This is a genomic window from Streptosporangium sp. NPDC006007, from assembly GCF_040614315.1.
Taxonomy (GTDB): domain Bacteria; phylum Actinomycetota; class Actinomycetes; order Streptosporangiales; family Streptosporangiaceae; genus Streptosporangium.
On the sequence record NZ_JBEXUG010000041.1, the window covers coordinates 1 to 44,968 of the forward strand.

At 68.7% G+C, this 44,968-nt stretch carries 42 protein-coding genes, 1 tRNA gene and 3 pseudogenes; 24 read left to right on the forward strand and 22 right to left on the reverse strand.

Annotation, left to right across the window (positions count from 1 at the left end; all coding sequences use genetic code 11):
• Positions 1-110: 110 nt before the first annotated feature.
• From ABZ194_RS24950 to ABZ194_RS24960, 3 genes and pseudogenes are all read right to left on the reverse strand, one after another.
• Positions 111-665 (reverse strand): transposase, encoded by a 555-nt coding sequence (locus ABZ194_RS24950; protein ID WP_355599430.1) that lies wholly within the window; start codon positions 663-665, stop codon positions 111-113.
• A 154-nt stretch (positions 666-819) separates the two neighbouring features.
• Positions 820-978, reverse strand: a pseudogene (locus ABZ194_RS24955) (helix-turn-helix domain-containing protein); the annotation flags it as partial.
• 278 nt (positions 979-1,256) lie between these two features.
• Positions 1,257-2,094: pseudogene (locus tag ABZ194_RS24960) on the reverse strand (IS256 family transposase); the annotation flags it as partial.
• 140 nt (positions 2,095-2,234) lie between these two features.
• Between ABZ194_RS24960 and ABZ194_RS24965 the strand changes: the two are divergent.
• From ABZ194_RS24965 to ABZ194_RS24975, 3 genes are all read left to right on the forward strand, one after another.
• Positions 2,235-3,239 (forward strand): site-specific integrase, encoded by a 1,005-nt coding sequence (locus tag ABZ194_RS24965; protein WP_355599470.1) that lies wholly within the window; start codon positions 2,235-2,237, stop codon positions 3,237-3,239.
• Between the two features lie 229 nt (positions 3,240-3,468).
• The gene (locus tag ABZ194_RS24970) at positions 3,469-3,960 is read left to right on the forward strand and encodes an HIT family protein (RefSeq protein WP_355599431.1); all 492 of its coding nucleotides are present in this window, start codon (positions 3,469-3,471) and stop codon (positions 3,958-3,960) included.
• A 109-nt stretch (positions 3,961-4,069) separates the two neighbouring features.
• Positions 4,070-4,264 carry a hypothetical protein gene (locus tag ABZ194_RS24975; RefSeq protein WP_355599432.1) on the forward strand — a complete coding sequence of 65 codons (195 nt, stop codon included), beginning with the start codon at positions 4,070-4,072 and terminating at the stop codon, positions 4,262-4,264.
• A gap of 25 nt (positions 4,265-4,289) precedes the next feature.
• On the opposite strand, the gene ABZ194_RS24980 is transcribed toward ABZ194_RS24975, so the two are convergent.
• Positions 4,290-4,742: an NUDIX domain-containing protein gene (locus ABZ194_RS24980; RefSeq protein WP_355599433.1), complete on the reverse strand. Its 453-nt coding sequence runs from the start codon at positions 4,740-4,742 to the stop codon at positions 4,290-4,292.
• A 72-nt stretch (positions 4,743-4,814) separates the two neighbouring features.
• On the opposite strand from ABZ194_RS24980, the gene ABZ194_RS24985 reads away from it, so the two are divergent.
• From ABZ194_RS24985 to ABZ194_RS25000, 4 genes are all read left to right on the forward strand, one after another.
• Positions 4,815-5,600, forward strand: a complete 786-nt coding sequence (locus tag ABZ194_RS24985) for a GntR family transcriptional regulator (RefSeq protein ID WP_355599434.1) — start codon at positions 4,815-4,817, stop codon at positions 5,598-5,600.
• Between the two features lie 286 nt (positions 5,601-5,886).
• Positions 5,887-6,228 (forward strand): hypothetical protein, encoded by a 342-nt coding sequence (locus ABZ194_RS24990; protein WP_355599435.1) that lies wholly within the window; start codon positions 5,887-5,889, stop codon positions 6,226-6,228.
• Positions 6,215-6,547, forward strand: a complete 333-nt coding sequence (locus ABZ194_RS24995) for a hypothetical protein (RefSeq protein WP_355599436.1) — start codon at positions 6,215-6,217, stop codon at positions 6,545-6,547. The genes ABZ194_RS24990 and ABZ194_RS24995 overlap by 14 nt, the downstream gene beginning before the upstream one ends.
• 123 nt (positions 6,548-6,670) lie before the next feature.
• Entirely contained in the window at positions 6,671-7,060 is a 390-nt protein-coding gene (locus ABZ194_RS25000) for a tyrosine-type recombinase/integrase (RefSeq protein WP_355599437.1), read from the forward strand.
• Between the two features lie 351 nt (positions 7,061-7,411).
• Here the strand turns inward: ABZ194_RS25000 and ABZ194_RS25005 are convergent, their stop codons facing one another.
• The 3 genes from ABZ194_RS25005 to ABZ194_RS25015 all read right to left on the reverse strand — a co-directional run bounded on the left by ABZ194_RS25005 (position 7,412) and on the right by ABZ194_RS25015 (position 8,594).
• The gene (locus tag ABZ194_RS25005) at positions 7,412-7,657 is read right to left on the reverse strand and encodes a hypothetical protein (protein ID WP_355599438.1); all 246 of its coding nucleotides are present in this window, start codon (positions 7,655-7,657) and stop codon (positions 7,412-7,414) included.
• A complete protein-coding gene (locus tag ABZ194_RS25010) occupies positions 7,658-7,990 on the reverse strand; it encodes a DUF6247 family protein (protein ID WP_355599439.1) in 333 nt (110 codons plus the stop codon).
• A gap of 262 nt (positions 7,991-8,252) precedes the next feature.
• Complete coding sequence (locus ABZ194_RS25015) at positions 8,253-8,594, reverse strand: hypothetical protein (protein WP_355599440.1); 342 nt, start codon at positions 8,592-8,594, stop codon at positions 8,253-8,255.
• A gap of 11 nt (positions 8,595-8,605) precedes the next feature.
• Here ABZ194_RS25015 and ABZ194_RS25020 point away from each other — a divergent pair.
• Both ABZ194_RS25020 and ABZ194_RS25025 read left to right on the forward strand, forming a co-directional pair.
• Positions 8,606-8,818, forward strand: a pseudogene (locus ABZ194_RS25020) (transposase); the annotation flags it as partial.
• Between the two features lie 73 nt (positions 8,819-8,891).
• A complete protein-coding gene (locus tag ABZ194_RS25025) occupies positions 8,892-10,226 on the forward strand; it encodes a site-specific integrase (RefSeq protein WP_355599441.1) in 1,335 nt (444 codons plus the stop codon).
• Between the two features lie 66 nt (positions 10,227-10,292).
• Here ABZ194_RS25025 and ABZ194_RS25030 read toward each other — a convergent pair.
• From ABZ194_RS25030 to ABZ194_RS25045, 4 genes are all read right to left on the reverse strand, one after another.
• Positions 10,293-10,365: transfer RNA gene (locus tag ABZ194_RS25030), tRNA-Ala, on the reverse strand.
• A 411-nt stretch (positions 10,366-10,776) separates the two neighbouring features.
• On the reverse strand, positions 10,777-11,517 hold the full coding sequence (locus tag ABZ194_RS25035) for an HAD hydrolase-like protein (RefSeq protein ID WP_355599442.1): 741 nt from the start codon (positions 11,515-11,517) through the stop codon (positions 10,777-10,779).
• Between the two features lie 29 nt (positions 11,518-11,546).
• Positions 11,547-11,666, reverse strand: a complete 120-nt coding sequence (locus tag ABZ194_RS25040) for a DLW-39 family protein (protein ID WP_355599443.1) — start codon at positions 11,664-11,666, stop codon at positions 11,547-11,549.
• Between the two features lie 444 nt (positions 11,667-12,110).
• A complete protein-coding gene (locus ABZ194_RS25045; protein ID WP_355599444.1) occupies positions 12,111-12,395 on the reverse strand; it encodes a GNAT family N-acetyltransferase in 285 nt (94 codons plus the stop codon).
• Between the two features lie 364 nt (positions 12,396-12,759).
• On the opposite strand from ABZ194_RS25045, the gene ABZ194_RS25050 reads away from it, so the two are divergent.
• Positions 12,760-13,821: a polysaccharide deacetylase family protein gene (locus ABZ194_RS25050; RefSeq protein WP_355599445.1), complete on the forward strand. Its 1,062-nt coding sequence runs from the start codon at positions 12,760-12,762 to the stop codon at positions 13,819-13,821.
• Here the strand turns inward: ABZ194_RS25050 and ABZ194_RS25055 are convergent.
• The 4 genes from ABZ194_RS25055 to ABZ194_RS25070 form a co-directional block, all read right to left on the reverse strand.
• Positions 13,796-14,341: an NUDIX domain-containing protein gene (locus ABZ194_RS25055; RefSeq protein ID WP_355599446.1), complete on the reverse strand. Its 546-nt coding sequence runs from the start codon at positions 14,339-14,341 to the stop codon at positions 13,796-13,798. The two genes, ABZ194_RS25050 and ABZ194_RS25055, sit on opposite strands and share 26 nt — an antisense overlap.
• A gap of 106 nt (positions 14,342-14,447) precedes the next feature.
• Positions 14,448-15,140 carry an HAD family hydrolase gene (locus ABZ194_RS25060; protein ID WP_355599447.1) on the reverse strand — a complete coding sequence of 231 codons (693 nt, stop codon included), beginning with the start codon at positions 15,138-15,140 and terminating at the stop codon, positions 14,448-14,450.
• Between the two features lie 135 nt (positions 15,141-15,275).
• Positions 15,276-16,382 (reverse strand): ferritin-like domain-containing protein, encoded by a 1,107-nt coding sequence (locus tag ABZ194_RS25065; protein WP_355599448.1) that lies wholly within the window; start codon positions 16,380-16,382, stop codon positions 15,276-15,278.
• Positions 16,383-16,642: 260 nt separating this feature from the next.
• On the reverse strand, positions 16,643-17,893 hold the full coding sequence (locus ABZ194_RS25070) for an MFS transporter (RefSeq protein WP_355599449.1): 1,251 nt from the start codon (positions 17,891-17,893) through the stop codon (positions 16,643-16,645).
• A gap of 372 nt (positions 17,894-18,265) precedes the next feature.
• Here ABZ194_RS25070 and ABZ194_RS25075 point away from each other — a divergent pair, with 372 nt between their 5' ends.
• The 3 genes from ABZ194_RS25075 (at position 18,266) to ABZ194_RS25085 (ending at position 21,540) form a co-directional block, all read left to right on the forward strand.
• The gene (locus ABZ194_RS25075; RefSeq protein WP_355599450.1) at positions 18,266-19,396 is read left to right on the forward strand and encodes a M20 family metallopeptidase; all 1,131 of its coding nucleotides are present in this window, start codon (positions 18,266-18,268) and stop codon (positions 19,394-19,396) included.
• A gap of 235 nt (positions 19,397-19,631) precedes the next feature.
• On the forward strand, positions 19,632-20,816 hold the full coding sequence (locus tag ABZ194_RS25080) for a glutamate--cysteine ligase (RefSeq protein WP_355599451.1): 1,185 nt from the start codon (positions 19,632-19,634) through the stop codon (positions 20,814-20,816).
• Positions 20,817-20,877: 61 nt separating this feature from the next.
• Positions 20,878-21,540, forward strand: coding sequence for a nitroreductase family protein (locus ABZ194_RS25085; RefSeq protein WP_355599452.1), 663 nt, complete (start codon positions 20,878-20,880; stop codon positions 21,538-21,540).
• Between the two features lie 7 nt (positions 21,541-21,547).
• Here the strand turns inward: ABZ194_RS25085 and ABZ194_RS25090 are convergent, their stop codons facing one another.
• The 4 genes from ABZ194_RS25090 to ABZ194_RS25105 form a co-directional block, all read right to left on the reverse strand.
• Entirely contained in the window at positions 21,548-23,113 is a 1,566-nt protein-coding gene (locus tag ABZ194_RS25090) for an NAD(P)-binding domain-containing protein (protein WP_355599453.1), read from the reverse strand.
• A gap of 308 nt (positions 23,114-23,421) precedes the next feature.
• Positions 23,422-24,984 carry a hypothetical protein gene (locus tag ABZ194_RS25095; protein ID WP_355599454.1) on the reverse strand — a complete coding sequence of 521 codons (1,563 nt, stop codon included), beginning with the start codon at positions 24,982-24,984 and terminating at the stop codon, positions 23,422-23,424.
• 311 nt (positions 24,985-25,295) lie between these two features.
• A complete protein-coding gene (locus ABZ194_RS25100) occupies positions 25,296-25,946 on the reverse strand; it encodes a class I SAM-dependent methyltransferase (RefSeq protein ID WP_355599455.1) in 651 nt (216 codons plus the stop codon).
• A gap of 229 nt (positions 25,947-26,175) precedes the next feature.
• Entirely contained in the window at positions 26,176-26,817 is a 642-nt protein-coding gene (locus ABZ194_RS25105) for a class I SAM-dependent methyltransferase (protein ID WP_355599456.1), read from the reverse strand.
• Between the two features lie 393 nt (positions 26,818-27,210).
• Here ABZ194_RS25105 and ABZ194_RS25110 point away from each other — a divergent pair, with 393 nt between their 5' ends.
• The 3 genes from ABZ194_RS25110 (at position 27,211) to ABZ194_RS25120 (ending at position 32,722) form a co-directional block, all read left to right on the forward strand.
• A complete protein-coding gene (locus ABZ194_RS25110) occupies positions 27,211-29,070 on the forward strand; it encodes an APC family permease (protein WP_355599457.1) in 1,860 nt (619 codons plus the stop codon).
• A 167-nt stretch (positions 29,071-29,237) separates the two neighbouring features.
• The gene (locus tag ABZ194_RS25115; protein WP_355599458.1) at positions 29,238-31,487 is read left to right on the forward strand and encodes a family 2 encapsulin nanocompartment cargo protein terpene cyclase; all 2,250 of its coding nucleotides are present in this window, start codon (positions 29,238-29,240) and stop codon (positions 31,485-31,487) included.
• Between the two features lie 455 nt (positions 31,488-31,942).
• The gene (locus ABZ194_RS25120) at positions 31,943-32,722 is read left to right on the forward strand and encodes a hypothetical protein (protein WP_355599459.1); all 780 of its coding nucleotides are present in this window, start codon (positions 31,943-31,945) and stop codon (positions 32,720-32,722) included.
• A gap of 124 nt (positions 32,723-32,846) precedes the next feature.
• On the opposite strand, the gene ABZ194_RS25125 is transcribed toward ABZ194_RS25120, so the two are convergent.
• Both ABZ194_RS25125 and ABZ194_RS25130 read right to left on the reverse strand, forming a co-directional pair.
• A complete protein-coding gene (locus ABZ194_RS25125; protein ID WP_355599460.1) occupies positions 32,847-34,088 on the reverse strand; it encodes an FAD-dependent oxidoreductase in 1,242 nt (413 codons plus the stop codon).
• Between the two features lie 4 nt (positions 34,089-34,092).
• Positions 34,093-34,815 (reverse strand): helix-turn-helix domain-containing protein, encoded by a 723-nt coding sequence (locus tag ABZ194_RS25130; protein WP_355599471.1) that lies wholly within the window; start codon positions 34,813-34,815, stop codon positions 34,093-34,095.
• Positions 34,816-34,939: 124 nt separating this feature from the next.
• Here ABZ194_RS25130 and folE point away from each other — a divergent pair, with 124 nt between their 5' ends.
• Positions 34,940-35,599: a GTP cyclohydrolase I FolE gene (gene folE / locus ABZ194_RS25135; protein ID WP_355599461.1), complete on the forward strand. Its 660-nt coding sequence runs from the start codon at positions 34,940-34,942 to the stop codon at positions 35,597-35,599.
• 12 nt (positions 35,600-35,611) lie between these two features.
• Entirely contained in the window at positions 35,612-35,974 is a 363-nt protein-coding gene (locus ABZ194_RS25140) for an arsenate reductase family protein (protein ID WP_355599462.1), read from the forward strand.
• A gap of 173 nt (positions 35,975-36,147) precedes the next feature.
• Here the strand turns inward: ABZ194_RS25140 and ABZ194_RS25145 are convergent, their stop codons facing one another.
• Positions 36,148-36,648: a MarR family transcriptional regulator gene (locus ABZ194_RS25145; protein ID WP_355599463.1), complete on the reverse strand. Its 501-nt coding sequence runs from the start codon at positions 36,646-36,648 to the stop codon at positions 36,148-36,150.
• Between the two features lie 118 nt (positions 36,649-36,766).
• On the opposite strand from ABZ194_RS25145, the gene ABZ194_RS25150 reads away from it, so the two are divergent.
• The 6 genes from ABZ194_RS25150 (at position 36,767) to ABZ194_RS25175 (ending at position 44,388) form a co-directional block, all read left to right on the forward strand.
• Entirely contained in the window at positions 36,767-38,836 is a 2,070-nt protein-coding gene (locus ABZ194_RS25150; protein WP_355599464.1) for a prolyl oligopeptidase family serine peptidase, read from the forward strand.
• Complete coding sequence (locus tag ABZ194_RS25155; RefSeq protein ID WP_355599465.1) at positions 38,833-40,449, forward strand: ABC transporter substrate-binding protein; 1,617 nt, start codon at positions 38,833-38,835, stop codon at positions 40,447-40,449. The genes ABZ194_RS25150 and ABZ194_RS25155 overlap by 4 nt, the downstream gene beginning before the upstream one ends.
• Positions 40,450-40,518: 69 nt before the next feature.
• Positions 40,519-41,448, forward strand: a complete 930-nt coding sequence (locus ABZ194_RS25160; RefSeq protein WP_355599466.1) for an ABC transporter permease — start codon at positions 40,519-40,521, stop codon at positions 41,446-41,448.
• A complete protein-coding gene (locus ABZ194_RS25165; protein ID WP_355599467.1) occupies positions 41,441-42,385 on the forward strand; it encodes an ABC transporter permease in 945 nt (314 codons plus the stop codon). Before ABZ194_RS25160 ends, ABZ194_RS25165 begins: the two co-directional genes overlap by 8 nt.
• A 4-nt stretch (positions 42,386-42,389) precedes the next feature.
• Positions 42,390-43,388, forward strand: a complete 999-nt coding sequence (locus ABZ194_RS25170; RefSeq protein ID WP_355599468.1) for an ABC transporter ATP-binding protein — start codon at positions 42,390-42,392, stop codon at positions 43,386-43,388.
• Entirely contained in the window at positions 43,372-44,388 is a 1,017-nt protein-coding gene (locus tag ABZ194_RS25175) for an oligopeptide/dipeptide ABC transporter ATP-binding protein (RefSeq protein WP_355599469.1), read from the forward strand. The genes ABZ194_RS25170 and ABZ194_RS25175 overlap by 17 nt, the downstream gene beginning before the upstream one ends.
• Positions 44,389-44,968: the final 580 nt, after the last annotated feature.

Here is a 44,968-nt window from a genome sequence, read left to right on the forward strand (position 1 = left end):
GCACCAACGGCTCCAACTTCGGACCCCGACGACGCACCGGCTCACCGGAAGAAGAGTTCACACAGGATCTAACGACGGATTACCGGCGCAGGACACTAGTGCTGCGTTCCTTAAAGCAGGTAGACGAACTTACGGCGCAGGGTCCGTGGCTGTGGCGAGGGTCGTCCCCAGATCCAGGGCTGGGCGTGGGCGTTGAGTTGCGCGGTGGCGACGGCGACCGCCTGGGCGATCTCGGTGGCGTCGGCGAAGGTCTGCCCGGCGAACGCGGCCTCGCGCAGCAGCCGCCACCAGCCTTCGGCCAGGTTCAGCCAGCAGGCCTTGACCGGGATGAACACCTGGCGGATCCGCGGGTGACGGGCCAGCCATTGGCGGACCTTCCAGCTGGAATGGCTGGAGAGGTTGTCGGTGATGACCACGATCGGGCCGCGCCGGTTGGACCTGGCGATCTGCTGGAGCAGCCCGATCCAGCCGTCGCTGTTGCGCGAGGGCGCGCAGAAGGTGAGCTCGGTGCCGTCGCGGATGCGCAGGCCGCCGTACACCCAGGTCTTGTCCAGGCCGCGAGAATACTCCAGCGGTGCTTTGATCGGGTGTCCGTCGACCGACCGGCCGGGCGTCGGCGGGAAGGTGCGCGGGGTCACCGGCCCCAGCTCGTCGGCGCGGATCACCGTGGTGCCCGGCGGCGGATCGGTGTAGAGGCCGACGACCTCGGCCCTTTTGGGGCGAAGTCCGGATCGGTCGAGGTGGTCCAGGAACGGGCGTGCCGTCGGCGTTGAAGCGCTCGATCCGCTCGCGCACGGTCTGCATGTGACAGCCCAGCTTGGCCGCGATGGCACTGGTACGCAGCCCTTGCCAGCTGAACGCGATGATCTGCGCTCTCATGATCCAGTTGGCCGGGGCATGACGAGCCCCGGCCAGCTTGCAGATCTGTCGTTTCTCTTCGGCGTCCATCGGTGGACGCGCATGCAGCAGTTTCGGCATGACAATCCCCCTGAGACCATCATCACCCCAGGTCAGCAGGGATACACACCTCTATTCAGAAACGCAGCATTAGAGCCCGCTCCATCATCGACCCCGCCTCTCAAGCGCGGGCGTTGGCTGCGGTGGTGGAGGTGTTGGCTGGTGTGGGTGAGCATGATCGGGCGCGGATGCTCGCCCAAGAGGCTGAGACTGTAGCCCGCACCATCACCCACCCTTACTCTCAAGCGCAGACGGTGGTGGGGTGTGTCCAGTTAACGGTGTAACTCGATCTTCATTGGTTATCGGGAAGTCGGGGTCAGGCGGCCTTCGAAGGTGATGGCGAAGGCGTTCAGCGCGGCCTTCCACCACGTGACCCAGCGCTTGCGGCCCTTGCCGGTCAAGTCCAGACTCATGATCGCCATGTAGACGCACTTGAGCGCGGCCTGTTCGTTGGGCAAGTGCCCGCGGGCCTTGACCGCCCGGCGGATCCGCGCGTTGACCGACTCGATCGCATTGGTCGAGCAGATCACCCGGCGGATCTCGGCCTCGAAGGACAAAACGGCACGAACTCGGCCCAGGCGTTCTCCCACAGCTTGACGATCGCCGGATACTTCCCGCCCCAGGCCTCGGCGAACTCGTAGAACCGCTCCAGCGCCGCGGCCTCGGTCGGCGCGGTGTAGATCGGCCGCAGCGCCTTGGCGATGGCGTCCCAGTGCTGGCGGGCGGCATACCGGAACGACGCGCGCAGCAGGTGCACCACACACGTCTGCACGACCGCCTGCGGCCAGACGGCCTCGATCGCCTCCGGCAGGCCCTTGAGCCCATCGCAGACCACCATCAACGCACCATCGACGCATCACCGACGCCGCGGTTCTTGATCTCGGTGAGCACGTGCAGCCAGAACTTGGCGCCCTCACCACCGTCGCCAGCCCACACCCCCAAGATGTCGCGCTCGCCGTCGACGGTGACCGCTAGCGCGACGTGGATCGGCCGGTTGGCGACCTGCCCGTCGCGGACCTTTACATGGACGGCGTCGATGAAGATGACCGGGCAGACCGCATCCAATGGCCGGTGCCGCCACCCGGTCATGCCCTCGATGACCTTGTCGGTGATGGTGGAGATGGTCTGCTTGGAGACGGGCCTTCCCCCAAGGCCAGGTAGTTAAGGCTTTTGGGCTGCCGGCAAGAGTGCTGAAGAGATTGGCCAGGCGGTGTATACGCCTGGCCCGATCTTGCGGATGAGCCGACGGCTGGTCCAGCGGGACAGTTGCCGGCTACCTGACCTACTGGCTCAAGAACGTCGTGGAACCCAACCTCGCCTCCAAGACCGCCGCCAACTACGAGATGTTCGCCCGGCTCTACATTGTCCCCGCCATCGGCGCGAAGCGGCTCGACAAGCTGACAGTGCGGGACGTGCAGACCTGGGTGAACAAGATCCGAGCCCTGTGTCAGTGCTGCGCCCAGGGCAAGGACGCCGCCCGGCCCGTGGCGCACAGCAACCCGAAGCGTCGTCGGCAGTGCTGCGCGGTAGGCAAGTGCTGCGCGTCGAAACACTCGGAGTGGACGGTCCACGACGCCTACATGACGCTGCGGGCCGCACTGAGCAACGCCGTACGCGAGGAGACGCTGAGCCGCAACATCGCGGCCAACATCAAGATGCCGGTACCGCGAAAGCGCAAGGTCAAGCCGTGGTCCGTCGACGAGGCGCGGACCTTCCTGGAGTCCGCCCGGACCCGCGAGGACCCGATGTACCCGGCTTACGTCCTGGTCCTGGTGCTCGGCCTGCGCCTGGGCGAGGCGCTCGGGCTCCGCTGGGAGGACGTCGACCTCGCCAACGCCGAGATGAGCATCGGCTGGCAACTCCAGCGGGTGGCCGGCAAGCTGCTGTACCGGCGGACCAAGACCGACGCCTCGGACGCCACGCTGCCGTTCCCGGAGATCGTGACCGCGGCGCTTCGTGCCCGTCAACGGGCACGCGATGAAGCCCGTGAGACGGCGGGGGACTCCTGGCAGGAAACCGGTCTCGTCTTCACCACCGCGAGCGGGCGGCCGGTGGAGCCGTCGAAAAGCTCGGCGATCGGCTGGATTCGTAGCCGTTGCTGTATTTCCGCGCTGTACGGACCTCGAACGACCTCTGAAACGACCGAAGCCCAGACTGGGGAAGCGTCCCTGGCCTGGGCTTTTCGTTGGGTGGAGCCTAGGAGATTCGAACTCCTGACATCCTGCTTGCAAAGACGGATGCCGATCATGCTCGACCTGCGAAGACGCAGATCAGCGGTCTGATCGCGTTTCCTGTGATTCCCCGTGACTCCCCCTTAGTCACTGCCCGATCGGGCACGCAACGGGCACGACAACGCGAGTCCTCCTCTTACTTATCAACTCGATCCCTCTGCCCGTGGCAGAGCTTCCGGCGGGCTCGGCGAGGGTCCAAGGGTCGGAGGTGCGCTCCGCGCACATACCGGACCTTGCTCAAGCCAAAAGCATTCGCTGTGGGATGCCGTTCGCTGTCACCATGTTGACCATGAAAGATCTTGGCGAATCGGACTGCGTGTTCTGCGCGATCCTTCGCGGCGAGGCTGAAGCGAGCATTCCCTACACAGACGACCGCGTGATGGTAATCATGGACATAGGAGCCGTCACCCCTGGTCACCTCCTTGTCATTCCACGCGTTCATGCCGTGGGACTGGAAGACCTTGATGAGGAGACAAGTGCGCATGTATGGAGGATCGGCCATCGGATGGGCCGGGCTCTACGGCACTCTGGTTTGCGATGTGAGGGCGTGAACGTTTTCCTGGCGGACGGGAAAGCAGCGTTTCAGGAGGTCTTCCACTTTCACCTGCATGTGTTCCCTCGCTTCGAGGGAGACAGCTTCCGGATAGACGCCAACTGGGGCACAAGGGCGCGGAGTCTGCTCGATCAGGAATCGAAGGCGGTCCGGTCCGGCTTGGCAGAGCTGGGATTTCCCACCACAGACACAGGCACCAATCGTGATATGCCTGCCTGACATCAACACTCTGCTCAGCGGTCACCACCGCAGCCCGTTGGACTGGGGCTGAGGTACGAAGTCCCAGGCCTCCGATCGCCCCCAACCCCGTGTGATGACCGGCCACAGCATGGCGATCGTCGTGCTGCATCTGTACGGCGGTGGCGCGGCCCCGGTGCGGCGGCCGATGGTCTGGTACGGCGTGCGGGTGGTGCGGTGGGCGGCCCGTGGTCCCGCCGCCGGCCAAGACCGGCGCCCACGCCGCACGCTCGGGCGGCGTTTGGGCGGCGGGCCGTGCGGCGGCGCGCCGCGCCGCCGCGCTTGATACCCATAGGAACAATTCGGCAAGGTCACTCGTGCGGCTGTGGCGTCCCGAGTAGGTGAGTGCCGTCGTGGTGGCGGACAGCTGGCGGTTGGTCGTGGCGCATCGCGTCCAAAACGCGGATGGCGAAGGCTTCGGATGCGAGTTCTTGGACTTTGTCCGCGGTGACCCAGCGGAAGGCGCGGGTCTCGTCGGTCTTGGCGAGGTGTCCACCGACAGCCTTGCAGCGGAAGACCAGGGCGACGATGCCGCGGGGCATGTTCTTGTAGACGCCGGTCAAGGCGATGGGCTCGACGGTGAGGCCGGTCTCTTCGTGGATCTCGCGGAGGAGGCCGGTGGTGACGTCCTCGTCGCGTTCGAGGACTCCGCCGGGTGCCTCCCAGTGGCCGTTGTCGCGGCGCTGGGTGAGGAGGGCGCGGCCCTGGTCGTCGATGATCACGCCTGCCACGCTGACGGAGTGCTGCGTGTTGTGGTGATCCATCGGATGTCCTCCGGGGCTGCTGATCGCTATTCTCGGTCTGCGGTACATATATGTACGAGTTGAGGAGTGGTCGTGGCCGAGCTGCCGTTGCCGGATCTGGACCCGACCAGTGATCGGGCCGTGTTTCGGCAGATCGCCGATCACATCCGGGACGCGATCGAGCGGGGTGTCCTCGCCGAGGGTGACAAGGTGCCCTCGGAGGCTCAGCTCATGCAACACTACGGCGTCGCGCGGATGACCATCCGCAACGCCCTCCAGGTCCTGCAAGGTGAGGGCCTGACGGTGGCCGAGCATGGGCGCGGGGTCTTCGTCCGGTCGCATCCTCCGGTCCGCCGGCTGGCCTCGGACCGGTTCGCGCGTCGTCATCGGGAGCAGGGCAAGGCCGCGTTCATCGCGGAGACCGAGGGTGCGGGCGGGAAGCCGTCCGTCGACTCCATCAAGATCACTGAAGAGCGGCCATCGGCCGACATCGCCGAGAAGCTGGGGATCGCCTCGAAGGATCTGGTGGTCTGCCGGTCACGCCGGTACCTGATCAACGGTCAGCCGGTGGAGACGGCTACGTCGTACATCCCGGCGGAGATCGCTCGGGGGACGCGGATCGCGGAGCCGGACAGTGGGCCGGGTGGGATCTATGCCCGGCTGGAGGAGTTGGGCTTTCGTCTGGATCACTTCGTCGAGGAGATCCGGTCGCGGATGCCGCTCCGTGATGAGGTGCGGGCGCTCAAGCTGGCTCCGGGGGTTCCGGTGTTTCACCTGGTCCGGACGGCTTATGCCACCGACGGCCGCGCGGTCGAGGTGTGCGGCACGGTGATGTCCAGCGACGCCTACGTGCTGTTGTACGAACTTCCTGCTCGATAACGCTTGACGAACTCCTCTAGAGGAGTCATGAATGAGTCACGCCCGATCTCATCTAGACGAGGAGACGTCTAGGGCGATCGCTCAGTCATCCAGGGCAAGCAGATGTGAAGGGGCGAAGCCTGATGGCCGACCTGTGCGTGTCCTGCGGAGGACGGGGGTGGAAGTTCGTGAACCCCCGGCGTGGATTGCTGGCCGGCCCCGCCGGGGTCTCGCCGTCGCTTCGCGCTCGCGAGGACTGCTCCACATGCGTGGGGGCCTCCTCCGGAAAAGCCCAGACGGAGCGGTCATGAGGGGCCTGGTGGACCTGAGCGGCCCCTCGGCGCTGGAGAAGGCCGAGTCGCTCCGCGTCACCCTGGCGCTTCGGGGGATCAAGGCCGACGTCATGGGCGATCACAGCCTGGCGCTGGTGTCGGTCTGGGAGAGGCTGACCGTCTGGTGCAACGGCGTGTTCTTCTGGTGGCGCACCGACTGGAACCCAGCGACCAGGCGGGCCCGCTACACCGGTCATCCGGTGCCGGAGTTCGAGCGGGTCGTTGAGCGGGTCACGAGCCGCTACGCCGACCTGCGGCAACAAGCCTCGTCTTCGGCGGGTCCCGCCCCCTATCGGGGTGATCATGGACCGCTCTGAGGGGGAAACGCCGGCGAATCCCGAACTTGCCGAGGTGCGGCAGGCCGCCGAGCTGCGCGTGGGTGACCGGCTGGCCTTCGCCTATGACGGACGAATCGGGATGTTGCTTGTCCGAGCCGAGCCCGGCAAGCGGGTCGCTCTGTCGACGCAGTGGGTGTGGGGGCAGGTCACAGGGGTCAGTGAGGAGCTGTGGCGCTCCTACCCGGTGATAGCCGACAGGCGAATGGTGTGGGTGTTGTGCGGCTTCGGCGATCAGTCGTCGATCGTCAAAGGCATCCCCTACGGGGTCGCGATCGTGCCCCGGCCTTCCGCCTCCTAGAGCGAGTGCGGCGGTGAGGCGGGGTTTCTGGAGGGGGACCCCGGTGGCGGCCAGTGACCCCGTGCCGGGGGTTCTGAGCCGGTTCTCACCGCCGCGCTCTTGGTCTGTGCAGGTAGAGCGGCTATGCAAGCTGATCTTTCGCCCTTCGTGGGCGACGAGCCGGACGCCTTCGTGTTTCTCGGCAAGCGGGGCGGGTTCCTGCGGGGCGGCAACTTCCGGCGTGAGGCCAAGTGGTCGGGCACGCTCAAGGAGATGGGCGTCAGGGGCCTGCACTTTCACGATCTGCGGCACACCGGCAACACGCTGGCGGCGCAGTCGGGGGCGAGCCTGGCCGACCTGAAGGCGCGGATGGGGCACGACAGCGATCGGGCCGCGCTGATCTACCAGCACGCCACGCGGGACGCCGATCAGAGGATCGCCGATGCGCTGAGCGCCCGTGTGGAGGCCGAGCGGAGGAAGGAACCGGGCGAGGGGGACGACGGCGGCGCGGGCATGCCGGTCGGAGTGAGCTAATGGCCCGTTAATGGCCCGGGGGATCCGAATCGGGATCGAGGGGGAGGCGTTTGGGCTGGTGGAGCCTAGGAGATTCGAACTCCTGACTTCCTGCTTGCAAACGGGAGCCGGTCACGACGTAGAGGGCTCCTGACCCTGATTACGTGACAGATGCGGGCCGGTGACGTGGACCGTGTGAGGCGGTGTTGCTGTATCCGCTGCTGTACACAGGACTCTTCCGGTACCCCGCTCGTCTCTGCGGCAGCACCGGAGGTCCCCATCGGCTCCCACTACGGATTCACGAGCCGAACGTGGAACACTGGCCTCTTGAGCATGAGGATCTGCGAAACGACATGCCGCACATACGTAAGATCACGGCCACTCGATGCGAATGAGATACACCTCGCGCTGCTCGTCCAAGACAACGTACGTCGCGAGCCCCCGCTCGCCGAACGCATGTGTGAGCATGTTGGCCTTGGGTTTGGCCGGACTGTACGACTGGCCGCTCCATGGCGCGATCTCCAGCAGTGCGAGCAGTTCGGCGAGGGGACGCAGCGCTTCCACAGGGATCGCGGCGATCTGCTCTTCGGCGAGGGGATCAAGTGTGACCTGGTACACCTACAGGTCGACCCCACGGTCGCCGAGCACCTCACGCCACGACCTTCCCGGCGAAATCCGCCCACCGGCAAGAACCTGCTCGGCCTTGGCATACATTCGGCGGCGCCCTTCCGGGTCTCTCACCGAGTCGCAAGCGGAGATCCACCAGCGGTGGACGAAGGTGTTCAGCGCACCGAGGTCCAAGCTCACGCGAACTTCGTCGAGCACCGCCTTAAGCCCCACGTCGAACGCCTCGCGGTCCTGCGACACCACCAGGGCGGCGCGGATGGCCCGTAGGTTCTTCTCGGGCATCGGCGAAGGGGACGGCACGAACTCCTGCGGCTGCGCGGTCATGCTGGGCCTCCTCTCCTTGCTCATAGAGCCTACAGACTCTCGCCAGGACGGTTCAGAAATCCAGTCGCACGCCTGCACAAAAGATGAAACCAACACACTGTGATCACGCCCGCACCACGTCAGCCACGTAATCATGACGAGGAGGCCAGCCGAGGACGCGAATAGAACGCCAGCAACCGGGCCGTCGGTGGAGAAGCAGGTCGTGGAGGTAGCGAACTTTCTGGTGGAGCAGATTCTCGCGGGCGGAGGCGCAGGAGGCAACTCAACCGGAAAGGGTGGTGAGGAGTGTCTGGACGGCGCTGATCACGGGGCCTCCAACAGTCCCGAGGAGGACGGCGATACCGGCGATCCGCGCGAGCGGGCCCTCCAGCTCCGCTCTGGTGCTGTCCGGCCGGATCTCCCGGACCGCCGCGTCGAGCTCCGTACGGCTCACGTCGTCGAGATGCCGGCGTAGTTCGTCGATCGCCGCGAGAAGGTCGTCGATCGCGGTTTTGGGGCCTGCCGTGCCGACCGTCTTACCTCCTGCCACGATGTCGCCCCTACCCTTGTGGATCGCCTTACCGATGCTTCCCGCACCGATCTGCTGGATATGCTCGTTGCTCACTCAGTAGGTACGTGACGAGGCGTCGTAAGCAGTTCTCGCCCGAGTTCAAGGACGAAGCCGTCCGCATGGTGCTGGGAGGCGAGCGGACGGTCGCGGCGGTGGCCCGCGAGTTCGGGATCAACACCAGTACCCTGGGCAGTTGGGTGCACCGGCGTCGGATCGTACACGGCCAAGACGAGCCACCGGTCTCCGGGCCGGAGCAGGCCCGGATCCGCGAGCTGGAGCGAGAAAACGCCGATTCGCGCGAGAAGCTGACGTTCTTGAAAAAGCAGCGGCCTTCTTTGCGGCCGAGAGTCGATGACGCTCGCCAAGTTCGAGCTGATCGATGCAGAGAAGGCGCACCACAAGATCGCCAAGATGTGCGCCTGGCTGGGGTGTCGCGCTCGGGCTACTACGAGTGGCACACTCGGCCGGCCTCGGCCACCGCGCAGCGCCGAGTGCTGCTCACTCACCACGCCTGACGAACCTCGGCGTCCGTCCAAGAGCAAGCCGAAGAGGCGCTTCGGGCGTGTTCGGCAACTGCCCTCGGGCCGGTTCCAGGCTCGATACAAGGGGCCGGATGACATCGACAGGGCGGCCCCGGAGACCTTCGCGACCAAGCGCGACGCCGAGGTCTGGCTGACCAAGAAGGAAGCGGAGATCCTCGACGACGAGTGGATCGACCCGGACGCCGGGAAGATCACGTTGGGGGAGTACGGCCGGAGCTGGATCGACGAGCGCCCGAACCTGCGTCCGCGCACGGTCGAGCTGTACGGCTACCTGTTCCGCGTCCACCTCGTCCCGACCTTCGGCGGGAAGGCGCTGAGCGAGATCAAGGATCCGCACGTCCGGCGGTGGCGGAAGAGGCTGCCGGACTCCGGGGTGAGTGAGGTCACCGTGGCCAAGGCGTACCGGCTACTTAAGGCGATGCTCACCACCGCCGTGGACGACCAGCTCATCAAGCGCAACCCGTGCCGGATCAAGGGCGCCGGTCAGGAGAGGTCACCGGAGCGTCCGATTCTCACGGTGGCCCAGGTCTACCGGCTTGCCGGCACCGTCGAGCCGCGTTACCGGGCGCTGGTGCTGCTGGCGACGTTCAGCGGTCTGCGGTGGGGTGAGCTGGCGGGCCTTCAGCGCCGGGACCTCGACCTGGACGCCGGAACCGTGCGCGTCGAACGCCAGTTGATGCAGATCACCGGCAAGGGGCTCGTCTTCGCCGATCTGAAGTCGAACGCGGGGAAGCGAACAGTGGTGATCCCCGAGTTGATCATCGAGGATCTGCGGGCACACGTGAAGGACTTCACCCAGGACGGTGACAGGGGACTGGTCTTCGCCGGACCGGATGACGGACCGCTCAGGAACACCAACTTCAACCGGCGTGTCTGGGCTCGGGCACTCCAGGACGCGGACCTTCCGAAGATCCACTTTCACGACCTGCGGCATACCGGCAACACCCTCGCCGCGAACGCCGGGGCGTCGATCCGGGAGCTGATGGAGCGCATGGGGCACTCCAGCACGCGGGCGGCGATGATCTATCAGCACTCGACCGACGAGCGGCAGCGGGAGGTGGCGCGCAAGCTCGACGATCTCGCCCGTGGGGCACTCGACGGGGGATCGGGCACGCAACGGGCACGGAAGCAAAAAGGGGCCTGATAAAGATCAAAGCCCAAGTGACGACCGTAGCGTCTGACCTGGGCTTTTTCGTTTCGGGGGAGTCGGTGGAGCCTAGGAGATTCGAACTCCTGACTTCCTGCTTGCAAAGCAGGCGCTCTGCCAACTGAGCTAAGGCCCCGAGATCAAGTCGCTGACCTGCGTGAGAAATCCGTGTCCGCGACGTGCTTCAGTCGTACACCGTAGCAACAGGACCGGCCTCCGCGCCACTTGGGCTCTCCGCTGGGGGTGGGGCGCTCAGGTGGTGGGCGAGAGGGGGTGACTCGAATTGGGTTGGGTCTCTTGTTGTCATTTTGGGCGCTTGTTTGGGGGGTGAAATTTCGGGATTTAAAGGGGTAAAGCAGGTTGGCTTGCCAGCCTGAGCCCTCTCAAGTCTCGGGGGCTCCGAGCGGGAGAACGCGCCTTAGTGATCTTGTCCGTTTCCGTGGGCGCGCTCATCGTCACGGCACCGGCCCTCGCCGTGGACCGCGGGCCGCGGGCGGGAGCCGTGCGGGGAGAGCGGTCGGGGATGGGGGCGTTTTCGTCGGTGTGTTCAGCGAGCGGAGGCGCCCACGGGGGTTTCGGTGGATTGGCCGCCGAGCACCAGGGCCGGCAGGTCCGTGATGGAGTCCAGGATGTGGGTGGCACCGCCCTTGAGGAGGCGCTCCCTGCTGTGGACTCCGGTCAGGATTCCGGCGACCGCCGACGCTCCTGAGCGCCGGCCGCAGAGCATGGCGCTCTCGGAGTCTCCGGCGACCGCGACCTGGCGGACGTCTTGGATACCGAGACGCAGGACCGCGGTCAGCACCATGTCGGGCATCGGACGGCCTCGACCGGCGTCTTCCGGGGACAGTGCCAGATCAATCCTGTCGGACCAGCTCAGAGCGGTCAGCACTCGACTGAGCGCGCTCCGGCTGAACCCGGTGATGAGACAGATCTTGACATCGGCGTCACGGAGACTGTCCAGCACCTCGATGGTGCCGGGCGTCGGGATCAGGCCGGAACGCCGGACAGCGCCCTCATAGGAGTGTTCGAAGGTCAGGTTGGCCGCCTGGGCCTGGGCCTCGTTGTCGGGGAAGATGCCCCGGAAGACCTCGATCGTTGGACAGCCCCGGGACCGGTGCACGTGCACCATGGCGCGTGCGTACGCACCGGTCCCGGGCACGATGCCCTGCGTGGCGATCGCCTCGGCGAACGCCCGTTCGATCATGGCGATATCACCGACCGTGGTGCCCGCCAGATCCAGACAGGCAAGCCTGATGGGTGTTACTTCCCCATCTTGGGCAAGGACCATGAAAGCACCCGAATCGGTAGCCGCGTTGTTCAGTTCTCGCTGCCGGTAGCCTCAGTCCACAGATCAAACTCGGCGCGATCCGCCTGCACCTTACGCCAGATCAGCAGTCCCCCAAGAGCGACAAGCGCCAGAACGAGCAGCTTCTTCACGGTGTGACCCCACTTCTTGACGGTCTCACCTGCCGGGGTGAGACAACGCCCGGTTCCAACGTTTCTCTGCAGCCTAGCAAGGGACCGGGCCATGATCCGGTTCGGGCGACAAGCCAACATGGCAAATCTCCACTAACCGGGTTGATTGTCATCAATGATGCCGTACGGCCTCCGCCCGAACAGCCGCGATCTACGACGAGTCCGGTTCCGACGTCATCTCGGTTTCACGATAACCCCAGGAACGAAAGGCCGCGCGCGTCACAGAGGCCCAGGTCGGCGAAGATCGGTGTCACAGGGGCTCCGATACCGGCACGACCAGCCCTTATACCGGTTTCGGCGCGATTACGCGGAAGGCCGAACCGGTCAAATGGAACAAAATAGCTGAAACACCTCAAATGAGCCTTGCGTCTTCGCCGCGGCGGAGCCGGCAGACAAGGATGTCGGTCAGGCGTCCGCGGCGAGGTCGGCGTACTCGGGGTGCCGCCTGATCCACCCCTTCACAAACGGGCAGAACGGCACCACCCGCACCCCCTCGACGCGGGCCGCGTCCAGCGCCGTGCGGACGAGCACCGCGCCCACTCCCTTGCCCTCGAACTCCGCGTTCACCTCGGTATGGGTATAGGTGATGACACCGTCCCGGCGGATGAACTCCAGCCGTCCCGCCTGCCTGCCGTCCACCTCCGCCTCGAAGAGATCGCCGGCGGACGAGAGTTTGACGTCGACGTGCACAGGGGTCCTCCTTCGTCGGGCCGCCGGACGGCGGCGCATCGATCAGCCGATTCCCGGCGCCGTTCATTCCCGGAGAACCGCCCCCGGGTGTCCAAGGCCACCCGTGCCGTCCCGCCCGCCCCTGACCGGCCGCCTCCGGATACCCGGTGCCGGGGACCTGGCAAGAGCCGTACGGACACGGACCACGCCCGCGCGAAAGCCGCATACGGGACGGCGGCGGCATCCCCCGGAACACGTCCGGTTCTCGCCGAGCTACGAAGCCTTTACCTCATACAGGGATCACGTAGGGATCAAGCAGCAGGTTCGCGGGGGATCACCAGCGTATTGTCAGCGCGCTCGGGGGGATTCGATGGGCCGTCTCAGGGTGATCAGTGTCGTTGTGGTGACCGCGGCGACGGGAGCCGCACTGGCCGGGTGCATGCCGGGGCAGAGTGAGACGCAGGACAAGGATCCCGCCGCGGTCGCCGCGGCCGCCAAGGCGTCCGCGGCCTCGGCCGAGGCGAAGAAGGCCACCCTGCTCAAGGCCAAGGCGGCGGCCGCCGCGCAGGCCCACGCCAATGAGCTGGGCCAGATCCCCGTCCTGATGTACCACCGGGTGGTGGAGAAGCCGGCGACCCAGGACGACCGCACCCCCAAGCAGTTCCGCACCGAGCTGGAACGGCTGGCCAGGGAGGGCTACGTCCCCATCACGGCCGCCGAGTACGTCGGCGGGCACATCGACATCCCCGCCGGACGGCATCCGGTCGTCCTCACCTTCGACGACTCGTCTCCATCCCAGTTCGACCTGGACGGGACGGGCGCCCCCAAGGCGGACACCGCCGTCGCCATCCTTCAGGACGTCGCCAAGCAGCATCCGGGCTTCCGGGCGGTGGGCACGTTCTACGTGACGCGCGACATGTTCGGGAAGGCGACCCCCGAGGAGGGGGCGCAGATGCTGATGTGGCTCCGGGACAAGGGGTTCGACATCGGCAACCACACCCGTGACCACAAGAGCCTGCGCGGAAAGCCGCAGAACCAGGTGGCCTCGGAGGTCGCCGCCGGTCACAAGCTCATCACCAACCTGATCAACTCGGGCCCGGTGACGCTGGCGCTGCCGTACGGCAACCAGCCCAACCAGAAGGACTGGGGTCTCAAGGGGTCCTCAGGGGACGTCTCCTACGACTACGGCGGAGTCTTCCTGGCCGGGTACACCCCCGCGGAGTCGCCGTTCAACAAGAAGTTCGATCCGGTCGGCATCCCGCGTATCCGATCGATGGACAAGACCGGCGACTGCGCGAAGTTCTGTTCCATCGCCTGGCTCGACTGGCTACAGGCGCACGGCGACGAGCGCTACACCTCCGACGGGGATGTGAAGACGGTCGCCTTCCCGAAGTTCAAAACACCCTTCATGACGAAGCGGTTCACCGATCGCGCCCTGCCGTACTGACCTCCGGGGCTTCCGGCGACTCGTGCCCGTGCGATCCGCGCCCCTGCCAGGCGCCGAAGAGCACGAGGGTCTCCGAGAGCTGCGAGTGCGGCGGACCCGGCAGCGCGTCCGGCTCGAACCAGCCCAGTTCGTCGAACTTGTGGGGCTCACCGATCGCGGCCTCGGCGGGGTCCACCTCGACCGCGAAGATCACCGCGACCCAGTGCGAGACGGGCTCCTCCCGCAGGATGTTGCGGACACCGATCGTCTCGATCCTCAGTGCGCGGGCCGAGTACTCCTCGCGGACCTCCCGGGCGACCGCCGTCTCGAACGACTCACCGTACTCCAGCGCCCCGGCGCCGCAGTCCCAGGTTCCGGGCTCGTCCCTCGCGCCCCCGCCTCGCCGGGCCAGCAGTATCCGGCCGTGACCGTCATGGCAGACGAACACGCATGAGACGGCGGGCGTCCTCCGTGCCCGTCCCGCGGCGGCTTCCGGCTGTTGGCCGGAGGTGTTCGGGGTCGGAGATCGATCAGTGGTCACACGGAACCTTTCTCACGCTCGGCAGCGATCCGGCTCGGAGACGTCCGATCCACAGACGTCCGATCCGCGGCTGCCCGGCCCAGGGGTCCGGTCAGGGACGTCCGGATCAGAAGTGGTCAAGCAGTTCGGGGAACGCCCCCAGCCTCAGCACCCGCTCGTCACCCGGATCGAGCTCGCCCTGTTCGAGCACCCAGGTGTGGTCGTGCGGGATGAAGACGGCGTTCATCCCCGCCTGCCGGGCGGGAAGGATATCCGACTTCGGCGAGTTACCGATCATCCAGGTGGTCAGGGGCGTGAGGTCGTGCCGCTCGACCAGCCGAAGGTAGGCGTCGACGCCCTTCTCCGGCACGATGTGGATGCCGCTGAAGTGGTGCGCGAGCCGGGAGGCGTCCAGCTTGCGCCGCTGCTCGTCCTGATCGCCCTTGGTGAGCAGGAGCAGCTCGTGCCGGGTGCCAAGGTCCGCGAGCGTCTCGGCGACACCGGGGACCAGCTCCACGCGGCGTTCGATCAGCGTCACGGCCAGTTCGTCGATCCGGCGTCGCTCCCGCGTGGTCGCCGGCCGCTCGTAGAGCCGTTCCAGGCACTCGGCGAGACTGCGCAGGAACACCTTGCCGCCGTATCCGTGGGAGACCGCGTTGGCCGCCTTGATGTCGTCGAGGACGGCGCGGATCTCGACCCGGTCGAGGGTGGGGTGCTCCAGCCAGTCGAGGAAGTCGGCGATGACCCGCTCGAAGAGGATGTTGTTCTCCCAGAGCGTGTCGTCGGCGTCGAAGATGAGCACCTGCTCGGTCAACCTCATGCCGGCACCTCCGTGAACACCTCCGCGACAGCCGGCGAAGTCTACCGAATACCAGCCGCGAGCCTCACGCTCGCCCCTGACAGATCAAGATCATTTGATCAAGCTCTCGCGGGGGAGCCGGGGCGAGACCGTCCCTCAGGAGGAGGCGGCCTCGGTGATCACTTTGTCGACCTCCTCGCGGCGCTGAACCTCCTCGGCGGCGAAACGTTCGACGTCGAGCCGGTCGGCGGACTCCTCGTCCTGCTTCATCAGGGCTTCGAGGTCGCCCTTGGACATCTCCAGCACGCCCATGTCGTCGTAGGCCTGCCGGATGCGGTCGCTCCACAGGCCGATGTCCTTGACGCACGGGACGATGCGGCCAAAGAGCAGGCTCTGGAACGTCCTGATGTACGGCGAGTCCCTGAGCATCTCCTGGATGTCCCTGGGAGCGAGTCCGAAGTTCTCCCAGATCTCGACCCCGCGGAGGCGGTCGCGCATCAGGTAGCAGCCCTCGATGACGAAGTCCTCACGCTCACGCAGCTCGGCCGAGGACAGCTGCGCGTAGTAGTCGCGCAGGGCCAGCCGGCCGAAGGCGACGTGCCGGGCCTCGTCCTGCATGACGTAGGTCAGGATCTGCCTGGGCAGCGGTTTGGTGGTGACGTCACGGATGACGCCGAAGGCGGCCAGCGCGAGGCCCTCGATGAGGACCTGCATGCCGAGGTAGGGCATGTCCCAGCGCGAGTCGGTGAGCGTCTCGGCGAGCAGTTCCTGCAGCTTGGGGTTGATCGGGTAGACCATTCCGATCTTCTCCTGCAGGAAGCGGGAGAAGATCTCGACGTGTCGCGCCTCGTCCATGGTCTGGGTCGCCGAGTAGAGCTTGGCGTCCAGATCAGGCACCGTCTCGACGATCCTGGCACCGGTGATCATCGCTCCCTGCTCGCCGTGCATGAACTGGGAGAACTGCCAGGACGCCGAGTGCATCCTGACCTCTTGGCGCTGGCGCTCGCTGAACATGTCCCAGTGCCGGGTGCCGTAGACGGCCATTGACTGGTCGGGGATGCCGAGCGCGTCGTGGGGGTCGACCTCCAGGTCCCAGTCGATGCGCTTGACCGAGTCCCACTGCTTGTCCTTGCCCTTCTGGTAGAGCGCCAGCAGCTTCTCCCTGCCGTCGTCGTACTCCCAGGTGAAACGGGCGTCGCCGGCCATCGGCACGTCCCAGCTGTCTTCGGCGACGGGGGTGCTGTAGAGCCGGTGAGTCGACACGATGACTCCCTTCGGAGGCATGCTTGAGGGCACAGGAGGACGTACACCGTACGTACGGTTTCACGCGCTCCAAGGGGTGTCAACGGCGGGCGCGACGGCGAGCACGGGGGGACAAGCACAACCGGATCCGGCCGCTCGGCGGCTCGGGTGCGTCGTCCGGGACCCGGCCGGTACGGCGGGGCGGACCCGGCGCCGGGCCCTCCCCAGCCTCGTCCCCGTCCCCGTCCCGTCTCATCAGAGCACGGCACGGCGCCGAGAGGTCAGTGCGCGACGGCCTCCCCGGCGGGTTCCGGGGCCCGCAGCCGGCGCACCCCGGGAGACAGGAGCGCGGCGAGCGCGGACAGGACGATGACCGCGGCGCATCCGAGCAGCGCGGGCCTCGGGCCGCCGACGATCGCCACCGGCCCCGCCACCAGCAGGCCGATCGGGCCGAGCATCAGCGAGCCGAGGGCGTCGTAGGAGCTGACCCGCGACAGGGACTCGGCGGGGATCTCACGCTGCATCGTGGTGTTCCACAGCACGCCGAAGATGTCGAAGCAGACACCCATCACGACCGCGCCGACGACGATCGTCCAGAGCGGAGCCCCCATGCCGAGCAGGAGGTAGGGCAGCGCCGTGGGCACGGTGAGGAGCGTGCAGACCAGGATCGGCCGGCGGGGCCGCAGGCGTAGCGCGACGAGGACGCCGCCGATCATGCCGACCGCCTCGCCCGCCAGGACCGCCGACCAGGCCGGCGCCCCGCCCAGATGCTCCTTGGCCACCAGCGGTCCGAGCACGCCGTGGGCGGCCTGCAGGGCCATCACCAGCACCGAGAACTGGGCGACCACCACCCAGAGCCACTGCCTGGAGATGAACTCACGCCAGCCGCCGCGCAGGTCGGCGAGGACCGAGTGTCTCGCCTGTGCGGAACGCTCCGCCGGTGTGAGGCGCAGCGCGGCGGTGAACACGGCCGCCACGGCGAACATGGCGCCGCTCACCGCCAGCGCCCAGCCGCCGCCGACCAGGACGACCGTGGCACCGCTCAGCACGAGCCCGGCGACACGTGAGCTGTTGGCGCCCAGTCCGAGGAGGGCGTTGGCGGTCTGCAGCCGGTCGGCGGGCACGACGTCGGGGATGATGCCGGTCAGGGCGGGGAAGAGGACGGCCATCGCTATGCCGGTGAGCGCCGCCGCCGTCACCATCGCGGGGAGTGGGGTCCATCCGGTGAGCAGCATCGCGGCGAGGCAGAAGAAGGCCACCGCGTTGAGCGTCTCACCGGCCATCATAACCCGGTGCCGTGGCAGCCGGTCGGCGATCACCCCGCCCACGAGTATGAACGCCACCATCGGCAGCGCCTCGGCGGTCAGGACCACCGACAGCGTGGTGGCCGTCGCGCCGGGCAGCGCGAGAACGCCGAAGGCGAGGGCCACGGGGGCGAAGGAACTGCCCAGCGTGGAGATCGTCCGGGCGACGAACAGCAGGGCGAAACGCCGATCCCGGAGCATGCCGAGATCGCGCCGGTAGCTGTGCACCTGCTGGCTCCCTAAAAAGCGTCGAAACAACGCCTATCCTGCCGCTCTACGGGCGTTATGTCGCATGAATATTTCTCCCCGATCCCCTCGCTCTCGTTCTCACCGCGCCGGCCCCGGCATTCTCCGTACGGCCGCCGCACCCCTGTGACGGCCCCGGGTCACCGCGAGGTGGGCAATACGGAAGAAGGCATGAAGCGCGAAATATCTGATACTTGGCGAATCGACCCCCACCTTCGAGGGAGCGGCGATGCTGATCTTGACAGCCGGGCGAACCGGATTCTCCACGCCTCCTTCCCCGAGCGGGGGATTCCTTCCCACGCCCGAGCGGTTCCCCCGCCGGCTCGGAGGGGCCCGGCCAGGCGGAGAAGCCCGGTGAAACAGCTGAGTGCCCTGCGCTGGGCGGCGCGGGAGGACGCCGCGGCGATGGTGGACCGGCTCGGCGAACTGGTGTCGTGCGAGTCGCCCCCCGGCTCGGCCCCCCACCTGACGGTCTGCGCCGACCTGGTGGCCGGCTGGGGTGAGGCCGTACTCGGCCGGCCGGCCCGGCGGGTCGTCCAGGACGGCCTGCCCCACCTGCTCTGGCCGGCACCCGACCAGAGGGTGCTGTTGCTGGGGCACTTCGACACGGTGTGGCCCGCGGGCACGATCCGGCAGTGGCCGTTCACCGTCGCGGGGGAGACCGCGACCGGCCCAGGGGTGTGCGACATGAAGGCCGGCATCGTGCAGATGCTGGCCGCGCTGGGCCTGATGGCGGACACCTCCCGGGTAGGGATGCTGCTCACCTGCGACGAGGAGAGCGGCTCGATCACCTCACGCCCCCTGATCGAGCGCGAGGCCCGCCGCTCCGGAGCGGTGCTGGTCTGCGAGGCCGGCACTCCGGACGGCGCGCTCAAGGTGGCGCGCAAGGGCGGATCGGTATACCGGCTCACGGTTCACGGCAGGGCCGCCCACGCCGGAGTCGAACCGGAGCGGGGCGTCAACGCCACCGTCGAGATCGCCCACCAGATCCTCGCCGTGCGAGCACTCGCGGCCGTGCCGGACGGCACGACCGTGACCCCGACGGTGCTCGCGGCCGGCACCACGACGAACACCGTGCCGGAGACGGCCGCCCTCTCCGTCGACGTCCGGGCGTGGACCCGGGAGGAACTCGACCGGGTGGACCGGATGATCCACCGGTTGGCCCCCCGGCTTCCGGAGGCCACGCTGACCGTCGACGGGGGAGTCAACCGTTATCCGCTGACACCGGCGGTGGCGCTGCCGCTGCTCGCGATGGCGCAGGAGGCGGCGAAGGACATCGGCCTGCCCCCGCCGGACGGCGCGCACGCCCCCGGCGGGTCGGACGGCAACTTCACCGGGGCGCTCGGCGTACCGACCCTGGACGGGCTGGGCGCCGTCGGCGGTGGTGCGCACTCCCGAGGCGAGTACGTCGAGGTGCGGACGATGCCGGACCGGGCCGCGCTGCTGGCGGCGCTCGTCGAGCGACTGCTGGCGACACCTTCCTGACCGAAGCCCCCACACCTCGCACGGCGTCGCCCCTCTTGGCGAAGGCGTCCGCCCCCCTCGCACCCCTTGGCGGAGCGCGCACCCCTGACCGGGCCGCACCCCCTTGACCGGGGCCGCGCACCGTCCTCACCGAGGCCGCGCACCGTGCTTCTTACCCGAAGCCGCACGGCGCGCGACAGCCCCAAATACTCTGTGATCAGCCGTGTGTCCCGCGGCCGTTGGGGGTGTCGCGAAGATGAGCACGGCGATGGGCGGCGATGGTTCACGGCCGGACGGACGGGCCGGATCCGGCCTCCGGTTCGGGGTGGAGGAGGAGTTCCTGGTCGTGGATCCGGTGACCAGGTTCGCGGTGCCCCGGGCCGGGGAGGTGCTGCGCCAGGCCGGCGGCCGGCTTGGCGCACGGGTGTGCGGGGAGATCACCAAGCTCCAGCTGGAGACGCGGACCGAGCCCTGCCGTACGCTCGCGGAGCTGCACGCGCAACTGGTGGAGGGGCGTGCCGAACTCGCCGCCGCCGCCGAGGCCCAGGGGCTGCGGATCATGGCCAGCGGCACGCCCGTGCTGGGCCGGACGGTCCCCTCGCCGATCACCGAGGGGCCCCGCCAGGACCTCGGTACGGCGACCTTCCGGGGACTCCACGACGAGCTGAGCATCTGCGCCCTGCATGTGCACGTGGAGCTGCCGGAGCGGGAACGGGCGCTGATGGTGAGCAACCACCTCCGCCCCCACCTGCCGACGCTGATCGCGCTCGCGGCGAACTCGCCGTACTGGGCCGAGCGGGACACCGGCTACGCCGGCTGGCGCACCCTGGTCTGGAACCGCTGGCCGGTGGCGGGACCGCCGCCCTACTTCACCTCCGCCGCGCATTACGACGAGTTCGTCGCGACCCTCCAGGAGGCCGGCGCGCTGGTCGACACGGGCACCGTCTTCTGGGACATCCGGCCGTCGGCGCACCAGCCCACGCTGGAGATCCGGGTGACCGACGTGCCGATCACCGCCGAGGAGTCGGCGCTGCTCGCCGCGCTGGTCCGCGCCCTGGTGGCGGTCTCGCTCCCCGCGGTGGACCGGGGCGACCCGGGCCCGGTCGTCTCGGCCGAGCTGATGCGCGTCGCCTACTGGCGGGCCGCCCGCGACGGGCTGGACGGGTACGGCGTGGACGTGCGCACCGGGCTTCCGGTGCCCGCCGCCGAACTGGCGGAACGCCTGCTCCGTACGGCCGGGCCCGCGCTGGAGGAGTACGGCGACCTCGATCGCGTCACCGGCTGGCTGCGCCGGCTGATCGAGGTCGGGGACGGGGCGGCACGACAGCGCCGGGCCGCCGCCCGGAACGGCCGGCTCACCGACGTCGTGGACCACCTGGTCGCGCGGACGGCGCCGGGTGCGGCGTCCGGCCTCCGCCCCAAGGAGAGCACACCAACGTAAGGACATCGCCACAGCCCGCGGGTCATGCTGGAGGAACGCCGCACAGACCGGGAGGCGTTCGTTGACCGAGACCGCGCAGCACCCGACGATTCCGCTGAACCCTCGCCGAATGTCACCGGCGGAGATGACCCGCGCGGTGGGATCGTTCGCCGGCCGGATGGTGACGCGGAGGTCGGTGCGGGAGTTCTCGCCCGACCCCGTACCGGAGACGGTGATCGAAACGGCCGTCCTGGCCGCCGCGAGCGCGCCGAGCGGAGCCAACCTGCAGCCCTGGCGGTTCGTCGTCGTGACGAGCCCGGCCCGCAGGAGACGGTTGCGTCTGGCCGCCGAGGCCGAGGAGCGGGAGTTCTACTCCCGCCGCGCCTCCGCCGAGTGGCTCGACACGATCGCTCCCATCGGCACCGACTGGCGTAAGCCGTTCCTGGAGACCGCGCCCGTGGTGATCGTGGTCTTCGAGGTGCACCAGGGGCCGCGCAGCCCCAAGCCGTACTACGTCAAAGAGTCGGTGGGCATCGCGGTCGGGTTGCTGATCGCCGCGCTGCACCACGCCGGCCTGGCCACACTGACCCACACGCCGAGCCCGATGCGCTTCCTCAACGAGGTCTGCGAACGGCCCGCGGAGGAACGTCCGTACCTGGTGATGCCGGTCGGTTATCCGGCGGCCGGCGCCCGCGTGCCCGACCTGGCCCGCAAGCCCCTCGCCGAGGTGATGGTCCGCTGCTGAGACCGGCTCACCGGTGTTTCTCGAAGAAGGCCAGCAGGGGCTCGACGTGCCGGTCGGGGCGGCGCCACTCGGCGAGCAGGTCCTCAAGCAGGTGCTGTTCGGCGACGAGCTCGGTGCCGCGGTAGCGCCGGACGACCGGGTGGATGAAGGCGCTCTCCTCGGCCCGCTCCGGCACCGGATGCCGTTCCACGGCGAAGACGTCCGCGTGGTCCGCGCGGCCCCAGCGCAGTGTGACCGTGTAGTAGTGCGGCGCGTCCCGGAAGCGGGACACCGCGTAGTCCTCGGGCAGGTCCGGGTAGTGCCGCACCTGCCCGGTCGCCTCGTCGAGCACCAGCACGTCACAGAGGTACTCGAACTGGGTCCAGAGCGCCGAGCTCCAGTTCACCCGGTCCAGCACCAGCGACGTCAGCCTCCGCGGATCCGCCGGCACCGAGTCGTACGCCAGGGGGACGCCGTCGTACCGCTCGCGCAGCAGGGTGCACAGCGTGCGCAGGTTGTAACGGAACCCGTCGATGAAGGCCGACGACGCCCGGCGGAAGTCGCGTGCCTGGGCGACGGTGCCGGCGAAGTAGAGGTCGTCCACGTTGGCCGACTGCCAGTCGGGGCGGAGCGCCGGTATCCTCCCGTCGCGTACCGTTTCCGGGCGGCACGCCGGGTCGAAGACCGCGGTGTCCATCCGGAAACCGGTGCACCGGATGACCGAGTCGTACTCCAGCACCGCCTGCTCGCCGTCGGCGTGGGTGTAGGAGATGCGGACCTCGAAGCGATCTCCCACGGGGCGGATCTCGTCGACCGTGCAGTCGAGCACCGCGTGCAGCGTTTTGAACTGGTAGCTGTCCAGGATCGCGCCGTACTGGCCGCGCACGTCGCCGGGATGCTTGGTGTTCCAGGCCAGCCGGAGCGGGCGGCGGCTCGCCAGGTGCACCATGGCCGCATGGCCGAGGATCGCGCTCGCGGTCTCGAACGCCGAGTTGCCCTTGCCGACGACGAGAACCCGCTGCCCGGCGAACGCCGCCGGGTCGACCCGCATCTCCTCGTAGCCGACGGCGTGCTCGATCCCGGGAATCGGCGGCACGTACGGCGCGCCCCAGCCGGTCGCCACGATGACGCACCGGCAGCGCAGCGTGGCGCCGGCGGTGTGCACGAGGAACCCGCCGTCGATCCGCTCGACGCGCTCCGCCGCCGTGCCGTACCGCACCGCGAGGCCGTGCAGCCGCTGGAAATCGGCGAGATAGCGGACGAGGTCGTCGGCGTTCGGGAAGTAGTCGGCGCTGTACTTGGGAAACAGCAGGCCGGGTGAGTCGTTGAGCAGCGAGTTCCAGTCCCAGCGGAGCCGGATCTCCGGATCGGCGCTCACCGTGTGCACCTTGTTGAGGGAGATCAGTCTGCGGTGACGCGGGTAGTGCCGGAAGAAGTTCGCCGGCGCGGCCTCGCGTTCCAGCGTCACGTAGTCGGCGCCCGCCCGCTGCAGGAGGTAACTCAGCTGCAGACCGGCCGGACCGGCACCGACGATGACATACCGGTGCTCCTCCTCCGCGCCGACGGCTAACCCGGAACTCCCGACTTCGGACATGATCTCCCCCACACCGGCGCATGTGACCTCTCCGACCATGGTGGACGGGAAATCACCGGCCGGTGCCGGGTGGTGACCGGATCGTGATCCGCGACGCCGGTACCGGAAGACCCGGCGTCGCCAAGGACCGGGGCCCCGCTGATCCGACGGCTCAACGGTCCGGTGGTCCGACGGCTCAACGGTCCAGCGGCCCGGTGGTCCGGTGGTCCGGTGGTCCGGTGGAAAATCCCGCGGTTCCGGGCCGGCCGGTCCGGAACCTCACAGCCCCGGACCGACCGGCCGGTCGGAGATCACTCCTTGGTTCGCCGCTACGTCCGCGGTGTGCAGGTCGCGCACCAGGTGGGGGTGCACTTCGAGCACGTGGGCGCGGGGTCGACGCAGATCCTGACACTGTCGGTGTCGTTGGCGGGGTCGAGGTCCTTCTCGTCACCGCTGACCGTGGCGGTGTTGGTCTTCTTCCCGGCCCCGGTGGCCTTGGCGCGGATCGTCAAGATGGCCGTGGCGCCCTTGGCGAGTCCGCCCACCGTCCATGTCCCGGTGGCCGGGTCGTAGTCACCGGCCGAGGGCGTCGCCGAGACGAGGGAGAGACCGGCCGGCAGCGCGTCCTTGACGGTGACCCCGCGGGCGTCGTTGGGGCCCGCGTTGCGCACGGCGAGACGGTAGGTGACCGTCTGACCGACGGTGGTCCTGGTCAGGTCGGCGGACTTGACCACGCTCAGGTCGACGGCGGGGTTGACCCTGGTGACCGCCTCACCGGAGGTCGAGACCAGCGAATCAGGGGTGGGGCCGAGAAGGTTGTCGTAGGTGACGGCGCCCTGGTTGACGACCTGCCTGCCCGCGGCGGCCCGGTCGACCCTGACCCGGAACTCCACCGTGGTGCCGTCCGGCAGGGCGGTGGTGTTGGGCAGGCTGCCGGGCGCCGAACCGGTGGCGCCGCCGCCCAGCGTGAAGGAGACCCTGTTTCCCCGGGAGACGAATTCCGCCTGGTCGTCGCCCGGCCGATCGGTCTTGATCCCGGTGTTGGGGCCGTCCACGACCCGGAGCGAACCGGGCAGGTAGGTGGTTCCGTCCGGGATGGCGTCGGTGAGCCGTACGTTCTCCGCCGCTCCACCCCCCTTGTTCTTCGCGGTCAGCCGGTAGGTGACCACGTCTCCGACATCGACGGGGCCGTCGGGGATCGCGTCCTTGGTGACGACGACGCAGGGCGCGGTGCCGAAGAAGACGCCGTCCAGGAAGTTACCGATGCCCCGGTTCCCACCGGCCGCCGAGATGGAGCGGAAGCCGAACCTGGTGACGGTCTGATCGGCGGGCACGGTGTAGACGCCACTGTAGGTGCCCCAGGCGGTGGTGCCGTCGGACATGACCTGCTGCTGTACGGGCGAGCCGGGCGCGCCGATGTCCAGGGCCATCGTGTCGACGCCCAGCCGTCCACGGTGCGACAGCCGCCAGTACAGCCTCGCCCCCGGGGTGGTCGGATGGTCCTGGTAGAGGGTCGAGACCTCGTTCGCGTTCAACTCGGCGAACTGCCTGCCCTCGGCGGGCGGGGTGCTGGTCGGGTTGGGCGGGCCGTTCCAAAGCTCGATCATGTGGTCGCCGGCGGTCGTCAGCCAGCCGGGCACCGAGTTCGGACCCGGCTGCGAGGCGTCGGGAAAGAAGTTGACGGCGCCACCGGTGACGGGCGGCCGTTCGAAGCCTCCGTTGACCAGCGCCACCCGCTCCGGGCAGGAAGCCGGGTCCGGTCCGGCGCGCAGCGCCGTCCGAACCGGATCGGCCTGTGCGGCGTCGGCCGGAACCACGCCGAACAGGGTCAGCGGTCCGGCCGCCATCGCCAGCGCGGCGACCGGGTAACACATCCGTCGGATGTGCTTCATGATCGACTTCCTCTCCTCCGGCAGCGAACTGCCCCCATTCGCCGGGCCGCGAGAAATCGGCACCGGCACCGGTGCAGAGTCGCCTGACCGCCCGGCCCGGGACACGCGACACGTGCACGGGCGGACGGGGCAGTGCCAACGCTTGGCGGGACGTTGACCTGCCTGGACAGACTCCAGAGAAGATCTCGACCGAATTCGGCCCCGGCATGGGCCTGGCCGGGCGTGAGCCGTACGGATGCGTTCGGGGGTTCCTGCGGCATCTGCGAATTTCGCCGGAGCCCCGGTGCCGGACACGCCGCGCGGTCACCGTCCTAGCCGGCAACGGCCGGCGCGCGTGACGCGGTGCCGAGAACGAAGAAGGAGGCCGGGGTGCGAACCCGGGGGAACATGAACCTCTCCAGCCGATCCACGGTGAACCCGGCTCGCTCGATGGCCGCGACACTGTCGCGGCCGGTGTGACAGCCACCGGCCAGAAGCGGCCAGACCGTGGCGTCCAGCAGTCGTTGCACCCGGACCATTCCGGCCGATTCGGCACGGACGTGTTCCAGGAAGCACAGCCGCCCGCGCGGTCCGAGCACCCGGTACATCTCCCGCAGCGCCGAGTCGGGGTTGGGCAGCGAGCACAGCACCAGCGAGGCCACCGCGCCGTCGAAGGTCGCGTCCTCGGCCGGGAGCCGGTCGGCGAGACCGTCGACCACCTCGACCGGGACCGGGGCCGCGCCCGCGGCCGTCCGCGCGAGCCGGCGCAGCCGGGGTTCGGGCTCCACCGCGAGCACCCGCGTGACGGCGGGCGGATAGTGGGCGAAGTTCAGGCCGTTTCCGGCCCCCACCTCGATCACCTGGCCGGACAGCCCGGCCAGCAGCTTCTGACGCCGCTCGGCCAGCCCCCGGTGTTCCATCGCCTGGCTGAGCCGGGCGTAGAACCGGGCGAAAATCGGATGGTTGACGCGGGTTTCCGGCACGGCTTCTCCCTCCGCGCCGCCGGTCCCCCGGATCCCCCGGATCCACCTAGACGGCGGGTCGGCGGGTCGCCGAGACGGCGGCTGCCGGTCGGCAGGATTTGGCGGCCGACGAGGTTCTCCGTACCCGCGTTCCGCCCGCGCCACCGCCCCGCGCCCAGGGGTCTCGTGTTCGGGAGTCTCGTGTTCGGGAATGGGCGGGGGCCGTGAGGTGGTGCCGGATCAGCCGAGTTCAGGGACGGCGCGCCGCGCCCAGCACGTGGGGGATGCGGTCGAAGTCGGATCGGTCGATCCTGTCGAGGACGAAACCGGCCGCGACGATGGAGCGCACCGGGTCACGGGCCGGACGGCAGCCGCCGGCGGCCCGGGACCAGATGGGGCCGACCAGCCGCTGGGCCAGTGCCATGAGGGGGTTGGCCGAGCGTATGTGCTCGTAGAAGCGGAACTCCCCGCCGCGTCTGAGCACGCGCATGATCTCCCGGAGCGCTTCGTCCGGCCGCGGGACGGAGCAGAGCGTGAGCGAGCAGACCACCGCGTCCGCGGATCCGTCCGGGATGGGAAGGGCGCCGGGTGTGCCGGTCACCACGCGGACCGGGACGCGCGCCCCCTGACAGCCCTGGCGGGCGGTGTCACACAGGATCGGGTGGGACTCCACCGCGGTGATCTCATGGACCTCGGCGGGGTAGAACCTGAACTTCACTCCGTCGCCGGCCCCGATCTCGACCACCGCGCCGGACAGCCCGGCCATCAGGGACTCTCTGGCGGGGGTGGGACGTCGGCCGCGGGAGACGGGGCGGGGGTGGTGGAACTGCTCCATGCCCGGCCCAAGGTCCGACCAGGTATCGGGCGGCTGATCGTCATTCAAGGTGATCATCAGCAATCCTTAGTGGGTGTATTCCGACTATCTCCACTCGGGGCGACGGTGTGGAGCATCTTGACGACTCCTCTACGGGATATCCGCCAATCACCGCGCTTCCCTGACGCGCCGGACACATTCTCAGGAAGGAATCGTGTCAGCACGCGGGTGATCGTGTCAGCCCCCGGGCCGGGGGACGAGCCCGATGAGAGCCATCGGGTCACCTTCGGGCGGAATCGGGCCCGATAGCCGCCGGTGGGTGAGCGCTCTCGGAGGCCGCCGCCCCCCGCCCTGCGACAGGCGTCCTAAATGCGTTGAGATGACGCCTTTTCCCGTCAAGGGGGTGTATGGAACCACAGGAGGGGCTCCTCCCAGAGTGACGATGAGGAGGTATCCCTCACAGGAGGACTGATGTCCGCAGTTAAGACTCCTGCCGCGGCACCGGCGGCCAAGAAGCCCTCCGTCACCGGCGACAGACACCGGCTGACCGTGATCGGCGGCCTGGCCGCGCTCTCACTCGACGCCATGGCCTCGGTGGCGTACGGTCCCGAGGCGATCGTGCTGGTCCTCGCCCTCGCCGGTGGCACCGGCCTCGGATTCACCATCCCGGTCACGCTGACCATCGCGGCGCTGCTCGCCGTACTGACCCTGTCCTACCGGCAGGTCATCGCCGCCTTCCCCGAGGGCGGCGGCGCGTACGGCGTGGCCAAGACCTACCTGGGGCGCCGGGCCGGCCTGGTCGCCGGGGCGAGCCTGATCGTCGACTACGTGCTCAACGTGGCGGTGTCGGTGTCCGCCGGGGTCGCGGCGCTCACCTCGGCCCTCCCCGGGCTCCTGCCGTACACCGTCTGGATCTGCCTGACGGTGCTGGCTCTGATCACCGGGATCAACCTCAGGGGCATCGCGCACAGCGCCCGCGCGTTCATCGCCCCCACCGCGATCTACATCGGCGCCATCCTCCTGGTGATCGTGGCCGGTCTGATCCGCACCGAACCCGTGACCGTCGCCGAACACGGAGCGCAGGCGCGGAGCCTGCAGACGGTCGGCGTCCTCCTGCTGCTCAAGGCGTTCGCCAACGGCTGCGCCTCACTGACCGGCGTGGAGGCCATCGCCAACGCGGTGCCCTCGTTCAGAAGGCCGCGGATCAGGCGCGCGCAGCGGGCGGAGGTCGCGCTCGGCGCGCTGCTCGCGATCATGCTGATCGGCATCGCCGCGCTGATCGGCAAGTTCGCCGTCGCCCCCGTCGAGGGCGTGACCGTGCTCGCCCAGGTCACCCAGGCCGCACTCGGCGACGGACCGCTGTTCTACCTGGTGCAGTTCTCCACCGTGATACTGCTCGGGCTGGCCGCCAACACCTCCTTCGGCGGTCTGCCGGTACTGGCCCAGCTCCTGGCCGGGGACAACAACCTGCCGCACGTGTTCGCGCTCCGCGCCGACCGGCACGTGCACCGGTACGGCATCGCGTTCCTCACCCTCACCTCGGCTCTGCTGCTGGTCGCCGCGCGGGGCGACATGAACCTGCTGGTGCCGCTCTTCGCGATCGGCGTCTTCGTGGGCTTCACCCTCTCCCAGGCCGGCATGGTCAGGCACTGGGTCACCGACAGGCCCACCGGCTGGCGGTGGCGCGCGGCGCTCAACGGCTTCGGCGCGCTGCTGACCCTCGTCGCCGCCGTCGTCGTCACGGCCTCCAAGTTCACCGAGGGAGGCTGGCTGATCGTGGTCACGCTCCCCGTGACGGTGCTGGCCATGCAGTGGGTCAACCGCGCCTACACCCGCATCGGCGAGCGCCTGGAGCTCGGCAGGACCCCCGCGCCGCCCCGGCCGCGCCGGTCCCTGGTGGTGGTTCCGGTGCACGCGGTCAACCGGCTCACCCGCGACGCGCTGGCCGCGGCGCTGTCGCTCGGCGACCGGGTGGTGGCGGTCAACGTCACCCACTCCGAGGACGAGCGGGAGACCCGCCACTTCGTCGAGGACTGGGAGCGCTGGCACCCCGAGGTCGAGCTGGTGCGGCTCTTCGACGCCCATCGGCGGCTGGCCGAACCCCTCATCGACTATCTCCGGCGCGTCCCCGAGACGCACGTGTTCGTGCTCATCGCCGAGGTCGAGCCGGAGCACGCCTGGCAGCGCGTGCTGCAGAACCAGCGGGGCGCCGTGCTGGCCGGGGCGCTGCGCCGCCGTACCGACACGGTGGTGTGCCGCATGCGTTTCCGCGTCGGAGCGCACACGGCCGGGGCACCCCGTACCGGCCACCGGGAGCGGCCGACCCCTTGAGTTCGCGCTCCGGGCCGTCAGGTGTCCGCCTGTTCCGCGGCGCCCTCGGCGGGGGAGGGACGTTCAGGGAATATCGCCCGGCTGAACCTCGCGGTGCAGTACCTTAAGTGCCAACCTTATTACCGTAAGTAAAATATAACGGTCGGTTCAAGAAAGTAGGCGCGCTCATGCAGGCTTTCACACTGCCCGACTTCTACACACCGTATCCGGCCAGGCTCAGTCCCCATCTGGAACGCTCCCGTGAGCACAGTGCGGCCTGGGCCCGGCGGATGGGCATGCTCGACGCCCCCAAGCCCGGAGGCGGCGTGGTCTGGGACGACGCGGCGCTGGCGAGGATGGACTACGCGCTGATGTGCGCCTACACCCATCCGGACTGCGACGGCCCCACCCTGGACCTGATCACCGACTGGTATGTCTGGGTGTTCTTCTTCGACGACCATTTCCTTGAGCACTTCAAGTACTCCCGCGACCTGCCGGGGGCGAAGGCCTACCTCGACCACCTCGAACTGTTCATGACCGCGGACGGGGAAACGCCGCCGAGGCCGACGAACGCGGCCGAGGCGGGGTTGAAGGACCTGTGGGAGCGTACGGTTCCGGCGATGTCACCGGGGTGGCGGCAGCGCTTCATCACCAGCACGCACAACCTGATGGTCGAGTCGATGTGGGAGCTGGACAACATCGACCGCGGCCGGATCGCCAACCCGATCGAGTACGTGCAGATGCGGCGGAGGGTCGGCGGCGCGCCCTGGTCGGCGAACCTCGTCGAGTACGCCGTCCACGCGGAGATCCCCGACGGACTCGCCGGGGCGAGGCCGATGCGGGTCCTGTCGGACACCTTCTCGGACGCGGTGCACCTGCGCAACGACCTGTTCTCCTATCAGCGGGAGGTCCAGGAGGAGGGAGAGAACTCCAACGCGGTGCTGGTCTTCGAGCGGTTCTTCGACTGCTCGACGCAGGAGGCCGCCGAGCTGGTCAACGACCTGCTGACCTCCCGGCTGCAGCAGTTCGAGAACACGACGCTGATCGAGGTTCCGGCCCTGCTGGCCGAGCACGCGGTGCCCGCGCACGAGCAGGCCGGGGTGGCCGCCTACGTCAAGGGACTGCAGGACTGGCAGGCCGGCGGACACGAGTGGCACGCGAGGTCCAGCCGTTACATGAACGACGGCGCCGTCCTGGGCGCCACCGGCATGCTGGGCGGTCCGACCGGCCTGGGCACCTCGGCGGCCGGCCCGGCGCTCTCCCCGGCCAGGCTGGGCCTGCGGCGCAGGTCCCAGAGCCATTCCCGCCCGCCGTTTCAGCCGGTGGGACACCTGCCGCTGCCGGATTTCCACATGCCCTACCCGATCCGTACCAGCCCCCACCTGGACGCCGCACGACACTACGCGGTCGGCTGGGCGCGGGAGATGGGCATGTTCGACTCGCTGCCCGGGGTGGAGACCGGCGCGGTGTGGGACGAGCGGCGCTTCATCGGCTTCGACTTCGCGCACTGCGCCGCGATGATCCACGCCGACGCGAGCCCCGAGCAGCTCAACCTCTCCTCGGACTGGCTGGCCTGGGGAACGTACGGTGACGACTACTTCCCCGTGGTGTTCGGGGCGACCCGCGACCTGGTGGCGGCGAAGCTCTGCAACGAACGGCTGTCGGCGTTCATGCCGCTGGACGCCGGGACGGCCACCCCGGAGCCGGCCAATCCGATCGAGCGGGGCCTGGCGGACCTGTGGCGGCGCACCGCGGAGCCGATGACGATGACCGCCCGGTGCCAGTTCCGCAAGTCGGTCGAGGACATGACCTCCAGCTGGGTGTGGGAGCTGACCAACCAGGCACAGCACCGCGTTCCCGATCCGATCGACTACATCGAGATGCGCCGCAAGACGTTCGGGTCGGACATGACGATGAGCCTGGCCCGGCTCGCGCACTCGGATGTGATCCCCGCGGAGATCTACCAGACCCGGGTCATCCGCGAGCTGGACACCGCGGCTCAGGACTACGCCTGTTTCACCAACGACCTGTTCTCCTACCAGAAGGAGATCGAGTTCGAGGGGGAGCTGCACAACCTCGTCCTGGTCGTGGAGAACTTCCTGGGCGTGGACCGGTGGAAGGCCAGGGACGTCGTGGCCGATCTGATGACGGCGCGGATGCGGCAGTTCGAGCACATCGTCGCCAACGACCTGCCGGCGCTGTTCGACGACTTCGCCCTGGACGAGGCGGTCCGCGTGATTCTCACCCGCCACGCCGACGACCTCAAGGAGTGGATGTCGGGAATCCTGGAGTGGCACCGCAAGTGCGTGCGCTACACCGAGGCCGAGCTCCGGCGTACCCGGGCCTCGGGTACGCCGCGGGATTTCTCGTTCCTGCCCGCCGGTCTGGGCACTTCGGCGGTGCGGATCGCGACAGCGGCCGGGGGGCGGAGGGTGTGATCACGGCTCCACCCGCGGAGCGGATCACCAAGATGGGCAAATGCCCTAAATAGAACAAAAACCATCTTTCATCTAACGTCAATACAAACGCCCCGAAGCTTAACCGCTTCGGGGCGTTTTCGCAGTTGGGAGTGGCGGAACCGGCGAAGCCGCCGGAGTGCGACCCAAAGCCTCTTCCTTGTCAATCAATCCGGACGGAAGCGTTTTCTCCGGAGCGAATAAATAATGGAACGGGGCATAAATCATGGACAGTGGCCAATTTCCGAATTGCATAGATCGTGGCGCTTCGGATGGTTAACCTATGTTTCGGGCCGGTGGTAAACAGCCACAGTCAGCCCCTCTCCGCTCACGTTAACCGGCGGTCACAGCCCGTTGATCTGTGACGGCGGGTCGCGGTGTTCAGCGAGAACTCCCAGGGTTCGCTCTGTCCACTCTCTCCATGGAAGGTGTCACAAATGGCGTTCTCACCTGCCTTTTTGGTCACGGCGGTCGCGTCGCTGGCAACGCTCACCTCCCCGCCGCAGGCGACCCTGACCACAATGATCGGCCCTACGGCGGTGCTGGGGAGGCTGCTGGTCCCGGGGCACGGAGTATCCATCGCGGAAACGTCGAAGGTCTGGACGGGCGACGATCCGAACAAGCCGACGAGTAAATTCCAGGTAAGGGGCGTCCTGGGGTTCGGGGTGGGGAGACCCATCGCGGGCGAGGTCACCCGGGTCGCCGCCGGCGGCAAGAGGTTCACGTTCCGCGTCGTCGGCGACGTCACCTACGGTTCGGGCGGAGTGTGGTCGGAGATGCTTCCCGCGGGGAAGACCTGGGCCCGCAGTTCGTCCCTGAGGCTCAAGCCGTACCAGCTCTCCGAGCAGAGCGTCGACATCTTCGAGCCCGCGACCCTGCACAGGGTCCTGACCACCAGGAGAACCGCCACCCCGGGCCAGATCGTCCGCGGCGTCCTCACCACACGCTACTCCGGCGTCGTCACCACGAAATCACTGTGCGCGGTGTCACTCGCCTGCCGGGAGGCGTTCGGAAAGTCCGACGTCAGGGTCTCCTGGTGGATCTGGCTGAACGGCAGGGGCCAGATCGCCCGGCTGTTCACAAAGTGGGTGCGCCCCAAGGACAGCGCCGGCGGTGTGCTCGGCGGCGGCGCCGAGGCCAACACCTACTACAGCGGCTGGGGATCCAGGGTAGTGGTCAAGATCCCGCCCGCCCACCAGGTGGCCAAGGTGGGCTGACCCCCGCCGGCAGCCCACCCGCCTTCCCCACCCCCGGGAAATCGGACCGCGGGTCCCGAATCAACCGCTCTGTTCTCCCATGCGGAGAGCGGCTCCGGCACCCACGGCCGCCCGGAGACGATCATCAGCCGCTCTGGAGCGCGGTCTGGGGCAGCGGGACGCCGGGGTCGGCGAGCCTGTCGCGGTCGACGGGGAGGCCAGAGCGGATCAGGTCCTGGATCTGGTCTGTGACGTCCCACGTGTTGACGTTCATGCCGGCCGCCACCCTGCCGTCCTTGATCCAGAACGCGATGAACCGGCGGGAGCCGAGATCGCCCCGGACGACGACGTCGTCGTTGTGGCCGGGCGGGGTGTAGCCGCTGTACTCCATGCCGAGGTCGTACTGGTCGGTGTAGAAGTAGGGCAGCCGGTCGTAGACGGCCTCCTGTCCGAGCATGCCGCGGGCCGCGACGGCGGGCTGGTTGAGGGCGTTGGCCCAGTGCTCGACACGGATGTGGGTGCCCAGCAGCGGGTGGTAGGCGCTGGCGACGTCACCGGCGGCGAAGACGTCGGGGTCCGAGGTGCGCAGGCCGGCGTCGACCAGTACGCCGTTGTCGACCTTCAGCCCGGCCGCCGCCGCGAGATCGGTGTTGGGGATCGCGCCGATGCCGACGATGACGGCGTCCACGTCGAGGTGGGCGCCGTCTGCCAGCCGTACTCCGCTCACCTTCCCGTGCTCGCCGACGATCTCGGCGGCCCGCGTTCCCAGCCGCAGGTCCACGCCGTGACCGCGGTGCAGGTCGGCGAAGACGGACGCGATCCGGGAGCCGAGCACCGCGAGCAGCGGTTGCCGCTCGACCTCCAGGACGGTCACCGACACCCCGGCGGCCCGGGCCGCGGCGGCGACCTCCAGGCCGATCCAGCCGGCGCCGATGATCGCGACCCGGGAGGCCGCGGCCAGGGTGTCGCGGATGCGCTCGCTCTCCCGCACGGTGCGCAGGTACAGCACGCCGTCCAGATCCGCGCCCGGGACGGGCAGGCGGCGGGGTGTGGCGCCGGTGGCCAGCAGCAGCCTGTCGTAGCCGACCTGTTCGCCGTCGGACAGGGTGACCCGGCGGCCACCGCGGTCGATGCCGGTCACCGCGGTGCCCGGGCGAAACTCGATGGCGTGGTCGCGGTACCAGGCGCCGTCATGGACGAAGATCTTCTCTCGCGCCGACTTTCCCTGCAGATAGCCCTTGGAGAGCGCCGGCCGCTCGTACGGCAGATCGGGCTCGTCACCGATCAACAGGATCCGGCCGTCGGCGCCCTGCTCACGCAGGGTCTCGGCGGCTTTGGCCGCGGCGAGGCCGCCGCCCGCGATCACGAATGTGGTGGGTCCGGACATGACGTCATGCTCCTGTCGGGTTCGTGGTGGGCGGGGGCGGTACGGCCGCGCCGAGTTCGACGCAGCAGGCGCCCGGCCGGGGGACCAGGGCGGCGTTGAGGGTCGTGGCACCGAGGCCGTCGAGGAATCCGGCGAGAAAGGCATGGTTGATCGCGCAGACCAGGCCGGGATCCTTGGCCGCCAGCGGGTGGAACGGGCAGTTGCGCAGTCGCACCAGGGTCGGGGTGACACGCGCGGGTTCGAAGCCGTGGCGTTCCAGCGTCCGACCGGCGAGGGTGAGGGCGCGCTCGGCGCCCAGCCGCCCCGGCTTCGTCTCGTCGCGCTCGGCCTCGCCGAGTTCACGGCCCCGGTCTCGGGCCACGCGTAGCGCGGCCTCCCGCCCGCTCTCCTCAGGCCGCCGGCCGCGGACGGAGTCGAGCAGGATGTCGGCGAGCAGGCCGTGCTCACGCCGGGGGATGCTGATCTGAAGGTCGAGATCGGTGGGCTCGTACACCTTGGGCATACGGCCCACCCGGTGCGGTCCGCCCGGCCGGGCGTACCCTGCTGACAGCAGCCCCACGGCGACCAGCTTGTCCAGATGGAAGGCCGCGAGCTTCCGGGAGATCCCGACGCTCTCGGCGGCCTCGTCCCGGGTCACCGGACGGTCCGACCGCCGGACGAAGTCGTACATGCGCAGCCGCAGATCGTCGCTGAGCACGGCGACGGCCGCACGGATGGGCTCCTCCATGGTCACCCCGCCAGGATAACACCTACCCTCATTGGCTAAATAGAAGAGCTCGCCCATTTTTCATGGATCATTGACGTGTCATGCGAATATGACTAACACTTGTTGGTGAAATAGGAGGTAGGGCATGTCCAGTCCGGTCACCCCACACCGAAAGGCCGTCGACGTGAGCCAGCACCACGCCCACCCTTCGGCCCGCACCGCTGTGCGAGTGGTCCACCCCGGCAACGGGGTGAACCTGGTCGCGGCCGAACACGCCGCCGAGCTGTTCCTGCACGCCCTCGGTATTTCCACCGACACCGAGAGCCTGCGCGAAACGCCCCGCCGGATGGCCCGCGCCTACGCCGAGCTGTTCAGCCCGCGCCCCTTCGAGCTGACCACCTTCCCCAACGACGAGGAGTACGACGAGCTCGTCCTGGTCCGCGCCATCCCCGTCCGGTCGGTATGCGAGCACCACCTGCTGCCCTTCGTGGGCATCGCCCACGTCGGCTACCTGCCCGGCCGGCGCATCGTGGGCCTGTCGAAACTCGCCCGGATCGTGGAGTACTTCGCCTGCCGGCCCCAGGTGCAGGAACGTCTCACCAAACAGATCGCCGACTGGCTGGAGGACCAGCTGGATCCCAAAGGCGTCGGTGTCGTCATCGAAGCCGACCACACCTGCATGACCCTGCGCGGCGTCCAGGCCCCCGGGTCCTGCACCGTCACCTCCACCCTGCTGGGCACGCTCCGCGACGACGCGCGTTCCCGCAGCGAGTTCTTCGCCCTCACCCGCCGTTCCACCCCGTGAAGGAAAGGTCACATGGAAATCTGGATCAACCCCGACTGCTCCAAATGCCGTTCCGCGCTCTCCGTCCTGGACGCCGAGAACGCCGCCTACACCGTCCGCCGTTACCTGGACGACCCGCCCGGCGAGCGGGAGATCCGCGACGTGCTGACCAGGCTGGGCCTCGAACCCTGGGACATCACCCGGACCGGCGAGACCTCGGCCGCCGAGCTGGGCCTGGCCGGCTGGCCCCGCGACCCCGCGAGCCGTGACCGCTGGATCCAGGCCCTGGCCGCCCATCCGATCCTCATCCAGCGCCCCATCATCACCGCCGAAGACGGACCGGCCGTCGTCGCCCGGACCGAGGAGGCCGTCCGCTCGCTACTGCCACGCCGGTGAGAGGCGTCCCCTTCCGATCGAAAAACGCCCTGGAATTCGCCGATCGCTACAGGGCGTTCTCCCTTCCGGGCCGGTCACACCGGCGTCGACCGCACCGGGCCCGCGCTCCGCTCAGCCGCTGCCGACGGTACGCCGAATACGGAACGTGAGGATCGCACCCCACGGCTGGAGGGTTAGAGGGTCTCCCGGCTCACGTCGGGCCGGCCCACAAGCTGTTCGTCGAGTTGAGCGAGGACCGCTTGGATCCGCTTCTCGACGATACCGAAGTACGCACTCATGCGGGCGAGGTTCTCCTCGGCGGCGCGGTCACCCTCACCGAGCGCTACCAGCGCCCCTTCGGCGAGGGCACGATAGCGCCGCACCGTCCGCAGCCCCTCGCTCTCCATGATGTGCCAGATGTCAGGCGGAACCTTCATGTACGTCTGCCGGCGGCCGGGTATGGACACCTTCTGCACCAAGCCCTGCGCGATGAGCAGGCGGGTCGCGGTCGAGATCGCCGCTCCACTCGCCTGGAGGGCGTCGCGCAGGTCGGCCTGACTCTGTGGTTCGGGTGCGAGCAGGAGCCATCCGAGGGTACGGCCGGCGATCCGCGGCATCCAGCCCGTGCTTTCGACGAGCAGTCCGAGTTCTTCGACGAAGTCGCGAGCGGCGGCGTCGTCACGTTCCGTGGCCATCTGGTCCTCCTTCCCTCCTTCCGGTCGCCAAGTTCTCAAATGCTACCGTCTTTCCGAGATTTCGGTATTGACCGAAATCTCAGTGATAACAATACTGATGCGCAACCAAGGAGGACCCATGGACGAATCCGGCGGCCGCGTACCTGAGCGACCCGTCGCGCACCCCGAGGGCGACCACGTGTCACGCTACGAGTGGCTGGAGGGTCAGAACACGCCCGCCGTGGTCGCCTGGGCGCGTGAGCAGGACGAGCACTGCAGGAAACGTCTCGATTCCATGCCCGAGTCGGCCGCGCTCAAGGCCCGGCTCCAACAGCTCCTCACGGTTCCCGCCCGCTGGATACCGCAGGTCCGCCAAGGGGTCATGGTCGACTCCCGCCAGGAGGCCGGGGACGAGCGCCCGTCATTGTGGATCACCGACGCCCGCGGGGAGCGCCGCATCGTCGCCTCCACCTCGCTTGGTGATCCGACCGAGGCCATCGCGGCGTACTCCCTCTCACCCGACGGCACCGTCCTCGCCTGGGGGACGGCCAGAGGCGGCGCCGACTGGCTGACGGTTCGCTTCCGGGACACCCGAACGGGCGTGGACCTGCCGGATGTCCTGACCGGCATCAAGTGGCCACGTTTCGGCTGGCTCGGCGGCGACGCCCTCGCCTACCCCGCCTTCGCCGATCCCGGCGCCGACGAGGACCTCCTCTCGCTCAACCTCGCCCCGCGAATCAAGCTCCACCGCTTCGGCACCGCGCAGACGGACGACGAGGTGATCCACGAGTCGGCCGGCCCGGACTGGGCCCTGCCCCATGTCTCCCGGGACGGGCGCTGGCTCGTCGTCCAGGAGCAGATCGGGGTCGTGCCGGCCCGTCTTCTCATCCGTCCGGCCGGGTCGGACGAACCGTGGCAGACGGTCGTCGACGGCCTTGGACCGATCCACTTCCTCGGGATGGTCGGCGACGAGCTGATCTGCCACGACCTCCGCGAGGCCGTGAACGGCCGCGTCGTGGCGATCGACCGGCGCGACGGGAGCGAGCGCGTGATCGTGGACGAGTCCACGAGGTCGATCGACCTGGGCTCCGCCGAGCTGGGTCCGGACTGGGTGGTAACCGTCCGGCACACCGAGCGGGGCAGCCAGGTCACGGTCACCCCGCTCGGCGGGGGCCCCGGCCGCGAGGTGCCCATCCCGGAGCAGGCCACCGTCCGAGACCTGTCGGTCGCCGAGGACGAGCAGGCGGTCTACCTTCACGTCGAGCGCTGCGACTCCGAGCCGGGCACCGGCATCCTGCGTCACAACGTGGCCACGGGGGAGTCAATCGTCCTCCACCACAGTGCCCTGCCCTCGCGCGGCGACGTCGTCGTCGAGACGGTCCACGTCACGAGTGCCGACGGCACACAGGTCCCGATGCGGATCATCCGCCCGGCCGGCCCACGCCCGGAGGGGACCGCGAAGGTCTTCCTCTCGGTGTACGGCGGATACTCGGTCCCCTTCCTCACGACCGGCTACGCCGGCTGGCACCGGGCCTGGCTCGACGCCGGCGGTGTCCTCGCCTACGCGGGTATCCGCGGCGGTGGCGAGTACGGCGAGGAGTGGCACGTCGCGGCCCAGAAGACCAGCAAGCAGAAGGGGATCGACGACCTCATCGCATGTGCCGAGTGGTTCGAGCGGCAGGGCTGGTCGGAGCCTCGGCAGGTCGCCCTCAACGGAATGTCCAACGGCGGCCTCATGGTCGGCACGGTCCTGACCCAGCGGCCGGACCTGCTCGGCGCCGCGATCCCCGAGGTCGGCGTCTTCGACCTGCTCCGCTTCCACCTGTTCACCGTCGGTCACGCGTGGGTGTGCGAGTTCGGCGACGTGAACGTCCCTCAGGAGCGGTCGGCGTTGGAGGCGCACTCGCCGCTGCACCGTATCGTCGAGGACACGGCGTACCCCCCCACTCTCGTACTGACCGCGGATCGGGATGATCGCGTCCCGCCCGGCCCGCACTCGTACAAGTTCACCGCCGCCCTGCAGGACGCCCAGTCCGGGAGCGGCGAGGTACTCATGCGCGTCGCGCACAACGCCGGACACGCAGCCGGCCGCACCCTGGCCGAACGGATCGACGAGCGGACGGCCGTCCTGGCCTTCGCCGCCGCCGCACTGGCGCTACCGATGCCGGCCGACCTCAGCCTCTGGAACAACGACAAGGAACCAGCATGACTCGTACGGCCATGCCCCGGCTAGGTCTCACCGTCGGTGCGACCCTGGCAGCGCTTCTCCTCGCGTCCTGCGGGGACGGCGGATCCACCGCCCCCAAGAGCAGCGGTGGCGCGACCACGGGTGCCTCGGGGGGCACCTTCTCGATCGCGGGAACCGACCCGACACACCTGACCCCCGGCAACACGTGGTCCTTCTATACCGGGTCCATGTTGTTCACCGGCCCTCTGAAGATCGACGCCAAGTCGGGGGAGATCCGCCCCGGCGCCGCCGAGTCGGTCACGTCCTCGGACCAGAAGGTGTGGACGATTAAGCTGAAGCCGGGGCAGAAGTTCTCCAACGGAGACCCGATCACGGCGCAGAACTTCGCGGACGCGTGGAACGCGACCGCGTTCGGCCCCAACGCCTGGGTGCAGAACTCGAACTTCGCCCTCTTCAAGGGCTACGACGCGCTCAACCCGGCGTCGGGCAAGCCGAAGACCAAGGAGCTCTCCGGCGTCAAGGTCGTTGACGAGAACACGCTTGAGGTGACGCTGACCAAGCCGTACGGCCTGTTCCCCTACGTCATCGCGAGCTACAACTTCGCGCCGCTGCCCAAGGCCGCCTTCGACGACCCGAAGGGCTTCGACGCCGCCCCCGTCGGCAACGGTCCCTACAAGGTGCAGGGCAAGTACGAGGCGAACAAGCCTCTGACCGTGGTGCGCAACGAGAACTACGGAGGTCCGGCGGGCAAGGCGGACTCGATCGTCTTCAAGCCGTACACGTCCTACGCCACGGCCTACAACGACCTGCTCGCCGGCAACACCGACATCGTCTACCCGGTGCCGCCCGACCGGCTCTCCGACGCCCAGACCCGGCTCAAGGACCGCCTCGCGGTCGCGACGATCCCGAACCTCAACTACTTCGCGTTCCCCTCGTGGGACAAGCGGTTCAAGGACGTCCGGGTCCGCGAGGCGATCTCCATGGCGATCGACAGGGACGCGCTGACCAAGTCGATCCTCAAGGGCTCGGGCGACCCGGCCCGCAGCATCGCCCCCTCCTCGGCCGTCGGCGCGACCGCGGACACCTGCACCGCGTGTGTCCACGACCCGGCCAAGGCCAAGGAGCTCCTCACGCAGGCCGGCGGCTGGAGCGGCCCGCTCAAGCTTTACGCGAGCCAGTACGGGACGAACGACCAGACCCTCCAGGCCGTCGCCAACCAGCTGCGGGCGAACCTCGGGATCACCGACATCTCCTTCGAGACCCTGCCCTACGCCCAGCTGACCGAGACGGTCAAGGGCAAGAAGGCCGAGGGGCCGTTCCTCTACTACTGGGGCGCCTACTTCCCGCACATCGGTAACTTCATCTCCCCGCTCGTGACGAAGGCCGGGATCGCCAACGAGACGGAGTACTCCAACCCCGTCGTCGAGGACCTCGTCTCGAAGGCGGACGCGTCCTCCCTTGAGAACGGCCTCCCGATCTACGCCGAGGCGGAGAGGGAGATGTGGAAGGACACTCCGATCGCTCCGCTCTACTTCGGTCGTTACACCGCTGTCTGGACGAAGAAGGTGCAGGACGTTCAGGTCGGCGTCAACGGCCTCGGCGACCTCACCCAGGTCACCGTCGCCTCGAACTGACGATCTGATCCCACTACCGGAGACGGTGGGGCGACAGGCGCCCGGCGCGGCCCCACCGCAGGGAATCACATGACCCGATACATCCTGCTCAGAGTGCTGCTCGCGCTCTCGGTCGCGCTCGGCGCGACGTTCCTCATCTTTCTCGTCGTCTTCGCCCTGCCCGGCGACCCGATCCAGGCGCTGACCGGTGGCCAGCACGTCATGTCGGCGTCGGTGGAAGCGGCGCTGCGAGAGCGCTACCACCTCAACGACAGCCTGCCGGTGCAGTACCTCAAGTACATGGGCGGGCTGCTCCAGGGTGATCTCGGGGAGGACTTCACCGGCCGCCCGGTGTCGGCGATCATCGCGGAGAGCTGGCCGACCACGGCCAAGCTCGGGCTGACGGCCTTCGCCCTGGAGATCGTCGTCGGCATCCCGCTCGGGCTCTGGGCGGGTCTGCGCAAGGGCCGGCCGGTCGACTACACCGTTCTCGGCGGGACGATCCTCGCCTTCGCGGTCCCGATCTTCGTCATCGGCTACACGGCCCAGATCCTGTTCGGGATCAACCTCGGCTGGTTCCCCGTCGCCGGGACCGAGGAGGGCTGGCCGACCTCGTACATACTCCCCGCGCTCGTCCTCGGGATCCTCGGTCTCGCCACGACGGCCCGGCTCATGCGGACGAGCCTCGTCGAGACGCTGTCGGCCGACTTCATCCGGACGGCGATCGCCAAGGGGCTGCCGCGGCGGCGGATCATCGTCAACCACGCGATGCGCAACTCTCTCATCCCCGTCGTCACCTACCTCGCGATCGACCTCGGGGGCCTGCTCGGCGGGGCCGTCATCATCGAGGGGATCTTCAACATCCCCGGCCTCGGCTTCCAGATCTTCGAGGGCATCAAGCAGCAGAACGGGCCTGTCGTCGTCGGGATCTCGACTCTGCTGGTCCTGATCTTCCTCGCCGCCAACCTCGTCGTGGACGTCATCTACGGCGTGCTCGACCCAAGGATCCGCTATGAGTGACCCGACCACGACGATGGCCTCCGAACGTACCCCGGAGCCGGGTCCCCCCGCGGGTGCGGGGTCCGGCCGGCCGTCCCGCGGGTCGGTGTCCCCGACCCGGCAGATGCTCCTGGACCTGGTGACCCGGCCGCGGTTCGCCGTGCCCGGGACCCTCGTCCTGCTCCTCGCCGTCATCGCGGCGTTCCCGGGTCCGATCGCGGGGTTCTTCGGTCACGGCGACCCGCTCGCCTGCGACCTCAACCGGAGCGGCCTGCCGGCCGGGGAGGGGCACCCCTTCGGGTTCGACATCCAAGGGTGCGACCTCTACGCCCAGGTCATCTACGGAGCACGGCCCTCGATCACGATCGCGATCGTCGTCACGGTGACGTCGACGCTCGTCGCGATGGCGCTCGGTCTCGTCGCCGGCTACTACGGCGGCATCATCGACACCATTCTCGGGCGCGGCATCGACGTCTTCTACGGCTTCCCCTTCATGCTCGCGGCGATCGTCATCCTCACGGCGCTCGGTTCGCACGGCATCTGGGCGGTGTCGGGAACGATGGCCGCCTTCTGCTGGCCGACGATGACCAGGGTCATGCGCGCGAGCGTCCTGGCGACGAGGAAACTCGACTACGTCAAGGCCGCGCGGGCGCTCGGCGCGTCGGACCTGCGGATCATGGTGCGGCACATCCTGCCGAACGCCTTCGCCCCGGTCCTCGTCCTCGCGAGCCTCACGGTCGGCGGGATCATCGCGGGTGAGGCGAGCCTGACGTACCTCGGGGTGGGCCTTCGGGCACCCACGATCTCGTGGGGTGTCCAGCTCAACACCGCGCAGAGCTACTTCAACAGCAACCCGAGCCTGCTGATCTACCCGTCCTTGTTCCTGTGCGTCACGGTCCTCAGCTTCGTCCTCGTCGGCGACGCCGTCCGCGACATCCTCGACCCGAAGAGCCGGTGACGTGATGACGATGCCAGCGTCCGAGACCCCGCTCCTTGAGATCCGAGGGCTCTCGGTCGAGTTCCGGGCTCGCCGCGGCGAGCCCGTCCAGGCCGTGCAGGACCTGTCCCTGACCGCCCGAGCGGGAGAGTGCGTCGTCGTCCTCGGCGAGTCGGGCTCGGGCAAGAGCGTCACGGCCAAGGCGGTCATGGGCCTGCTCGAAGGGACCGCGCGGACGACGGCCGGGTCGATCCGGCTCGGCGGCGTCGACCTGCTCGCCGACCCGGCCGCGATGCGCGCGGCCCGCGGCCGCGACGTGGCGATGGTCTTCCAGGACTCGCTGAGCGCCCTCAACCCGGTCCAGCGGGTTGGTGATCAGATCGCCGAGATGTTCCGCGTCCACCAGGGGCTCTCCAAGACGGAGGCACGCGCGCGGGCGATCGAGTTGATGCGCCGGGTCGCCATCCCGGATCCGGAGCGCCGAGCCCGCAGCTACCCACACCAGATCTCGGGCGGGATGCGCCAGCGGATCGTCATCGCGATGGCGATCACGCTGGAGCCGAGGCTGCTCATCGCGGACGAGCCGACGACCGCGCTCGACGTGACGGTCCAGAAGGGGATTCTCGACCTGTTCAGGGTGCTCACCGACGCGGGCGCGGGGCTCGTCTTCATCACCCACGACATCGGCGTCGCCGCGGAGATCGCCGACCACATCGTCGTCATGTACGCCGGCTCCGTCATGGAGACCGGGCCGGCCCGCGAGGTGCTGGCCGCCCCTCACCACCCGTACACCCGGGCGCTGCTCGCTTCGGTGCCGCGGATCGAGCAGCCCGGTGCCCGCAGGCCGATCCCGGGCGGCCTGCCCGATCCGGCGGACCGCCCCGCGGGATGTCTCTTCGCCCCGCGCTGTCCGCTGGCGGCAGCCGACTGCACGGCCACCCGGCCGGCGCTTGAGTCCCTGGAGCCGGGCCGCGCGGCGGCCTGCCTGCGCATCACGGAGGTGCAGCATGTCCTCGCCCAGTGACGTCCTCGTCCGAGGCACCGGCCTCGTCAAGCACTACCCGATCCGGGAGTCGGGGCTTCTCGGCGCGAAGGGCGCGATCAAGGCGGTCGACGGTGTCGACCTGCACCTCGTCCGCGGGGAGTGCCTCGCGCTCGTCGGCGAGTCCGGATGCGGCAAGAGCACGCTCGCATCCCTGCTCACCCATCTTGAGCCGACGACGGAAGGTTCGATCGAGGTGAACGGCCTCGGCTGGGGACGGAACCGTCGCACCGATCGGCAGATCCGCCGGCAGATCCAGATCGTCCTTCAGGACCCGTACTCGGCACTCAACCCGAGGATGACCGTCGAGCAGCTCCTCACCGAACCGCTCCGGATCCATTCAGACCTTGTTCCGGCGCGCGACCATTCCAGGCGGGTGACCGAACTGCTGGAGATGGTCGGTCTGAACGACTCACACCGCCACCGCTACCCGCACGAGTTCTCCGGCGGCCAGCGCCAGCGTATCTGCATCGCGAGAGCGCTCGCGGTCACCCCGCGGGTCCTCGTCTGCGACGAGCCGCTGTCGGCCCTCGACGTGTCGGTCCAGGGCCAGATCCTTGAGCTCTTCCGCGACCTGCGTGAGCGGCTCGGCCTGTCCTACGTCTTCATCTCGCACGACCTCGCCGTCGTACGCAGCATCGCCGATCGCGTCGCCGTCATGTACCTGGGCCGGATCGTCGAGCAGGGTCCGACCGAGGAGATCTACGAGCGACCGCAGCACCCGTACACCCGGGCCCTGCTCTCCTCGGCTCCGGTCACCGACCCGGCCGTCCGCGAGGCGCGCGAGCGGATCGTCCTGACCGGGGAGGTTCCAAGTCCCGCGAACCCGCCAAGCGGCTGCGCCTTCCGTACCCGCTGCTGGCTCGCGATGGACGAGTGCGCGACCACGATCCCGGCCCTCGATCCCGTTTCCCCCGGCCACGAAGCCGCGTGTCTACGGCTCGGTGACACCTCACAACCCACCCGGGAGGATCCGCGTTGAGCCTCTGCCGACCTGATGACGCGGGTCGGTGGCGTTCGCCGATGTGGGCATGAGGCAATCGTTGTCGGACTCGGTCACTACTTGACCGAACAGCGACATTCCCCCTTACCGCGAGAAGCCGGGCAGGCCGCCGAAGCAGCGTGATCCGCTCGTCGGCCGACCGGCGCGGACGGTCGACAGGGGGCCGGCCCGCGGGCACCCGCCGGGAACGGATCCAAACCCGCTGCCAGGCCGGCAGGTCGTGCCCGTCCGGTCACCCCGCGAAGTGGCCTATCCCCCGCGCCGCCCAGGGTCCTCCGCGTCGCGTCCGGCGTTTCCCGCAGCCGTGGCACCGGACTCCGCCGCCCCCTTACGATCATCGGGAATGTGTGGCGTGGGTCCTTCGGGATCTATGCCGGTCGGCGCGTCCGCACCCGCGGAGCCCTCCCGGTCGTCCGCCACCTGAGCCGGAGGCTCACCGGACGTGCTCTCCGGGTCCGTCTCGGTCATAGGAAACCTCCGAGGAGACCCCCGCCTTCAGGTGGGGGAGGAATCGGATCCCTGCGGAGCAGGGCAGGGGCAGGCGATTCGCCGCACGGCG

What these genes read in the sequence shown, in the direction of transcription:
- ABZ194_RS24970 (WP_355599431.1), top strand. Translation starts at nt 3,469, where the DNA reads ATGTTGACCATGAAAGATCTTGGCGAATCGGACTGCGTGTTCTGCGCG.
- ABZ194_RS24975 (WP_355599432.1), top strand. Translation starts at nt 4,070, where the DNA reads ATGGCGATCGTCGTGCTGCATCTGTACGGCGGTGGCGCGGCCCCGGTG.
- ABZ194_RS24980 (WP_355599433.1), bottom strand. Translation starts at nt 4,742, where the DNA reads ATGGATCACCACAACACGCAGCACTCCGTCAGCGTGGCAGGCGTGATC.
- ABZ194_RS24990 (WP_355599435.1), top strand. Translation starts at nt 5,887, where the DNA reads ATGAGGGGCCTGGTGGACCTGAGCGGCCCCTCGGCGCTGGAGAAGGCC.
- ABZ194_RS24995 (WP_355599436.1), top strand. Translation starts at nt 6,215, where the DNA reads ATGGACCGCTCTGAGGGGGAAACGCCGGCGAATCCCGAACTTGCCGAG.
- ABZ194_RS25000 (WP_355599437.1), top strand. Translation starts at nt 6,671, where the DNA reads ATGCAAGCTGATCTTTCGCCCTTCGTGGGCGACGAGCCGGACGCCTTC.
- ABZ194_RS25010 (WP_355599439.1), bottom strand. Translation starts at nt 7,990, where the DNA reads ATGACCGCGCAGCCGCAGGAGTTCGTGCCGTCCCCTTCGCCGATGCCC.
- ABZ194_RS25025 (WP_355599441.1), top strand. Translation starts at nt 8,892, where the DNA reads ATGACGCTCGCCAAGTTCGAGCTGATCGATGCAGAGAAGGCGCACCAC.
- ABZ194_RS25035 (WP_355599442.1), bottom strand. Translation starts at nt 11,517, where the DNA reads ATGGTCCTTGCCCAAGATGGGGAAGTAACACCCATCAGGCTTGCCTGT.
- ABZ194_RS25060 (WP_355599447.1), bottom strand. Translation starts at nt 15,140, where the DNA reads ATGAGGTTGACCGAGCAGGTGCTCATCTTCGACGCCGACGACACGCTC.
- ABZ194_RS25080 (WP_355599451.1), top strand. Translation starts at nt 19,632, where the DNA reads ATGAGCACGGCGATGGGCGGCGATGGTTCACGGCCGGACGGACGGGCC.
- ABZ194_RS25090 (WP_355599453.1), bottom strand. Translation starts at nt 23,113, where the DNA reads ATGTCCGAAGTCGGGAGTTCCGGGTTAGCCGTCGGCGCGGAGGAGGAG.
- ABZ194_RS25095 (WP_355599454.1), bottom strand. Translation starts at nt 24,984, where the DNA reads ATGAAGCACATCCGACGGATGTGTTACCCGGTCGCCGCGCTGGCGATG.
- ABZ194_RS25105 (WP_355599456.1), bottom strand. Translation starts at nt 26,817, where the DNA reads ATGATCACCTTGAATGACGATCAGCCGCCCGATACCTGGTCGGACCTT.
- ABZ194_RS25110 (WP_355599457.1), top strand. Translation starts at nt 27,211, where the DNA reads ATGTCCGCAGTTAAGACTCCTGCCGCGGCACCGGCGGCCAAGAAGCCC.
- ABZ194_RS25115 (WP_355599458.1), top strand. Translation starts at nt 29,238, where the DNA reads ATGCAGGCTTTCACACTGCCCGACTTCTACACACCGTATCCGGCCAGG.
- ABZ194_RS25120 (WP_355599459.1), top strand. Translation starts at nt 31,943, where the DNA reads ATGGCGTTCTCACCTGCCTTTTTGGTCACGGCGGTCGCGTCGCTGGCA.
- ABZ194_RS25125 (WP_355599460.1), bottom strand. Translation starts at nt 34,088, where the DNA reads ATGTCCGGACCCACCACATTCGTGATCGCGGGCGGCGGCCTCGCCGCG.
- ABZ194_RS25130 (WP_355599471.1), bottom strand. Translation starts at nt 34,815, where the DNA reads ATGGAGGAGCCCATCCGTGCGGCCGTCGCCGTGCTCAGCGACGATCTG.
- folE (WP_355599461.1), top strand. Translation starts at nt 34,940, where the DNA reads ATGTCCAGTCCGGTCACCCCACACCGAAAGGCCGTCGACGTGAGCCAG.
- ABZ194_RS25140 (WP_355599462.1), top strand. Translation starts at nt 35,612, where the DNA reads ATGGAAATCTGGATCAACCCCGACTGCTCCAAATGCCGTTCCGCGCTC.
- ABZ194_RS25145 (WP_355599463.1), bottom strand. Translation starts at nt 36,648, where the DNA reads ATGGCCACGGAACGTGACGACGCCGCCGCTCGCGACTTCGTCGAAGAA.
- ABZ194_RS25150 (WP_355599464.1), top strand. Translation starts at nt 36,767, where the DNA reads ATGGACGAATCCGGCGGCCGCGTACCTGAGCGACCCGTCGCGCACCCC.
- ABZ194_RS25155 (WP_355599465.1), top strand. Translation starts at nt 38,833, where the DNA reads ATGACTCGTACGGCCATGCCCCGGCTAGGTCTCACCGTCGGTGCGACC.
- ABZ194_RS25160 (WP_355599466.1), top strand. Translation starts at nt 40,519, where the DNA reads ATGACCCGATACATCCTGCTCAGAGTGCTGCTCGCGCTCTCGGTCGCG.
- ABZ194_RS25165 (WP_355599467.1), top strand. Translation starts at nt 41,441, where the DNA reads ATGAGTGACCCGACCACGACGATGGCCTCCGAACGTACCCCGGAGCCG.
- ABZ194_RS25170 (WP_355599468.1), top strand. Translation starts at nt 42,390, where the DNA reads ATGACGATGCCAGCGTCCGAGACCCCGCTCCTTGAGATCCGAGGGCTC.
- ABZ194_RS25175 (WP_355599469.1), top strand. Translation starts at nt 43,372, where the DNA reads ATGTCCTCGCCCAGTGACGTCCTCGTCCGAGGCACCGGCCTCGTCAAG.